Origin of the sequence: Butyricicoccus pullicaecorum DSM 23266 (assembly GCF_900167005.1) — a bacterium.
In the GTDB taxonomy this organism is placed as follows: Bacteria; Bacillota; Clostridia; order Oscillospirales; family Butyricicoccaceae; genus Butyricicoccus; species Butyricicoccus pullicaecorum.
Genome location: NZ_FUXW01000015.1, coordinates 1 through 51336, shown reverse-complemented (window position 1 = coordinate 51336; position 51336 = coordinate 1). Strand labels below are relative to the sequence as shown.

39 protein-coding genes are annotated in these 51336 nt (G+C 56.5%); 21 read left to right on the top strand and 18 right to left on the bottom strand.

What is annotated here, in order from left to right; translation table 11 throughout:
- The 9 genes from B5D52_RS13915 to B5D52_RS13875 form a co-directional block, all read left to right on the top strand.
- Positions 1-1240 (top strand): glycoside hydrolase family 32 protein (locus tag B5D52_RS13915; RefSeq protein WP_078689241.1); only part of this gene is annotated, 1240 nt, incomplete at its 5' end.
- Positions 1241-1257: 17 nt separating this feature from the next.
- Positions 1258-2658 (top strand): sucrose-specific PTS transporter subunit IIBC, encoded by a 1401-nt coding sequence (locus B5D52_RS13910; protein ID WP_016149091.1) that lies wholly within the window; start codon positions 1258-1260, stop codon positions 2656-2658.
- Positions 2655-4835 (top strand): alpha-galactosidase, encoded by a 2181-nt coding sequence (locus B5D52_RS13905; RefSeq protein ID WP_016149090.1) that lies wholly within the window; start codon positions 2655-2657, stop codon positions 4833-4835. Before B5D52_RS13910 ends, B5D52_RS13905 begins: the two co-directional genes overlap by 4 nt.
- Positions 4836-4845: 10 nt before the next feature.
- Positions 4846-5610 (top strand): Cof-type HAD-IIB family hydrolase, encoded by a 765-nt coding sequence (locus B5D52_RS13900; RefSeq protein ID WP_016149089.1) that lies wholly within the window; start codon positions 4846-4848, stop codon positions 5608-5610.
- A 427-nt stretch (positions 5611-6037) separates the two neighbouring features.
- Positions 6038-7033, top strand: coding sequence for a LacI family DNA-binding transcriptional regulator (locus tag B5D52_RS13895; protein WP_016149088.1), 996 nt, complete (start codon positions 6038-6040; stop codon positions 7031-7033).
- A gap of 22 nt (positions 7034-7055) precedes the next feature.
- Positions 7056-8045, top strand: coding sequence for a ComEC/Rec2 family competence protein (locus B5D52_RS13890; RefSeq protein WP_016149087.1), 990 nt, complete (start codon positions 7056-7058; stop codon positions 8043-8045).
- Positions 8042-9037, top strand: coding sequence for a Bug family tripartite tricarboxylate transporter substrate binding protein (locus B5D52_RS13885; protein ID WP_016149086.1), 996 nt, complete (start codon positions 8042-8044; stop codon positions 9035-9037). Before B5D52_RS13890 ends, B5D52_RS13885 begins: the two co-directional genes overlap by 4 nt.
- 65 nt (positions 9038-9102) lie before the next feature.
- Positions 9103-9567, top strand: coding sequence for a tripartite tricarboxylate transporter TctB family protein (locus B5D52_RS13880; RefSeq protein ID WP_016149085.1), 465 nt, complete (start codon positions 9103-9105; stop codon positions 9565-9567).
- Between the two features lie 21 nt (positions 9568-9588).
- A complete protein-coding gene (locus B5D52_RS13875; RefSeq protein WP_016149084.1) occupies positions 9589-11076 on the top strand; it encodes a tripartite tricarboxylate transporter permease in 1488 nt (495 codons plus the stop codon).
- 171 nt (positions 11077-11247) lie between these two features.
- Here the strand turns inward: B5D52_RS13875 and B5D52_RS13870 are convergent, their stop codons facing one another.
- The 4 genes from B5D52_RS13870 to B5D52_RS13855 all read right to left on the bottom strand — a co-directional run bounded on the left by B5D52_RS13870 (position 11248) and on the right by B5D52_RS13855 (position 15653).
- Positions 11248-12660 (bottom strand): glycosyl hydrolase family 28 protein, encoded by a 1413-nt coding sequence (locus B5D52_RS13870; RefSeq protein WP_016149083.1) that lies wholly within the window; start codon positions 12658-12660, stop codon positions 11248-11250.
- Between the two features lie 173 nt (positions 12661-12833).
- Positions 12834-14132, bottom strand: coding sequence for a TRAP transporter large permease (locus B5D52_RS13865; RefSeq protein WP_016149082.1), 1299 nt, complete (start codon positions 14130-14132; stop codon positions 12834-12836).
- Positions 14133-14149: 17 nt separating this feature from the next.
- Positions 14150-14638, bottom strand: coding sequence for a TRAP transporter small permease (locus B5D52_RS13860; protein WP_016149081.1), 489 nt, complete (start codon positions 14636-14638; stop codon positions 14150-14152).
- A 13-nt stretch (positions 14639-14651) separates the two neighbouring features.
- Positions 14652-15653, bottom strand: a complete 1002-nt coding sequence (locus B5D52_RS13855; RefSeq protein ID WP_016149080.1) for a TRAP transporter substrate-binding protein — start codon at positions 15651-15653, stop codon at positions 14652-14654.
- Positions 15654-15947: 294 nt separating this feature from the next.
- Here B5D52_RS13855 and B5D52_RS13850 point away from each other — a divergent pair, with 294 nt between their 5' ends.
- Positions 15948-16844, top strand: coding sequence for a helix-turn-helix transcriptional regulator (locus B5D52_RS13850; RefSeq protein WP_016149079.1), 897 nt, complete (start codon positions 15948-15950; stop codon positions 16842-16844).
- Here B5D52_RS13850 and B5D52_RS13845 read toward each other — a convergent pair.
- Genes B5D52_RS13845 through B5D52_RS13835 form a run of 3 tightly spaced genes read right to left on the bottom strand, consistent with a single transcriptional unit; the run spans position 16836 to position 20905 of the window.
- Positions 16836-18782 carry an FAD-dependent oxidoreductase gene (locus B5D52_RS13845; RefSeq protein WP_016149078.1) on the bottom strand — a complete coding sequence of 649 codons (1947 nt, stop codon included), beginning with the start codon at positions 18780-18782 and terminating at the stop codon, positions 16836-16838. The two genes, B5D52_RS13850 and B5D52_RS13845, sit on opposite strands and share 9 nt — an antisense overlap.
- A 12-nt stretch (positions 18783-18794) precedes the next feature.
- Positions 18795-19562, bottom strand: coding sequence for a 3-ketoacyl-ACP reductase (locus tag B5D52_RS13840; RefSeq protein WP_016149077.1), 768 nt, complete (start codon positions 19560-19562; stop codon positions 18795-18797).
- A 14-nt stretch (positions 19563-19576) separates the two neighbouring features.
- Positions 19577-20905, bottom strand: coding sequence for an oxidoreductase (locus tag B5D52_RS13835; RefSeq protein WP_016149076.1), 1329 nt, complete (start codon positions 20903-20905; stop codon positions 19577-19579).
- Positions 20906-21085: 180 nt separating this feature from the next.
- On the opposite strand from B5D52_RS13835, the gene B5D52_RS13830 reads away from it, so the two are divergent.
- The 6 genes from B5D52_RS13830 to B5D52_RS13805 all read left to right on the top strand — a co-directional run bounded on the left by B5D52_RS13830 (position 21086) and on the right by B5D52_RS13805 (position 28573).
- On the top strand, positions 21086-21895 hold the full coding sequence (locus tag B5D52_RS13830; RefSeq protein WP_016149075.1) for an AraC family transcriptional regulator: 810 nt from the start codon (positions 21086-21088) through the stop codon (positions 21893-21895).
- Between the two features lie 125 nt (positions 21896-22020).
- Positions 22021-23262: a Gfo/Idh/MocA family protein gene (locus B5D52_RS13825; RefSeq protein ID WP_016149074.1), complete on the top strand. Its 1242-nt coding sequence runs from the start codon at positions 22021-22023 to the stop codon at positions 23260-23262.
- Positions 23259-24251 carry a Gfo/Idh/MocA family protein gene (locus B5D52_RS13820; RefSeq protein WP_016149073.1) on the top strand — a complete coding sequence of 331 codons (993 nt, stop codon included), beginning with the start codon at positions 23259-23261 and terminating at the stop codon, positions 24249-24251. Before B5D52_RS13825 ends, B5D52_RS13820 begins: the two co-directional genes overlap by 4 nt.
- Before the next feature lie 1233 nt (positions 24252-25484).
- The gene (locus tag B5D52_RS16160; RefSeq protein ID WP_016149072.1) at positions 25485-25937 is read left to right on the top strand and encodes a tripartite tricarboxylate transporter TctB family protein; all 453 of its coding nucleotides are present in this window, start codon (positions 25485-25487) and stop codon (positions 25935-25937) included.
- Between the two features lie 12 nt (positions 25938-25949).
- Positions 25950-27482: a tripartite tricarboxylate transporter permease gene (locus tag B5D52_RS13810; protein ID WP_016149071.1), complete on the top strand. Its 1533-nt coding sequence runs from the start codon at positions 25950-25952 to the stop codon at positions 27480-27482.
- Positions 27483-27538: 56 nt separating this feature from the next.
- On the top strand, positions 27539-28573 hold the full coding sequence (locus B5D52_RS13805) for a tripartite tricarboxylate transporter substrate-binding protein (protein ID WP_016149070.1): 1035 nt from the start codon (positions 27539-27541) through the stop codon (positions 28571-28573).
- A gap of 300 nt (positions 28574-28873) precedes the next feature.
- On the opposite strand, the gene B5D52_RS13800 is transcribed toward B5D52_RS13805, so the two are convergent.
- The 4 genes from B5D52_RS13800 to B5D52_RS13785 all read right to left on the bottom strand — a co-directional run bounded on the left by B5D52_RS13800 (position 28874) and on the right by B5D52_RS13785 (position 34060).
- A complete protein-coding gene (locus B5D52_RS13800) occupies positions 28874-30241 on the bottom strand; it encodes a GntP family permease (protein ID WP_016149069.1) in 1368 nt (455 codons plus the stop codon).
- A 441-nt stretch (positions 30242-30682) separates the two neighbouring features.
- A complete protein-coding gene (locus B5D52_RS13795) occupies positions 30683-31720 on the bottom strand; it encodes a 4-hydroxythreonine-4-phosphate dehydrogenase PdxA (protein WP_016149068.1) in 1038 nt (345 codons plus the stop codon).
- A gap of 83 nt (positions 31721-31803) precedes the next feature.
- The gene (locus B5D52_RS13790) at positions 31804-33021 is read right to left on the bottom strand and encodes an amidohydrolase family protein (protein WP_016149067.1); all 1218 of its coding nucleotides are present in this window, start codon (positions 33019-33021) and stop codon (positions 31804-31806) included.
- A 43-nt stretch (positions 33022-33064) separates the two neighbouring features.
- Positions 33065-34060: a 2-keto-3-deoxygluconate permease gene (locus B5D52_RS13785; protein ID WP_016149066.1), complete on the bottom strand. Its 996-nt coding sequence runs from the start codon at positions 34058-34060 to the stop codon at positions 33065-33067.
- A gap of 713 nt (positions 34061-34773) precedes the next feature.
- On the opposite strand from B5D52_RS13785, the gene B5D52_RS13780 reads away from it, so the two are divergent.
- The gene (locus tag B5D52_RS13780) at positions 34774-35538 is read left to right on the top strand and encodes an IclR family transcriptional regulator (RefSeq protein WP_016149065.1); all 765 of its coding nucleotides are present in this window, start codon (positions 34774-34776) and stop codon (positions 35536-35538) included.
- A 204-nt stretch (positions 35539-35742) separates the two neighbouring features.
- Here B5D52_RS13780 and B5D52_RS13775 read toward each other — a convergent pair whose 3' ends face one another.
- Complete coding sequence (locus B5D52_RS13775) at positions 35743-36381, bottom strand: YczE/YyaS/YitT family protein (protein ID WP_016149064.1); 639 nt, start codon at positions 36379-36381, stop codon at positions 35743-35745.
- Between the two features lie 158 nt (positions 36382-36539).
- On the opposite strand from B5D52_RS13775, the gene B5D52_RS13770 reads away from it, so the two are divergent.
- The 4 genes from B5D52_RS13770 (at position 36540) to B5D52_RS13755 (ending at position 40914) form a co-directional block, all read left to right on the top strand.
- The gene (locus tag B5D52_RS13770) at positions 36540-37415 is read left to right on the top strand and encodes a helix-turn-helix transcriptional regulator (RefSeq protein WP_016149063.1); all 876 of its coding nucleotides are present in this window, start codon (positions 36540-36542) and stop codon (positions 37413-37415) included.
- A 200-nt stretch (positions 37416-37615) separates the two neighbouring features.
- A complete protein-coding gene (locus tag B5D52_RS13765; RefSeq protein WP_016149062.1) occupies positions 37616-38806 on the top strand; it encodes an iron-containing alcohol dehydrogenase in 1191 nt (396 codons plus the stop codon).
- Between the two features lie 131 nt (positions 38807-38937).
- A complete protein-coding gene (locus B5D52_RS13760; protein ID WP_016149061.1) occupies positions 38938-39480 on the top strand; it encodes a PadR family transcriptional regulator in 543 nt (180 codons plus the stop codon).
- Between the two features lie 129 nt (positions 39481-39609).
- A complete protein-coding gene (locus B5D52_RS13755) occupies positions 39610-40914 on the top strand; it encodes a cytidylate kinase family protein (protein WP_016149060.1) in 1305 nt (434 codons plus the stop codon).
- A gap of 38 nt (positions 40915-40952) precedes the next feature.
- Here the strand turns inward: B5D52_RS13755 and B5D52_RS13750 are convergent, their stop codons facing one another.
- The 6 genes from B5D52_RS13750 to B5D52_RS13725 form a co-directional block, all read right to left on the bottom strand.
- Entirely contained in the window at positions 40953-44597 is a 3645-nt protein-coding gene (locus B5D52_RS13750) for an S-layer homology domain-containing protein (protein WP_159446506.1), read from the bottom strand.
- A 287-nt stretch (positions 44598-44884) separates the two neighbouring features.
- Positions 44885-45652, bottom strand: a complete 768-nt coding sequence (locus B5D52_RS13745; RefSeq protein ID WP_016149058.1) for an alpha/beta hydrolase — start codon at positions 45650-45652, stop codon at positions 44885-44887.
- A 133-nt stretch (positions 45653-45785) separates the two neighbouring features.
- Positions 45786-46745 (bottom strand): tRNA dihydrouridine synthase, encoded by a 960-nt coding sequence (locus B5D52_RS13740; RefSeq protein ID WP_016149057.1) that lies wholly within the window; start codon positions 46743-46745, stop codon positions 45786-45788.
- Positions 46746-47108: 363 nt separating this feature from the next.
- Positions 47109-48620, bottom strand: a complete 1512-nt coding sequence (locus tag B5D52_RS13735; protein WP_016149056.1) for an ATP-binding protein — start codon at positions 48618-48620, stop codon at positions 47109-47111.
- Positions 48617-49909 carry a vWA domain-containing protein gene (locus B5D52_RS13730; RefSeq protein WP_016149055.1) on the bottom strand — a complete coding sequence of 431 codons (1293 nt, stop codon included), beginning with the start codon at positions 49907-49909 and terminating at the stop codon, positions 48617-48619. The genes B5D52_RS13735 and B5D52_RS13730 overlap by 4 nt, the downstream gene beginning before the upstream one ends.
- A gap of 14 nt (positions 49910-49923) precedes the next feature.
- Entirely contained in the window at positions 49924-50916 is a 993-nt protein-coding gene (locus B5D52_RS13725) for a leucine-rich repeat protein (RefSeq protein ID WP_016149054.1), read from the bottom strand.
- Between the last annotated feature and the right edge of the window lie 420 nt (positions 50917-51336).

Genomic DNA, 51336 nt, shown 5'->3' with positions numbered 1-51336 from the left:
AAAAAACCATTCCCACAAAGAGTGGGGATACTGCACCTCACCCGATCTGACACACTGGACATTTCACGGCAGCGCCCTGCTTCCCGACCAATCCTACGACGCACAGGGCGTCTATTCGGGCAGTGCGCTGGTCATCGACGATGCGCTCCATCTGTTCTACACTGGCAACGTCAAGCAAGACGGTCAGCGCCGCAGCAGTCAATGTCTGGCCATCAGCACAGACGGACAGCATTTTCTCAAAACCGGCCCGATGTTCACGACCCCTGACGGCTACACCGAACATTTCCGCGATCCCAAAGTCTTTTATGCCGGCGGCAAATACTGGATGGTAATCGGCGCGCAGCAGCGCACCGGCAAGGGTGCAATCGTGCTGTTCTCCTCCTCGGATGCGCAGCACTGGAACCTGGTCGGCCCGCTCGCACAGTCCGAAGCATGCCAGATGATCGAATGCCCCGACCTCTTTCTGATCGACGACACCGCCGTCCTGCTCTACTGTCCGCAATGGCGTGATAATGCGCACGATCTCGCACTGCACTCCTTTGCCGCGTACAAGCTCACTCACTTTGACACGGCTGCGGGAACGCTGGATGACCGAAATCTGGATGACAACCAGCACTTGCTCGACCAGGGATTTGACTTTTACGCACCCCAGACGCTGCAAACGCCGGATGGTCGCCGGGTGATTCTGGGTTGGATGTCTCGCATGGAGGATGCACAGGAAGCCGTATTCTGTCAGAACGAGCCGCGCATTCACTGCCTGACCATGCCGCGTGAGCTTTTTATCAAAGACGGCAAACTGTGTCAGCGTCCCGTGCGCGAGCTTTCCACGCTGCTCGGTGCAACCGTTTCCCCGGAACGTTCGGATTCCGGTCTGCGCTTTGCACCGTCTCACCGCTATTTCCGCCTGATGCTCGAAGCGCCGACAGGCTGCTCCGATCTGGAACTCTCGTTTGGCGATGGCGAATGGCGTTTTATATACGACGCACAGCAAAAAGTCGGTACCCTGACCCGCCGCAGCTGGGTACAGGACGGAGAAGAAACCCGCTCGTTTGCTCTGGAAACATGCACAGCGCTCGAGCTGTGGAGCGATCAGTCCAGCATCGAACTCTTTGTAAACGGTGGTGCACATGTGTTGTCTGCCCGCGTTTTCCCGACAGCCAGTCAACCCGATCTTCGCATTTCGGGCATCGACGCACGCACCACGGTTCAAGTCAACGAACTTTGTATGAATGAAAACTGATAAGGAGGAAACCCATCATGTCTGAAAAAGAACTGGCTCAACACATCATCCGGCTTGTTGGCGGCAAGGAAAACATCGCCTCGGTGCAGCACTGTGCCACACGTCTGCGCATCGTCGTGCACGACAAAGACAAAATCAACGTCAAAGAAGTAGAAAACCTGGATAAAGTCAAGGGTTCTTTCTTCAATGCCGGACAGTACCAGATTATCCTCGGCACCGGTCTTGTCAATCGCGTATACGATGAAGCCATGACGCAGCTGAACCTCGCGGCCGAATCCCCTGTCCCCGAAGATACTACCTCCAAACCGGTATACGGCAATAAATTCCAGCGTGCCATCCGCATGTTCTCCGATGTATTCGTCCCCATCATCCCGGTTCTGGTTGCAACCGGTCTGTTTATGGGTCTGCGCGGTCTGCTCACGCAGGAAGCCGTTCTGGGTGTGTTCGGCATGACGCCCGACGACATTCCCAATCAGCTGCTGCTCTTCACCCAGATTCTGACCGACACCGCATTCGCATTCCTGCCCGCTCTGGTTTGTTGGTCGACCTTTAAGAACTTCGGCGGCAGCCCGGTCATCGGTATCGTCCTCGGCCTGATGCTGGTCAGCAACAGTCTGCCGAGTGCGTACGATGTCGGCTCAGGCGCAGCCGAACCGCTCGTCTTCTTTGGCTTTATCAAAGTGGCCGGATATCAGGGTTCGGTACTGCCTGCATTCGCAACCGGTGTTTTGACCGCCAAATTTGAAAAATGGCTGCGCAAGCGTGTCCCGGATGCCATTGATCTGATTGTCACCCCGTTCGTTACGCTGGTCGTCGGCATCGTTCTGGCGCTGTTCGTCCTCGGCCCCATCCTGCACACGGTAGAAAATGTTGTCCTGTACGCTGTTGAAGGTCTGCTCACGCTGCCCTTTGGCATCGGCGGTCTGCTCTACGGCAGTTTTGGTCAGCTGCTCGGCATCTTCGGCATCCATCACATCCTGAACTTCTTGGAAATCAGCATGCTGGCAAACGATGGCTGGAACTACCTCAACCCGATCGGCACCTGCGGCAATGTCGCACAGGCCGGTGCGGTTCTGGCAGTCGCCATCAAGGCACTCTCTGCCAAGACCAAGCAGGTTGCATACCCCTCCTGCCTGTCCGCTCTGCTCGGCATCACCGAACCCGCTGTCTTCGGTGTCAACCTGCGCTTTGTAAAGCCCTTCATTATGGCCATGATCGGCGGTGGCTGCGGTGGTTTTCTGGCCTCCCTGCTCGGTCTGCGCGCAACCGGTACGTCGATCACCGGTATTCCCGGTACGCTCCTCTATCTCAATGAGCAGCTTCCCTTCTACATTCTGGTCAATGTCGTAGCCTTCGCGGTTGCCTTCGTTCTGACCTATTTCTTTGGCTTCCACTCCAAAATGGAGAATCAGGCATGAGCATTACCTTCCATTCCGATGGCTCCATCGTCCATCTCACCAACGGAACCATCAGCTACGTGATCGAATTGCTCGACCACACCTATCTGCTGCACCGGTATTTCGGCCAGGCCATTCGCGCCTGGCACGGTACCGGGGTCACCATCCCCAGCAAGCGCAGCTATACCACCGAGTATGCCGACGGCACGCAAAACCTGTACTTCGACGCCCTGCCCTTTGAATATCCCACACCCGGCCGCAGCGACTACCGTCTGCCTGCGCTGACCGCAGAAGGGCCTTCCGGGGCTGCGGTGGTCGATCTGAAATTTTGCAGCTGGCAGGTACTGCCGCAAAAGCCCGCCGTTCCCGGCTTGCCCATGACCTTCTCGGCACCAGACGAGAGTGAAACGCTGGAAATCGTCTGTTCCGACCCGGTCGCCGGCATCAAAGTGTACCTGTATTACACCATTTTCCACGATCTGAACATCATTACCCGGCATCAGCGTATCGAAAATACCGGCAAGACCGCAATCCGACTGCGCAATGTACAAAGTCTGTCGCTCGAGCTTCCCGCAAGGGACTATGAACTGCTCACGCTCTACGGCTGCCACGCCAAAGAGGCCAACCAAAGCCGCGCCCTGCTGCATCAGGGCGTACAGCGCATCGGCAGCTGCTATGGTTCCAGCAGTCCGCGTCACCAGCCCTTTTTCGCCCTCTTGCAGCCCGGAACGACCGAGCAAACCGGCGAAATCTACGGATTCCAGCTGATTTACAGCGGTAATTTCTCGGCTGCCGTAGAAAAAGACACGTTCGGTCAGGTACGCGCACAGATTGGCCTCAATCCCGATACCTTCACTTGGACACTGGAACCCGGTGAAGCCTTCGACACGCCCGAGGCCGTGCTCAATTACAGCGCAAATGGTCTGAACGGTATGCGGCAGGGCTTTCATAAGCTGATACGCAATCACATCATGCCGCCGCGCTGGCGGGACGCACAGCGTCCGGTTTTGCTCAACTCCTGGGAAGCCATGTACTACGATGTCAGCTTGGACAAGATCGAAACCCAGGCACAGCTGGCAAAGGAATTGGGCATTGAGCTGTTTGTTCTGGACGATGGCTGGTTCCGCGCGGGCAATGACAGCCGCTCTTCCATGGGTGACTGGACATGCAACCAAAACAAGCTGCCCGGCGGTATTGATCGAGTCGCCTCCATCGTCCACGCAAAGGGGTTAAAGTTCGGCCTGTGGTTTGAACCCGAGGCCGTCAGCCCAAACAGTCAGCTCTACCGCACCCATCCGGACTGGATTGTACACGTTCCCGGATACGCGCCGGTTGAGGGCCGCCACGAGTATCTGCTCGACCTCGGACGCGCTGAAGTGCAGCAATATCTGCTGGATATGCTGCACGGCTACCTTGCAGGCGGTCAGATCGACTATATCAAGTGGGACATGAACCGTCCCCTGACCGATGTCGCCTCTTCTGCGCTGCCGCCCGGGCGGCAGGGTGAGGCTGCACACCGCTATATTTTGGGCTTGTATGCTGTGCTGGATGAGATCACCCGATGCTATCCCGATGTACTGTTCGAGGGCTGCTCGAGCGGCGGTGCGCGCTTTGATGCGGGTATGCTGCATTATTTCCCGCAGAACTGGACGAGCGACAACACCGATGCCTGCGACCGCGTCACCATTCAGTCGGGGTTCGATCTGCTCTACCCGCAATCCACTATGGGTGCGCATGTCAGCATCACCCCCAACCATCAGACCGGCCGCTCCACCACGCTGGACACGCGGTATCAGGTATGCCGGCTGTACAATCTGGGCTATGAGCTGGACTTGACCCTGTGTACCCCGGAAGAGCGCGACGAGATCGCACGGCAAATTGCAGCCTATAAAGCACAGCGGTCGTGGCTGATGGCGGGAACCTTATTCCACAGCCAAAGTTCCGACCAAAACTGCACGGCCTGGTCTGTGGTCAGTCCAGACCAAACCCAGTGCATGATGATCGTTTTCCAAAAGCTGTACAATCCCCTGTCATCCTGCGCACGCTTTGCACTGTGCGGTCTGGACCCTGCGTCGGACTATCGAGATACTGCCACCGGCAAGGTCTACGGCGGCGATGAACTGATGCAGATTGGTCTGACCGTACCGCTCGTCAAGCACGATTTCACCACATTCTGTTTCCACCTGGTTAAAATATAAGGAGAAAGGCATGGAGATTCAACTTTTTGTCAGCGATCTGGACGGCACGCTCTTAAACGAGCACAGCCAAGTCGCGTCCGAAACCGCGCAGGCAATCCAGCGCGTGCAGCAAGCCGGTATTCGATGGCTGACAGCAACCGGACGTTCCTGGAACACCGCCGCGCCCTTACTTCAGCAGGCCGGAATCTCCTGCGATTTCGTGCTGCTCAACGGAGCCGAGCTGCGCAATGCCAAGGGCGAGCTGCTGCTCGATGCATCGCTGTCAACCGCCACCGCGCGGCAGGCCGCTGACATTTTAAGCGAACACGGCATTGGATTGGAGATCAACACCGATCAGGGAGACTTTACGACCGATACCCAATTCTGCAGCGCCGCTCCCCTGCCCGAGGACTTCTGGTCTCGGCCTCTGACTGTGCGCAAACTCTTTGGTTTTTGCCGGGATGCAGCAAAACTGGATGCCGCCCGACAGGCATTGGGGGCGCTGAACGGTGTCTCAATCACATCATCAGCGCCGTGGAACATCGAAATCACCGCGCACGAGGCCCGAAAAGCCCGCATGGTCGAACGCGCTGCGCAGCTGTACAGTGTCGATCTTGACCACATTGTTGTCTTCGGCGACGGCAGCAATGACGAGAGTCTGTTCCGAACCTTTCCCCATTCCCGCGCGATGGAAAACGCCGTGCCGCTTTTGCACACATTGGCAGAAAAGGTGATCGAAAGCAACGTCGATTGCGGTGTCGCCAAAGAAGTTCAGCGAATTTTATCCGATATATGATACAAAGCTGCCGCCGCAAGGATTGTCCCACGGCGGCAGCTATTTTGCAATCTGTTTTATAATGGCAAAAGTCATCATCAGGAAATGTCCCTATCAAAAATCAGGATACATGGGACTTTTTCTGTGCAAATATCGCGGATTTTTTGTAAGAGATCGTTCTCTTTCGCATGATTGGCAGGAAATCCTTACCGCCTTCCGCTCTGCATTTTCCCCTCTCCGAGTTGCCTAAAAGCGTTCAGGCGTTTTTGTCAAAAATATTCAAAATTTCGTTTTTTCTGCAAAACCCTTTGACATTTTTAACAGATACGAGTAAGATAAAGACACGATCAATCCACGAAACGTTCCCCCGGCAGCATTCAAGTTGAATGCTGTCTGGTTTTATCCCAGAAATGAGAACGTTCTCAAAATAAAGCAGAGGTCTTATACTATGGCAGTCACGATCTTAGATGTTGCAAAATTGTGCGGCTACTCCAAGGCCACGGTCTCCCGTGCCTTCGCATGCCCGGAACAGGTCTCGGACAAGACCCGCGAAAAGGTCTATGCCGCCGCGCGTGCGCTCAACTACACCCCCGATGCAATCGCTCGGGCGATGGTACGCGGCCGAACCGACAACATCGGCTTTGTCATCTACGAAAAGCAGTATCCGGTCGTGCTCAATCCCTTCTACTCGCCCATCTTCGAGAGCGTCCTGCAAACCTGTGCACAGCACGGATACAGTCTGTTTATCTCCTCTGACCGCGATTTGCACCTGCCAAACGGTCAAACCTGTGTCAAAAAGCAGATGGACGGCGTGATTTTAGCCGGCCATTCGGACATGCAGACCGTGCTCGACCTCCAGCAGCAAAACATGCCGGTCGTACTGCTCAACAACGCCCTCGATCTCGACCACCTGCTGTGCGTCACCACCGACCAGTACGGCGGCGCGGTGCTTGCCATGCGTCATCTGGCCGAGCGCGGTCATCGCCGCATCGGTCTGATCGCGGGCAACTTCTCGCCGCACGTCTACATGGCACGCTACAACGGCTACTGCGATGTGCTGCGCGAGATCGGTCAGCCCATCGATTTCCGTCTGGTACAGTCCATCGAACCCACGGTCGAGGCCGCAATTGCCTGCACTTCGCTCATGTTATCGCTGAGTGACCGTCCGACCGCGCTGTTCTGCACCAACGATACCATCGCCATCGGCGCGATGAAGGCGGTGCTGCGCGCCGGACTGTGTATCCCGGAAGATATCGCCATCGTGGGCTTCGACGACAGCGAAAACAGCCGTCTGGTCGAACCCGAACTGACCACCGTACACATCGACAAAGTTGCTATGGGCCGCATCGCTGCCGAGCGTCTGATCGCGCAGATCGAGCAAGGCCCTGCGGAAAAACAAGTCATTCAGACCGACGTTCGTCTGATCGTTCGGCAAACCACCTGACCGCCGGAAGGAGGCGCTGCGATTGCAAATTACATTCATCAATGTGGGGTATGGCGATGCCATCCTGATCCAAAAGGGTGCTTTCACCCTGTTGGTTGACGGTGGAAGCACGCTGCCGCAGGAATTCGAGGGGTTCCCTGACCGTATTCCTGCCCGTGACTTTCTGGCCGCTCAGGGCATTAGCCGCATCGATCTCGCGGTGCTCTCGCACATCCACGAGGACCACACCTGCGGCCTTGCCGACATCGCGGCGCACTTCCCGATCGGTGCAATCGCCCTGCCCTGCCAGCCCGACGCGCTGCGCGGGGTGCAGCGGCTCAGGCCGAACGCACAGGCGGCGCGCAGCGTCCCGCTGTTCACCAAAGCGCTGCATGATGCCGAACAGATTGTAAAACTGGCCGAAAACCGCGGCATTCCGGTACATACGCTGCGCTGCGGCGACGTGCTCACCCCGGTAAACGGTCTGCGCATTGAAGTGCTGGCGCCGCCTGAGCCCGTCGCAAACGATTTTGAAGCGCAAATCGTCCAAGCCGGACGGCAGGACGATCCCACACCTGCACTCACCCAGCTCGACCGCACCTCAAACGACACCAGTCTGGTGCTCAAGGTGACCGACGGCAAGCTGTGCTGTCTGCTCCCGGGCGACAACTGCCCCCACAACTGGAATCACATTGATTTTTCTTTACTCGAAAATGTAAACGTTCTCAAATTGCCGCATCACGGTCAAATCGACAGTATTGACCCAAAAATCGTACAAAAAATGCCCTTACAGGCAATCATCACCACCGCATCCTCCGACCGCCGGTACAACAGCGCAAACCCGGAAGTTTACCGCGTCCTGCACGACATACACCCCGATGCGCAGCTGTTGTTCACCGACGAACGCGCCTATCCCCCGTACTTTTCCAACCCGCACGGCGCACAAGCCGTCACCCTTCGTATGAATTGCGGTCTGATCCAGACCGAATGGATGAAAATGAACTCAACCGAGGAAAAGGAGAAAAAGCCATGAAAAAAATGACAAAACGCGTTCTTGGTATCCTGCTCGCAGCCGGTATGCTGTTATCTTCCACCGCCTGCAACAGTCCGGGCGGCAGCACGGCGGGCGGTAAGGAGGAAAAATTCCCCTCCAAGCAGGTCACCATCATCATGCCCTGGAGCTTGGGCGGCGGTCCCGACACCATCGCACGTCAGGTCGCATCCTACGGTGAAAAGTATCTGGGTGTCCCGGTCATCGTCGAAAACAAGACCGGCGGCGCGGGCACGATCGCAATGACCGCAGCCCTGCAGGCGCCCGACGACGGCTACTCGATGGTTGTCGCAAACGGCCCGCTGTTCTCTCTGACCCCCAGCTTCCAGAACGTTGCTTATAAACTCGACGACATCACCCCGCTTATCGGCATGCGCATCACCGAGTTTGTCGTGCTGACCAACGCCAAGAGCGGCATCACCACCATCGACCAGCTCAAGGAGTACGCGGCTTCGGGCAAGACCATCAAGTACGCGACCACCGGTGGCCCGGGCAATGACAGCTATACCATGATCTCGGTTCTGTTTAAGCTGCTCGACATCCCGGCAGAGGCCATTCCCTATGACGGCGGTCAGGATGCCATCAACGCACTGGTCGGCGGCCACGTCGACGTTGCCATCGGTTCGCCCCCGGTTTACCGCGACTATGTAGTCAGCGGTGAGCTCAACTGTCTGGGCACCTTCATCCCCGAGGGCATCGACGTCGAGGGCATCGGTCATATCCCGTCCTTCAAGGAGCAGGGCATTGACGTAGAATTCACCGGCATGGATTACTTCGCCGTTCGCTCGTCGGTAGACGACAGCAAGAAGGCTGTCCTGACCAAGTTCATCCAGGACGTCTATGCCGACCCCGATTTCCAGAAGTTTATGAGCGAAATGGGTATGGAAGCCTGGGGCGCAACCGAGGACGAGATCCTGACCATGATCAAGGATCAGACCACCGCCATGAAGGATTACATCCCGCTCATCCAGTAAGTCACAACCGCGCCCGGCGACCGGTCAAACGGTCGCCGGGGGCTCCCCCTTTGAGGTGACCGACTATGAAAATCAAGTATAATTCTGAAATTATCTCCGGTCTGGTCTTTGTCATCGTCGCCGCCGTGCTCTGGCTGCTCATCCCCTCCCAGATTCAGACCCTCGAGAAAACCGCAATCAACGCCCAGACCATCCCGCGCATCGCCATCGGCGGACTGTTCCTGTGCTCGGCCGGTCTGCTCATTCAGGGACTGCTGTCCCACGACAAAAAAGAAATCGTCATCACGCGCGAGAGCTTCCACGCGGAAGGCTTCCGCCGGGAAATGCGCTCGCTGCTGTTCGCGGCCTTCCTCATCATCTACTGCTTCCTCGTCACCCTGCTCGGCTTCATCGTCTCGACCGTTCTGCTGGTCATCGCCATTCTGCTGTTCTACGGTGCGCGCAAGTGGTACTATTACGCAATCCCGCTCGTCATGGTCGGCGTTGTCTACTATGTATTCGCCGTCCTGCTGCGCATCTCTCTGCCGTGATTCTGAGAAGGGAGGATTTTTGTGGAACTGTTCTTTCAAGGACTGGATATCCTGCTGCAATGGCAGAACTTCATCGTCATCCCGATCGGCCTTGCCCTGGGCATCGTCGTCGGCGCAATCCCCGGTCTGACTTCTGACCTTGGCATCATCCTGTGCATCCCGCTGACCTACGGCATGGAACCGACCATGGCCATCCTCATGCTGCTGGCCATCTACTGCGGCGGCACATACGGCGGCTCGATCACCGCCATTCTCATCAACACCCCCGGCACCTCGGCCAACGCCGCCACCCTGTTTGACGGCTACCCGCTGGCCAAAAAGGGTCAGGCTTACAAAGCCCTGTCCATGGCGCTCTTTGCCTCGACCATCGGCGGTCTGCTCAGCGCCTTGGCCCTGCTCTTCTTAGCACCCCAAATTGCCAAGATCACCCTGCTCTTTGGCCCCGCTGAATACCTCGCGCTCGCAGTCTTCGGCCTGTCGGTCATCGCAGGCGTGTCCAACAAGAGCATCTTTAAGGGCCTCATCGGTGCTTGCATCGGTATCTTTATGTCCACCATCGGCATGGACAACATCAGCGGCACCACCCGCTTCACCTTCGGCAACATTAACCTCATGAGCGGCATCGACCTGATCATCGCGCTCATCGGTCTGTTCGCGATCTCGGAAATTATGATGAAATCGCAGTACAACCCCAAGACCGATCGCCAGAACGTCAGCGCCGCCGCCATCACCAAAGACAAGATTACCCGCGACGAATATCGCCGCTGCCGCAAACCCATCGCGCTCGGCTCGCTTATCGGCATCATCATCGGTGCAACCCCCGGCACGGGCGGCGGTCTGGCGGCGTTCATCTCCTATAATCAGACCAAGCAGTCCTCCAAGCACCCCGAAACCTTCGGTCAGGGTGAAATCGAGGGCATTGCAGCTTCCGAATCGGCCAACAACGGCGCGTGCGGCGCGACCATGATTCCCATGCTCACATTGGGCGTTCCCGGTGACGGTGCAACCGCCATCCTCATGGGCGCGTTCATGATTCACGGCATGGTGCCCGGCCCGATGCTGTTTAAAGATCAGGGCAACATCCTGTATGCCATCATGATCGGTCTGATCATCGTCAACGTCTTCATGTACCTCATCGGCAGTGTATTCACCCGTTTTTACGCGCACATCACCCGCATCCCCTACGAAATGCTGGCCTGCATCGTACTCACCTTCTGCATCGCAGGCTCGTATTCCACCAACAACCGCCTGTATGATATCTACATCATCCTCATTTTCGGTATCATCTCCTACTTCCTGCGCCGCATGGATTTCCAGCTGGTTCCCATCCTGCTGGGCATCGTGCTCGGCCCGCTTGCAGAGGACAACTTCCGCCGCGCACTGCTGCTATCCGACGGCAGTCTGAGCATCTTTGTCACCCGCCCCATCAGTCTGGCATTCCTGCTCATCGCAGTCGGCTCGATCGCACTGTTCGCGTGGAAAAATCACAAGGCAAATGCTCGCACCTAATTCTCTCTTTTTTAGGGCAGGTGCTGCGTCCCTCACGTTCATCGCAGCACCTGTTCGCTCCTACACACCGATTCTCATTGCTGAGGATTTCTCTCCTCTTTTTTCTTCCCTCCTCACAAAAAAATCCCCGTATCAAAAGATACGGGGATTTTTTATCATGATACAAAGTGATTAGCCAATGACCTGATCGGCAAAGCCCGGACGGGCTGCCTTACCGCGGAAATTCTCGACCGAAACCTCGGTGCAGCGCTCGGTGCGCAGTGCCTCACCGAAATCGGACATGTCATCTCCCTCAAAGCGCACGCGGCAGTCGCGCAGAGTCACGCCCTTGACGTCGCGCAGGAAAAAGCCGGGCGAGGGCATTTTCTCAATGCCGGCGCACAGACCCTCGGCCGCAGAGACCGTGGTCGAATCGCTGCCCGAACCGCCGCGGTTCAGACCTGGACGCAGGTCGTACAGGCCGCGCTGCCACTTGGTCTTGGCGCGCATGGTGACCTGTACCTTTTCCATCCACACATCTTCGATCTCATTGCCGACGCTGCCCGAGAAGAAAACACCATTTTCACTGTCACAGGTGATGTTCGAGAAGCGGATATTGGAGATGTGACCGGATTTTGTATGCTGATCGCGGTCGTGGGTGGAAATGGTAATGGGTTCGGCGCAACCCCACCAGCAATCGGCAAAACGGCGGGTCTCGATGATGATATTGGAGAAGGACACGTTCTTGACGTTGCCGCCGTCGCGAATCTGGATGGAGATACCGCGGTTGGAACCCGAAATAATGCAGTTATCCACGATGACGTTCTCAAAATTGCCCGTGCCCTCGGTGCCGATCTTGAGTGCGGCCGAGGTCGAAATGAGCGTACAGTTGGAGATAATGACGTTCTTGGTCGGGCCGTACTCCATATTGCCCGCCGACGACTTGAGGCAGATGCAGTCGTCCGCGCAGGTCACATGGCAGCCCAGAATACGCACATTGGTCGAGTGGTCGGGGTCGATGCCGTCCGAGTTTGCCACGTCCAGATCATTCAGAATGCGGATCTGCGAGATCAGCACGTCGTCACAGCCCGCCGGGTGCAGGGTCCAGAAGGGCGCGTTCTGCATGACCACATCGGTGAAGGAAATGTGGTTGCAGTGCTCGACATAGACCAGGGTCGGACGGGGATAAAAATCACCGGTGACGTAATAAGGGCTGACGCGCTTGACAAAGGCGTAAGCGTTGCCGTCGATGGTACCCGGGCCGGAAATCGCGATATTGTCCGCGTCCTTGGCGTAGATAAAGGCGTAAGACGGTTTGAGCGTGACCGGGGTGCCGATGTGCTCGACGCCGTCATCCTGCTGACCCTCGTTGGGGTGAATATATGTATCGATGTCGGCATGCGCACGGAGCAGACTGCCGCGCTCAAGATGCAGGTCAACGCCGGTCTTGAGGACAATCGAGCTTGCGTAATAGGTCTTTCCGCTTTCCAGCACGACCCGGCCGCCGCCTGCCGCCGAGCAGGTGTCGATCGCTGCCTGAATGGCCGGTGCGTCATTGGTGACGCCGTCGGCCTTTGCGCCAAAATTCTGAACGTGATAAATCATCTGTGGATTCTTCCTTTGCTTTCAATTTTGTGCCGGTCATGCGCCCGGATGCGCAGACGCACAACCTGCAGAGTCACCAACGCGGAGCGAACAAAATTTGTCCGCTCCGCTCATGTTGGGGGGAGTCACGGCCGGGCGGTTACCGGCCAAGAAAGGGTGGCTGTGTGTAGATGTTAGCCCGTGACCAGGTTGGGAATGACCATGGAGAACCACGGTACATAAGCAACCAGCATCAGAGCGATGAAGATTGCTGCGTAGAACGGCAGCAGCGGTTTTATCATGTCTTCCATATCAATGCCCGATACCTGGCAGCCCGAGAACAGAGACGAGCCGACCGGCGGGGTGATATTGCCGACACCCAGGTTCATGACCATCATGATACCAAAGTGGATGGGGTCCATGCCGAAGCTGGTGACAACCGGCAGGAAGATGGGTGCGAAGATCAGAACTGCCGGGGTGATATCCATGAACATACCGGCAACCAGAAGCAGCAGGTTGATGAGCAGCAGGATGACGTACTTGTTATCCGAAACGCTCAGCAGCGCCTCACCGATGGCGTTGGGCAGACCGGTGAAGGACAGAACGAAGCTCATAACCGCAGAAGCTGCGATCAGGAACATGATAACTGCGGTGGTCTCGCAGGCATCGCGCAGGATGCCCGGCAGGTCGGAGGGCTTAATGCTCTTATAGACGACCATGGCGAGGAACAGGGTGTATGCAACAGCGACAGCAGCCGACTCGGTCGCGGTGAAGATACCGGAGGAGATACCGCCGATGATAATGACGATGAGCAGGATGCTTGGGATAGCTTCCACGAAGTAGCGGAACAGTACCTTGACCGGAACGCGCTCGCTGGTCGGATACTTGTTCTTCCTGGCAACGATGAATGCGACAACCATGCAGGCCAGGCACCACAGGATGCCGGGAATGTAACCGGACATGATCATGCCGACAACCGAGGAGCCGGACAGAACGGCGTAGATGATGAGGATACCGGAGGGCGGGATAATCAGGCCGGTCGGTGCAGACGCAACGTTTGCAGCAGCAGCGAACTTCTTATCGTAACCCGCAGCTTCCTCCTCGGGCAGCATAACGCCGCCGACTGCGATGGATGCTGCAACAGCCGAGCCGGACAGCGCACCGAACATGGTGTTGCCGACAATGTTGGTGTGTGCCAGACCGCCCGGGATACGGCCAACCAGGCACTTTGCAAGGTTAATCAGTCTTTGTGCGATACCGCCGGTGTTCATCAGCACGCCGGTCAGGATGAAGAAGGGAACGGCGAGCAGCGAGAAGCTGTCTACGCCTGCGACCATCTTCTGGCAGGCAACGAAGGTGCCAAGGTCGAGCGGCAGCGCGGTGGACACGGTAATCAGCGAGGACACGATCAGGCTGATCGAGACCGGAACGCTCAGCGCGAGCATCAGGAAAAAGCTGGCCAGCAGCAGCAGGCCGATTTGTACTACACTCATGTTATTCTTCTCCTCTCTTACTGCTTTGCGGTCTCAATCTCAGGATTGCGGAGGGCCTTCAGATCTTCCAGAATAAAGATAAGGGAATAGAATACGATCAGAATGCCGCCGACCAGAATGCTGGCGTAGACGTAGGGCATGGGCAGATGCAGGGCGGAGGAGATCTGGTTAGACGTGGTCTGTACCAGACGCAGGTCGCCAAGAATCATAACAATCACGCAGAACGCAATGACAATCGCCTGTACACCGATATCCAGAATCTTCTGACCACGGAACGACAGTTTCTTGGTCAGCATGGTAATAGACAGGTGCTTGCGACGGCCATAAGCATACGCGCCGCCAATCATTGTAGTCCAGACCAGCAGATAGCGCAATACCTCTTCCGAGGTTGTGGACGGATTCTTGAGCACAAAACGCGCAATGACCATCCAGCAGACATCGAGCACCATGTAGCCCATGATCAGCGTACACAGGATCTCGATGATCTTATCGATCACTTTTCTCATGTTGGGATCCTCCTTACTTCAGATAGCTCTGGAAGTCTGCAAAGTAGCGGGCATTGTCCTCGCTCTGTGCGCAGAATGCTTCCTGCTGCGGCTTACATGCCTCAATAAAGGGAGTCTTGTCGATCTCGTAGAACTGGACGCCCATGTCAATGGCTTCCTGCTTGTTGCGCTCTACGATCTGAACCCATTCTTCCTCATGTGCCTGCCATGCGTCGTCCATTGCCTCGTAGACCTTCTGATGCTCTTCTTCGGTCATTGCATCCCAGGTCTCAACCGACATAATGACAATATCGGGCAGGTACTGGTGCTGGGTGTAGGTGTAGCTCTTGGCTACCTCACCGTGTCCGTCGTCACCAAGAACGGTCTCGTTGTTCTCTGCGCCGTCGATGATGCCCTGCTGGAGCGAGGTGTAAACCTCACCAGACGACATCGGAGTCGCTGCCGCGCCCATGTTGTTGATCATCTCAACCGAAGTCGGGCTGTTCATGGTACGGATCTTGAGACCCTTGAGTGCTGCCGGAGAATCGGCCGGGCCTTCCTTGGTGGTGTAGATCGAGCGCGAACCCGAATCGAACCAGCCGATGGCGATGAATCCGTCGTCACGGGTGGAGTTAAAGATCTCCTGTACCGCCTCTGAGTTGTTCATAACATCAAAGTAATGCTCGGTGGACTGGAAGACATAGGGAATGGAGAAAATCGAATATGCGGGGTTAAACTGCTCAAGTGCACCTGCACTGACCTTGGCAACGTCTACAACGCCTGCCTTGACCAGCTGTACCATCGCGCTGTCGTCACCGAGCTGACCGTTGGGGTAGATGCTGAACGTGTAATCGGTCTCGGCTTCCATATCTTCCGCAAACTTTTCCAGTCCGATATTGACCGGGTGCCAGTCACCATGACCGTGCACGATCAACAGGTGATTGGGGTCCTGGCTTCCGCCGCTGCATCCCGTCAGACCGGTCAGCACCGCTGCCGCCAAAGCACCTGCAAACAGTCGTTTCATCATGCTCTTCATGAGGAAAATACCTCCGTCTTTCTGTTTTATCATGTTTCTTCTGCGTGTCCCCGTCGGGACTGCGTTTTCACACCGGTATGTTCCCGCACGTCCGGGCAAATTCTTTCCGCATAGACTTGCCTCTGCTCGTGCTTTCTGATATCATTATAAAAACAATCTTTTTCAAAATAAATTATTATTTTTGGTTTAAATATTGTGATTCTTGCTGACATTTGACGAGAAATAGGGGTTTTGCATAAACCGTGTCCATGTTTCTTGTTCAATATATCCAAAGGGCAGAGGGGAGCCAAGACCATGACAAAAACCGATCGGGAACGCCAATCCTGGCTGTTCAAGCACTACATGACCGAGCGCGATTTCGAGGTCGAACACGCGGTGGACAACGACTATCACGACGTCGAACCGCACTATCACGAGTTCTACGAGATGTACTTTTTCGCGGGCGGTCACGTGGACTACATTGTCGACGATCAGCAGTTTCAGCTGCATCCGGGTGATCTGCTCATCATCCCGCCCAACGTGCTGCACAATCCGGTTTTTCACGATTTTGACATTCCCTACGAGCGCTATGTCGTGTGGATCTCGGCCAACGCCCTGAGCCGTCTGATTCGTCAGGACGCCGACTGCGGCTATTTCCTCCAACAGGACATTCAGGGTCGGTATCTGTTCCGCGGCGATGAAGCCTCGGTCATCTCGCTGCGCGGCAGCTTTATGACTCTATTCCACTCCTACCACGAGCGCGCGCTGTGCTATCGCACCGAGGGTATCTCGGTCATCATGCACATTCTGACCCTGTACAACCGTGCCCTCGCCGCCGAGACCAGTCAGGTGCAGGGCGGCACGCACGGGTCGCTCCTGACCGATATTCTGCACTACGTGCAGGGCAACCTCTGCGGCGACCTGTCACTCGACAAGCTGGCATCGGTCTTCTATACCAACAAGTACCATATTTCTCATCTGTTTAAGCAAAATATGCACATTTCCTATTACCAGTATGTCATCCAGATGCGTCTGATCACAGGAAAAAACAGCATTCTGGATGGAGTGCCGGTGGCCAAGGTCTGGGAGACCTGCGGTTTCAGTGACCATGCCGGGTTTTACCGTGCCTTCCGCAAATGGTACGGCGTCAGCCCCAATCACTTCAAAAAACTGCACGCCGAACAGCTGAAACGGTCGGATGGGTCACTGTAATCCGGCTGTGCGCGTCCGATATTCCCGCCAGACGTTCTCGAACCAGCTGTCACGCGCCGGAATGGGACGAACGGGTGCAAAGGAAGAAGAAATCCCGTCCGAATTCCATTCGGTGACCACCTGCTGATCCATACCAACCTCCTGCGGCGGACGATAGCGGTAATCGCGCAGACCATCACAGGCAACGCCTGCCGAATCGAGCACCAGCCCCGACCCACGGCTGCCCCACTGCTGTGCACACAGCGTCATGGACGATACCACGGCGCGCTGGGTCAGCAGGACATCGCGTGTGCGCAGCATTTGTGCAAAACCGCCGGGCGATACCAGACGATAATCGCGGAAAAAGTGCTGCAGCTGTGCATCCAGTGCGTCGCACAGTGCCTGCAAGGCCTCGGGCTGTCGGATGTGTGCCGCCTGTGCACTCATGCGCTTTTGCATCTCCCGGCGCATGGTGTACGATGTGCTGTGCACATCGCAATGGTTCAAGCTTTCCAGCGCATCGACCAGCCAGCCGGTCAGCACACGTTCCACCTGCTCTTCCAGCTGCTTGGGTGCAAACAGCGCGGGTTTGGTTGTGCATGCGATGTGCTCGGCTGCACGCATGGAACCAACCTGGCAGGCGTTGAGCGCCGAACCGCCCGGGCGATAGACACCGAACGTACCTGCGCACTCGCCGGCTGCGTACAGACCCTGGATATTGGTCTGCCAGTTGACGTCGACCGCAATGCCGCCATTGTTGTGCTGAGCACAGACGGCAACCCGCAGCGGCTCGGTCGTCAGATCAATGCCGTGCGCACGGTACAGCTCGATGGCATCCGGGTTCATGTGCGCCAGACGTGCAATCGGCGTGAGCGTGAGTGCACCCGAGTTTTTCAGGTATCGGAAGGTCTCCTCCGACAGCGCGGAAAAGTCCAGACCGGTCGGGTCGGTGCGGAAATCCATGTACACCCGTCGGCCAAGGTCGATGGTCTCATGGTGCACGATCAGATCGATGATGGACGAACCCTGCACCTTGCGCACGTCGAACGGCCACTGATACCCCTTGAGGAAAACTGCGTCCAGCGCCTGTGCCGGGGTATCGAAGTAATCGAGCAGGAATTCCCGCTCGACACCGTCGGCATCCACCGAAATGTAGCGCGGCAGTACCTGCTGATAGGTGCCCGACACGTTCCAGCGGAAGTCGATCGAGGCCAGACCGTACTGCCATTCCTGCAAATTGACCAGCTTGGCACCGGCTTCCAGCGCCATGCCGGTCATACCCACATGACCGCAGGGGTATACCGACGCATCGTACACGCCCGCAGGGCCGCCGGTCGCCAGAATGATGTGCGGGCAGGCAAACAGCGTCAGGCCGTCGGCACCCGGACGGGTGAGGTCGAGCGCGAGCAGGCCGAACATCTTGCCGGCCTCCACCAACAGGCGTACTGCCTGCATCTGGTTGAAGATGCGGATGCCCTTCTTTTGCACGCTGCGTTCAAGCGCCTCGGTCATAAAGCGCGAGGTCAGCGGTCCGGCTGAGGTCGCACGCTGGCGGGGGTCGTGGTCGGTCTTATAGCCAACGTACTCGCCATACTCGCTGCACGGAAACGGCACACCCAGATTGACCAGCTTCATAAAACTGCGCACCGAGCCTGCCGCCTCGGCCAGCGCAGTGTCACCGTTGACACTGCCGCCCGAAAACAGCGTTTGCGCCATCTCCTGTACCGAATCGGCTTCATCCGATGCGAGCGACAGCTTGTAGTAGGTCTGCTTGTCGCTGCCCGTGTTGCGCGAGGTGCCCATCTTGATGCCCTCGGTCACGATGGCAACATCGGTTCGACCAAGATCGTACAGCCAGTCGGCTGCGTTGTATCCCGCGCAGCCCGTACCGATCACCAGCGCATCGAGTGCATAGACCGGAATGGTGCGTCCTGCGCAGCAAATCGAAGTCGTTTTCATACCCAACCTCTCTTACAGGCGGCGAATGTGGAAACCGCCGTCGGCGTTGAGCACCTGACCGGTCGCAAAGTCCAGCAGACCGCTGACCGCAGCGCACACACAGTTTGCCACGTCGGCCGGCTGGCCAAAGCGCTTGATGGGCGTGATGCCGCCGTCAATGAGCTTTTGGTACTTCTCGGTCACACCGGCGGTCATGTCGGTCTGAATGATGCCCGGACGCACCTCAAAGACCGGAATACCGTACTCTGCCAGACGATCGGCAAACAGCTGGGTCGTCATGGAGATACCCGCCTTGGACACGCAGTATTCACCGCGGCTGGTGGACGACGTGTAGGCCGACATGGACGAAATATTGACCAGACGCGGGGTGTAGTCCTCCAGTCCCTTGCCCTGCATGTCGATCATCATGCGTGCTGCCAGCTGGCACATGAAGAACGTACCCTTGAGGTTAATCTGCATCAGGCGGTCGAAGCTGTCCTCGGTGGTCTCGAGCAGGTCCAGACGCACGGTCGGTGCGACACCGGCGTTATTGACCAGCACGTCCAGTCGTCCATACCGCGCGGCAATCTCCTCCAGAATGCGTACCCGGTCGGCCTGCACGGCAATGTTGCACGGAATATACGTGCAATCAATGCCCTCGGCCTGCAAGGTCTCGATAACCGCATCGTCCTGTGCAGCGGTCGCGGAAACGACGACAAAGTATCCGGCTTTGCCCAGTGCGCGGGCGATGCCCAGACCGATGCCGCGGCGCGAACCGGTCACCAATGCAATTTTCTGCATAGATCCAGCCTCCTTTATTTCTTGCCCTGCACGTCGCGCTGATAGATGGGCAGATATTCCGGATCACGGATGACGCAGCCCGCCGTCGAACCGGCACGCATGAGCTCGGTGCACTTGCCGCAGGCAATGCAGCACTTGCGCGCGTCCATCTCGCCGGTGTGCAGCAGGTCGTTTGCAAACTGCGGGTAAGCAAAGGCTTCTCGGCCAAAGCCTGCCATGGTGCAGTAACCCTGCTCGATGGCACCAGCTGCCAGATTGCCCGAGAACTGACGCAGATAGCTCAGACCGGACGAAATGACCTTGAGATCGGGGTATGCCTTCTGCACGGTGCCGACACAGTGATACATGCGAGCCACGCCCTCGAGCGGATGCTCGTCCGGCACATACGGGCCGTTGTCGTAGGGACGGTTGACGTGCGGGTTGAAATAGGGGTTGCCAATGGTGATGTCGAGCAGCTGCATGCCCAGTTCGTTGTGCAGGCGGCCGATGAGCTCGAGCGGCTCGGTCAGGTCGACCTCGGTACCTGCGCCCGGACGCACGCCGAAGCCGTAGGGATGCGGGAAGCCATCGTAGACATTGAGGCGCGAAGTCACGATAAAGTCCTTGCCGGTTGCGTCCATGGCATTCTTCACACCGTGACGCAGCAGGCGAGTACGGTTTTCCAGACTGCCGCCAAATGCGCCCTCTCTGGTGTACGCCGACAGCAGTTCGCTGTTCAGGTAACGGTGGCAGCACTTGATGTCTACGCCGTCAAAGCCTGCACGCTCGGCCAGTTTTGCCGCCTCGGCAAACTTTTCTTCCAGTGCAAACAGGTACTCATCGGACAGGATACGGTCGGACGAAATCGGATTGTCGCCCTCGAAAATGGGGTTATTGTACGCGATGAGCGGTGCGGGTGTGCCCTGCGGCTTGGAGTAGCGGCCCGAGTGCGTAGCCTGCATGATGACGATGGGCTCAAAGCCGTTTTCACGGATGCAGGTCTCCTTGATGTCCGCGACAAACTTCTGGAAATCTGCCAGGTTTTCCTCGTGAATCCACAACTGACGCGGATTGGCGCGTCCCTCGGGAACAACCGCAACCGCTTCTGCCCAGATCAGACCCGCGCCGCTCTTGGCGAATCGGTCATATCTGCGCAGCGTCAGTGCATCCGGACGTCCGTCCGCCGTGCCGTCGCAGCCCTCCATCGGCTGAATGGCGATCGCGTTCGCCGCCGTCTTGCTGCCGATCTGTACCGGACGCTTCAGCACGTCCAGATTCTCGGACAGAGGAAGGGTCACTTTCAGCTCCTCTAACTTCGCTTTCAGTTCCTCTTTGGTCTTATAATGGAACTTTTCATGCTCCATACATGAATCCTCCTTCTACTTCTTCTCGCGCCGTCGTCTTCGACCATACAGAATTTTTTCGACTAAATTCAGGGTTTTCCGCGCAGCAACTGTACTGATATGATATAATAGCAAGCAAAGAGAAAGTCATATCAAGTTGTGTGATAATATGTAAATCTTGCGATAACAGGAGGGTTATCCATGGATCAGAACGCCGTGATACAGAAATGCTGCTTCAAAGACAGCGACACATCCATTCGCATCCACTTCCACAACGCCTACGAACTTTTATTCATCCGCACCGGTCACATCCGCATCCACATCGGCGATGCCGTCTATGACGGCGGCCCGGGTTCGGTGTTCGTCATCGGCCGATTCGAAGAGCACTTTCTCGAGCTGCGCACGCCCATTTATGAGCGCTATTATGTCATCCTGAACCCGGACATGACCGAGCGTCTGATTACCGACCGCCGTCTGCTCATGCCCCTGCGCAGCCGTCCGAAGGGATTCTGTCACCGATATGACGTATCCGCGCACCTCGAGCGGTTTGAGCTGATTTTCCGCCGACTGATCGAGGAACAGAGCATACAGGACGGCCTTGCCGGTGTGATGCACATGAGCCTGATTTCCGAGCTGCTCATTTTGCTGTGCCGCCTGCGCCCCGAACTGCTCGAATCCACCTCCCAGGCGGGAAAATCGGCAGTTTTTGCCGTCCAGCACTACATCGACACCCACTACGCCGAGCCCATCCGGGTCAGCGATCTGGCCGAGCGCGTGTTCCTGACCCCCTGCTACCTGACCCATTGCTTTAAGAGCATGACCGGATACAGTCCCAAGCAGTATTTGGTGCAGGCACGGCTGGCTGCGGCCAAAGATCTGCTCATTCACAGCGATTTACCGGTCAGCGAAGTGGCCTTTCACGCGGGATTCTCCGACGTGAACAATTTCATCCGTGCCTTCCGCCGGGAAACCGGATGCACGCCCCTGCGCTACCGCGAGCGCGAGCAATAATAGCATATTTTACATATTATTGCGCAACTGCATCCCACCAGCTGCGCGGCACGAGATGATACAATAAAATGCAGATAAAGATCGTGCCCTTGGAGGCAGTATTCAGGAAAAGAGGATGAGGATGTATGAAACCCATTAAACTGGCAATCATCGGTGCAGGCGGATACGGCGACTACTGTCTGGGACTGCTCGAGCGCTTTGTCGATCCCGAAAGCTACCAGCTGGTCGCGGCCATCGACCCGTTTTACGAGAAAGTTCCGCGCTATGCACAGCTGACCGCACAGGGTGTACCCATGTACCGCACCCCCGAAGACTTTTTCGCCGTCGATCGCGCCGATCTGGTGCTCATCGCAAGCCCCATTCATCTGCACAAGCAGCAGTGCCTGCTCGCGCTCAAGCACGGTGCACACGTACTCTGCGAAAAGCCGCTTGCGCCCATTCTGCAAGATGCGCTCGACATTCGCGAGGCAGTCGCAGCTTCCGGCCGCAAGCTGGGTGTCGGTTTCCAGATGTCCTTCTGTGATCCCATCCAGAACCTCAAGCGCGATATTCAGTCCGGTCTGCTCGGCGCGCCCAAGTCGCTGCGCACCTACGTTTCCTGGCAGCGCTACGACAGCTATTACAACAGCCCCTGGCGCGGACACATCCGCGACGCACAGGGCAACTGGGTTTTGGACTCGATTTTGACCAACGCGACTGCGCACTATCTGCACAATACCTGTTTTGTGCTGGGTGACCGGTTTGACACGGCGGCCATGCCCGAACATCTGACCGTCGAGCTGTACAACGGCAAGGGCATCGAGACCTTTGACACCGCCTTTGTATCGGGTAAGTTTGCCTCCGGCTGCGACTTCTTCCTGTCTGTGACCCACTCGGGCGACCGCGATGTTGACCCCATCCTGCAATACACCTTTGAAAACGCCGTCGTGACCGCTTCGGGCAACGACGATTCGGCGGAGATCATCGCCACCTTTGCCGACGGCTCGACCAAGAACTATGGTGCGGCACTGGGCGAGTACCACGTCGCACAGAAGCTGCGCACCATGATCGCGGTCGCAGCCGATCCCAGTCTGGACGTTCCCTGTACGCCCGACACCGTTCTGCCCCATCTGACCATGTGCAACGCCATCTTCGACCAGGCAGACGTACATCCGCTGCCCGCCGACCGCATGGAGCATGTGAGCGAGCCCGAGCCGGGTCTCTTTATGCGCGGTCTGGCCGACGAGGCCTGGACTTGCTTCCAGACCGGCAAGCTGCCGTCCGAGCTGGGCTTTGACTGGGCAAAACAGCCCACCGTCATCAAACTGGACGGTTATACCACCTTTTCCGGTGCAAAATGCTGCTGTAAGGAGGATATCCACGCATGATTCGTGTCTGTATCGCTGGTAACTCCGGTCACGCTGCCACGGTGACCCGCGCCCTGCCCCGTCTGCCCCAGGTCGAGATCTGCGGCTGGTGCCGCGCCTGGCCGGGCGAGCCCATGACCGAAGTGCTGGAAGATTTCGCAAAACTCGGTCTGACCCCGCCCGAATATCCCGATTATCTGACCATGATCGACGCGCTTTCTCCCGATGTGCTGGTCGTAGACGGTCTGTTCTGCGATCACGAGGAGATGACCTGTCAGGCGCTCGCGCGCGGCATTCACGTTTACTGCGACAAGCCGCTGGCGCTGACCCTGACCGGACTGGAGCGCGTCCGCGAGGCGGCGCAGTCATCCACTGCCCTGCTCTGGGCCATGCAGACCGCGCGCTTCGACCCCTGGTTCTACACCGCCAAGCAGCTCATCGATGCAGGCGAGATCGGAGAAATCCGTCTGCTCACTGCGCAGAAGTCCTACCGTCTGGGTCAGCGTGCACCCTTCTTCCGCGACCGTGCCCAGCACGGCGGCCTGATTCCCTGGGTCGCCATCCACGGCATCGACTTCATCCGCTATCTCTATCCCCACGCCGCAAAGACCATCTTTGCCCATCACTCGACGATGGCAAATCAGGGCTATGGTGATCTGGAAGTCACCGCACAGCTGATGATGACGCTGGAAAACGGCGTGAGCGCACAGGTCAGCGCAGACTACCTGCGCCCGGCAAACGCTGCGACCCACGGCGATGACCGCGTGCGCGCAGCAGGCACGCACGGCGTGATCGAGGTGCGTGACGACGCAGTTTACCTCATCAATGAACACAATGACGGCTCGACGCCGGTGCCGCTCCAGTACCCTCCCGCAATTTTCGAGGACTTCATTGCCACGCTGGAAGGTCACGGCTCCGGTCTGCTCGATCTGGCCGAATCGCTGGAGGACAGCCGCCTTGCGCTGCTCGCCCGCGACGCGGCCGACTCTGGATGTGCAATTTCTGTATAACCAATCAACATAAACCGGCTGAACAAGCCAAAAAAATCCCCGTATCGAAGGATACGGGGATTTTTTATCCATTTGACCGGGATTCTCTCCATTTTTCTCCTGCATGTCTGAAAAGACGAAAAGCCGTTCGTCTGTTCCCGTTCTGACCGCAAGCCGTCTCGACAAAACCCGCAATTTTCCGTCCCATTCTGCGCAAATTGCTTTGTTCATTTTAGCAGAATTTATCTCCCATTTTTTGTAGACATTGCGCATCCATCCGCACCCTCATTTTGCCCGATGAAACCTTTTTATCTCCCCTGTCAGACGCCTCTTTTTGGTTACAAAATCTTCCCGCCGGTGGCGGCATTTGTCCATCTGTCCCGTCTGCTTTTTCGCGGAAACATCAGTCGAAACAAAAGGCCGTTCTGTCTGTGCACACACCCATTTTTGCCAAAAATCCCCTGAAATTATGCCGAACGCCGTTCTTATTCCCGTCTGCGAGACAGGGTGCGCACCGTACCAGCCTGTGCAGTGTATATCAGCCTTCCCCATCTGTCCCCACTGGGTTTCCAGTGTATCTGACCCTTACCGCGTCCGGCCGTCACCGGCCTTTTTCTGCCTCCAGACATTTATGCAGAAGTTACGAAATCTGACGTTTTATACTTATTAATATTAAACAGATTTTCAAGAGATTGTTGACCTTTTAACAAATACAAGTTATACTTAAATAAAGACGCGGTACTTAAATAAAAACCGAGTGGTCAGAAAAGGGCTTTTCTGTCGTGTGAAAAGCATGAAAAAATGAGAGTTCCGCACCGGTCAAATCCAACTTCGTTTGACCCGGCGTCGGCACTTCCCCGGTGGTTTTAGACCGATTCCGTATAGTAACTCCGTGATTGTTTAGGTCTTGGAGGTATGATACGGTATGATCAAGGCACCGTCCGAACGCACACTGGCAAAGTTGGCATCTACACAGAGAGGGGGAAAAACTGTTACACCAATTTGCCGTCTGTGACCGATTCTGTTGGACAGATCGATTGTATTTTTTCGGTTCTGGAAAACTGGATCACGTTTCCATGCTTTTTGGCCATACGACAAAATCTGGTTGTCTCTGCCCTGACTGCCGCGTACGTTTTTCCACTACCACCACTGATTTCTTTCCGTGGACGGTACGGGTCGTTTCGCAGGGTTTTCACCGCGTACGACAAGATCTGCGGATTTAAGAAACATAAGAAGATTGAAGGAGGAAACATTGTGGAGAAAAGAAAAGTAAACTCCCGCATCCTGGTCCCCATCATCACCGCCATCATTGCGATCGTGTTCATTGTGGTCGGTCTGCAGGACTTCGGTTTCTGGGAGGGTCAGCCGACGGCTGCGTTCTTCCCCATCATCATCGCTGTGGTACTGCTCGCAACCAGCCTCCTGTGCCTGGTTCAGATGCTGCGCAGCAATGAAGACGCTCCTGTGTACAACAGGAATGAGCTCATGGTCATCCTGGGCGGCGGCGGCATCATCATCGGCTGCTACATCATCGGTCTGATCGCCAGCTGCCTGCTGTATCTGCTTCTCTGGCTCAAGGTCATCGAGAAGGCTACCTGGAAGGCTACCATCATCATCGAAGTCTTTATGGCTGCGCTGATTCTGGGCGTATTCGTCTTCTGGATGCAGGTACAGTTCCCGGTTGGTCTGTTCGCCTATCTGATGTAAGGAGGTCCGGATATGTTAGAAAATTTTGCTTCCCTGTTGTCGGGTTTCCAGGTCGTTTTTGATCCCCAGAACATCGGCGTTTGTATGCTGGGTGCCATCCTCGGCCTGATCGTCGGCGCAATGCCCGGTCTGGGCTCGCTGGCCGGCGTCGCGCTGCTCCTGCCCCTGACTTACAAGTTTAACCCCACTACCGCAATCATCATGCTCGGTGCGCTGTACTACTCCAACATGTACGGCGGCGCATTCAGCGCAATTCTGCTGAACATCCCCGGTGACTCGCCGGCAATCACCACCGCACTCGACGGCTACCCGATGGCTAAGAAGGGTCGTCCCGGTCAGGCTCTGATGACCGCGAACTTCGCTTCCTTCATCGGCGGTACCATCGGTATCCTCATCCTGACCATCACCGCTTCCGGTCTGGCAAAGCTCGGTCTGAACTTCGGCTACGCTGAGATGACCCTGATTCTGCTGATCGCGATGACCTCCATCAGCTGGCTGATCGGTGAGAACCCCACCAAGGGCGTTGTCATCACCATGCTGGGTATTCTGGTCGCTTCCATCGGTATGGACACCCTGTCCGGCGTACCGCGCTACAACTTCGATAACATCTACCTCATGGGCGGCATCACCTTCACCCCCTTCATCATCGGTGCGGTTGGCTTCGCTCAGGTTATCAAGCTGGTCAACGAGCGCAAGGCTGACGAAGAAAAGCGTAAGAGTGGCACCTACGAGGCGGTTAAGCTGTCCATCCGTAGTTCGATGCTGACTCGACACGACTTCAAGCGCCTGCTGCCTCCCGTACTGCGTTCCTCTCTGCTTGGCACTTTCGTCGGCGTTCTGCCCGGTTCGGGTGCTACCACCGGCTCCATGGTCGGCTATGCAATGCAGAAGAAGTTCAAGAGCGAAGAGCCCATGGGTACCGGTGCAATCGAAGGTATCGCTGCATCCGAGTCCGGTAACAACTCCGCAGCTGCCGGCGCATTCGCTCCGCTGCTCGCTCTGGGTATCCCCGGTTCGGGTACCGGCGCCGTTCTGCTCGGCGGTCTGATGATGTGGGGTCTGAATCCTGGCCCGCTGCTCTTCGAGACCAACCCCGATTTCTGCTGGAGCCTGATTTCTTCCCTGTACATCGCTAACATCTTTACCTTGGCAGTTGCTGTCGCTGTCATCCCCTTCCTGATTAAGATTCTGAGCGTTCCGATCAAGTTCATGATCCCGATCATCACCTGTGTCTGCATCGTTGGTGCTTACTCCACCTCTTACTCCATGTACGGTGTTATCGTCATGTTCGTATCTGGTATCGTAGGCTACATTCTGGACAAGAATGGCTTCCCGACTGCTCCGATGCTGCTGGCATTCGTTCTGGCTCCGATGCTCGAAGAGAACATGCGTAAGGCATTCATCGCTTCTCAGGGCAGCCTGTCCGTATTCGCTGACTCTACCCTGAAGATCGTTCTGCTGGCTATCTTCCTCGTACTCGTTCTGACCCCCTCGTTCAAGGCACTCATGCGCAAGATCAAGTCCAAGAACAGCACTTCGGTCTAATTTAATGATTTCAATTTATTTGAAATAAACATTGGTAAGAAAAAAGGAGAATCGACATGAAAAAGATGAAGAAGCTGGCTGCTCTGGCAGTTGCAGCCCTGACTCTGACCGCGTCCCTGACCGCTTGCGGCGGTGGCGGTTCGGACACCAACGCAGACGGCACTTTCACCCCCACTAAAACCATTACTTGGGTATGTACCTCTGGTGCAGGCGGCGGCTCGGATATCTTCTCCCGTAAGATCGCTGACATCATGAAGAACGAGGATCTGGTCAATGGTCAGACCATCGTTATCTCCAACGAGACCGACGGTGCTGGTGAGGTTGGCCGTAACAAGATCGCAACCATGACCATGAACGCAGACTACAACCTGCTGACCTTCAACTCCGGCGACCTGATGCCCATGGTTACCAACACTGCAAATCGTTCTTCTAACTTCCGCATTCTGGCAATCATGGCTGTCGACAAGCAGCTCCTGTTCTCCTGCGGCTCTGCTACCGGCAAGACCGCTTACGCAAAGACCGGCGCTGACATGACCGACTTTGCTGCTGCAATCGAGGCTGCTAAGAACGGCACCTACGTTGTAATCGGCGGCTCCAAGGGCGACGATATCGCTACCTATCAGGCTCTGATTGAAGAGCTCGGCCTGACCGAGGATCAGATGGGCTACATCACCTACGACTCTACCGGCGACGCAATCACCGCTGCTCTGGGCGGCAACCTGGACTTCGTTATCTCTAAGCCCGCTGCTGCTTCCCAGTACGTTGAGTCCGGCGACCTGACCCCGGCTCTGGCTCTGTCCACCGAGCGTTTCGGCGGCAACCTGGCTGATGCTCCCACCCTGTCCGAGATCGGCGACTACGAGAACGTAGAAGTTCCGGTATGGCGCGGTGTTGCAGCTCCCAAGGCTATGAGCGATGCAGCTGTTGCATTCTGGTCTGACGCACTCAAGAAGGTTTCCGAGACCCAGGCTTGGAACGACGAGTACCTGGTTCCCAACCAGCTCATCAGCCAGTACATGAACTCTGCTGACGCTACCGCTTACGTTTCCGAGTTCGAGGCTGATTACATGGCTTCCAACGGCCTGAGCTAAGCAGCCAAAACAGTTCACAACACAAAGAGGACGGTACATTGTACCGCCCTCTTTTTTTGTCTAAATTCAGCCCAGAGGCAGGCCTTTCTCTTTCGCGCACAGGCGCTCTCTGCCGCATGGACGCGTGCGTTATGTGTAAGTTCTCATACGCTCTGTCCCACGCCGATACAGCGCATCTCAGGGCAAAATACAACACACCGGCCGGCATCTTCTGATGCACCTGCCATCCCTCGATTGCAGGCCGTAAAAAAGCGACCCCTCGATAGTCCATCGAGGGAGCGCTCGCTTCATGTGATCAGATCAAAGCGGGATCACAAGGGCACCTACAATCGCCAGCACGAAAATGCAGACCGAGGAAATAAAGGAACCCAGCGTATAGGTCTTGAGACCGCCGGTGACGGTCAGGCCGGACATATTGGTCGCGACCCAGAAACCGGAGTCGTTGACGTGACCGATCGAGTTACCGCCCGACAGGCATGCCAGTGCAATCCATACCGGATGGCAGCCGACCATCGGCGCGATGGTCGCCATAATGCCCATGGAGGTCATACCTGCAACCGTACCCGAACCCTGTGCGACACGGAAGATCAGGCCGATGCCGTAAGCCAGGAACATGGCCGGAATCACCGAGGTGGTATCGGTACCCAGCAGGCCGACGATCGCATCACCAATGCCGGTCGCAGTGATGACCGATGCGAACGAGCCGCCTGCACCGGTGACCAGCAGAACGACGCCTGCGCTCTTGAGTGCTTCACCGGCAGACTGCTCCAGATTGCTGCGGCCGATATACGGCAGGCTGACCAGGTATGCGCCCAGCGTACCGAGCAGCATTGCGATCAGCTTGTCGCCCAGGAAGGTGCAGATGACCGGAGGTTCTTCAAACATTGCGCCGCCCAGCGTACCGAACAGGATGCAGACAACCGGGATGATGATAGGCAGCAGCGACAGGAACATGCCCGGCTTGGGCTTGTTCGGGTCTTCTGCCTGACGGTTTGCGACCAGCTCGGCTGCAACCGTAGAGCTCTGGTTGATGTCCGTGGCATCGTTCCAGATACCGCGGTCGTGAATCTTGATGTAGATGAAGTTGGACACCATAACCGTGATGAAGCCAACCACAACACCAACGATCAGCATGATACCCAGATCAAAGCCGAAAATGTCGGCAGCTGCCAGCGGGTTGGGCGTGGGCGGCACGACACAGTGCGCGGTCGTCGCACCGATGGTCAGACAGCCGGTGACGTAGCACATCTTCATGTCGATCTTGGAAGCAATGGTAATGCCGATCGGGATGAGGATGATGAAGGTAACGTCAAAGAATACCGGAATGGACAGGATGAAGCCTGCAACGCTCAGGCCCCAGATGGAACGCTTCTCCGGGAAGGCCGAAACCAGCTTATCGGCAATCACAGATGCCGCGCCGCTGTCGCTCATCAACTGTCCGAGTATCGTACCAAAGCCGACGGGCAGACCGATGCTGGTCATCATGTTGCCGAAGCCTGACGAAATGGTGGACGCGGTGGTGAGCAGATCCAGACCGCCCGCCAGACCCATGACCAGACAGGCGATCACCATGCCGATGGCAGCGTTGAGCTTGAGCACAATAATACAGAACAAAATAATCGCGATCGCGACGACCAGCGCCGCAATTAACATACCGGGACTTGTCATATTATTTCCCCTCTTTTCTTTCTTTTTGATTGGCTTGTTTACGCACAAATACCCAGCACCAGCCGGGCAGCGGTTTTTACCTTCTTTCCTCCTTTCCCCATTCTCATTTACGCCTGCACAGGTTGATCTCTGCACGATGACAATTGCCTGCAATCGGTCAGATTGCAGGCAATTTTCCGTTCTTTTGCTTTTTTCGTGCGATTTCACCGGGCAATTCGTATTTAAGAACCCCGTTCTTATTGCTCTATATTATATCACGCCTTCCATAAGGTGTCAATCAATTTCCGTCAGATTGCACAATTCCCCCATTTTGTAACCTTTCCCTTTTTATCATTTGTTTCAGAAAGCCCAAATGATAAAAAAACGGCTGCATCCGAATCAATCGGATACAGCCGTAAAACAGATTACATTGCGCAGAAAAGAATCGGTTTTGTCAATTTTTTACTGCTTGCCGTAGGTACGGTCGGTAACAGCCATCTTTGCGCACAGCTTGTAAGCGGTCTCGAACGCCGAAGTCGTGCAGGTGCCGGTACCAGCGATGTCGTAAGCGGTACCGTGTGCCGGGGTGGTGATAGCGTAGGGCTGGCCAGCTGCTACGGTAACACCGCGCTCGAAGCCCTTGAGCTTGAGTGCGATCTGACCCTGGTCGTGGTACATGGTTACGACCGCGTCAAAGTCGCCCTTGAATGCGCGGATGAACAGGGTGTCAGACGGGAACGGACCGACGATGCTCTTGCCCTCAGCGTTTGCCTTAGCAACTGCGGGCTGCAGAACGTCGATCTCCTCACGGCCGCAAGTGCCGCTGTCGCCGCCGTGCGGGTTGATTGCTGCGATTGCAACCTTGGGATCTTCATAACCTGCACGCTTGAGGGTCTCGTAAGCCAGATTGATGGCGTCGCCTACGGTCTTGGGGGTCAGGTGAGCGCTGACATCCTTGAGCGGGATATGGCTGGTTGCGCGGGAAGTCCACAGGCCGTCGAGTACGTTCATCTCGCCGTGCGGCTTGTCCATAACGCCGAGCTCCTGAGCAAACAGCTCGTGCTCGCTCTCGAAGTTGTAGCCGCCCTTCTTCATGGCTGCCTTGTTGAGCGGGCCGAAGCAGAAGCCTTCTACCAGACCCTTCTTGCAGTAATCCATGATCATAACCAGGTTGTCTGCCTCTTCCTTACCGTTGACAGCCGAAACAACAGCGATCTCAACCTTGGAAGCGTCCAGGCTCTTGGTGTTGAGCAGAACCAGACCGGTCTCCTTCTTTGCCTCTTCGACAGCCTCTTCCATGGTCTCCTTGACCACGTAAGCGAAGTCCGAACCGGTGTCCTTCATGCCGCGCTTGAGGACGCTCTCGTCACCGACGAGAATGGGCTTTGCGTGCTCCATCAGGAAGCCGTTTGCACACAGCTTTGCGATGATCTCGGGGCCGATACCGGCTGCATCACCGAGCGGAACTGCCAGGATGGGTTTTCCAGTGAACTGACTCATAATTCTTCCTCCAAATCTAATGAAAGTTCTGGGATATACACACAAAAGAGCGGTGTCTTTGTGCCCTGCCGCATCCAGTCGACTTACAGCGTCTTCTGGATGGAGCGGCAGCACGCGGTCGGAGCGCCGTTCTTTTTATAAACAACACCCTTCTTCATGACGAAGGATACATCTGCGAGCACTGCGGGGTCCTCCAGCGGATTGCCCTTGACCGCGATGATGTCGGCGTCCGCGCCGGCGGTCAGCTCGCCCTTCTTGCCCGACAGGCGGGAAATGTAAGCCGCGTTGCTGGTAACACCCTTGAGGGCATCGCGCTTGCTTGCGCCCAGCTCGACGGTGTATACGACTTCCTTCCACAGCAGGCCGTGGTTTGCGTCGGTACCCAGTGCAAAGTGGATGCCTGCGCGTACCAGATTGCCCACGCACTCGCGCACGATCTCACGACCGGCACGCACGTTGCGCGCGTTGTTCTCGGACAGGTACTGCTCACGGTCGGGGTCGAGGTAGATACCGGTGGTCAGGTCAACCCAGCAATCCGGGTGTGCCTTGAGCAGCTCGATATCTTCCTTGGATGCACAGTATGCGTGCTCGATGACGTCAACGCCCTGCTCGACACAGTCGCGCAGTGCCTGACCGCCGATGCAGTGTGCCGCAACCGGCAGATGCAGGCGGTGTGCCTCCTCAACAACCGTGCGAATCTCTTCAGCCGACAGGAAAGACGGAATAAAATCCTGTTCGGTCGAGAATACACCCGGGGTGGTGAAGATCTTGAGCAGCTTTACGCCCTTGGCAACGTTGGAACGCGCCGTGCGGCGGAACTCCTCGACACCGGAGTGCGGTGCGCCGATGTAGCCGCTGCCGTTCGAACCCTTCATGCCGACACCGGCAGGCAGGATGTCCGGACCAACCAGATTGCCTGCGTCGATTTCCTTCTTGAGCTTGAGATCAAGGTCGTGCTTCTCGCCCATGCAGCGCACGGTCGTGACACCGGACAGCAGATCGTCATACAGGCCTTCCTCGGCCAGCAGCGTCAGCTTGCACTCGGTCGCAGTACCCAGGATCTCCAGATGGTTGGACTTACGGGCATCGATGCTCAGATGATTATGACCCTCGATCAGGCCGGGCAGAACGGTCTCGTCCTCGAACGCGATCCACTCTGCCTGTGCGCGATCTTCCTCGGTCAGTTGCTCGGCAGGTACAACCTTAACAACCTTGCCGTCTTCTACGACAACCGCACCGTTCTGGATCTCTTCCAGTTCCGAACCAGCCAGCACAGTGCGCGCGGTGATAATTTGCTTCATTGTACATTCCTCCCGTCTTTATTTGCAGGGTATTTTATGAGGTTTACTCCTCCAGGTTTGCAAGCTCACGGCGCTTCTTGCCGCGCTTCTCAAACCACTTGTCGCTCCACTTCGCCAGGAACGATACCATCAGCGGGCACAGGATTGCAGTGATAACAACGCTCGCTGCGATCTGTGCGGTTGCTGTCTCAACCTGCGGTTCAAACGTCGGGTCGGAAGCCGCGATGGATGCAGGCGTGGTCGCCGCAACACCTGCCGTTGTACCGATTGCCGCACCCATCGGGTCGGGACAGCGGCGCAGCAGGCTGTAGATGATGAAGGACAGCACGCCGGTAACCAGCAGAGTCATCAGACCGAGCACAACGCCCGAAGCACCAGCAGCTGCGATGTTGAACAGGTTCATGCCTGCGCCCAGGGTGAAGCCGTTGAAGGGCGGCAGGACGATCATGCCGTGCGCCAGGATCTTGCGCCACTCATGGTCGAGGTTACCAACGATGAAGCCCAGGATCATGGGAACCATGCAGGCGATCATGTCCTTAGCCGGGAAGGTGCCCATGCCGGCAGCACCCAGTGCGATCATGGTGAAGAACGGGCCGTCGTTGAGCGCCAGAATGGAGGTCGCACCGACGTCGCTCTCCTCACCGTACTCACCAGCCAGGGTCGCATAGATAACGCCGTTGGAGTTGGTGACCGCACCGATGATCGCCAGCGAGCTCAGACCCAGCAGGCCTGCTTCGCCGAACAGAACGTTCAGCAGGATGCCCAGGCCAAAGCCCAGGAAGAACTTTAATGCAGTCAGGACGACGCCGACATATACCGTGCGTCCTGCCATTTTTACGTCGATCGTAGCACCGCTGCAGAACAGGAACAGACCGATCAGGGTCTGGATACCGCCCTTAAACAGGCCGGTGGTAAAACCGCCGATGGTCAGAATGTCCGGGAAAAAGGTGTTGATGATGCAGCCCAGCAGAAGCGGAATAACCATAACGCCTGCGGGAAACTTCTTCATGGTTCCCAGAATTCGTACTTTACCTAACATTTTTAAATCTCTCTCTTTCGTTGTCGTTTTTTGATATTTTGGGCAACGCAGAGTTTTGTCCGCATCCTCACGGACAGGAACTCCCCTTTTTTGTGTCAATACAGACGTCGCATGACCACCCAGTCACGCGCTTTGATCGTTTGCGGGAACCTCCGGCCGCAAACCAGCCTTCTCACCTCCATACAGTCGGAAAATTTTGTCCCCCATCCATACCGGAAACCATGCCGGTTCCCTGCGCGGATGAGTAACCCAAACCGCAGCATCAAAATACCGCTGCGATTTTTTGCCAAATCGGCGCATTCGCTCTTACACCCGAAAAAAGCAACGTATATTCCCCTTAAAAAAAGATAACACGCTGCTCGTTTCTTTGTTGGTGTGAGAAATCCGACCGCGCCGGGCCGTCCGGTCCAAGCACAGCTGATTTTGAGAATTTTTGCGCCACAAGACCCCTTTCTGCACAAACAAACTTGCTGTCAAAAAAGGGGAATTCTTGTATTGGATTTATTATAACACAAAGCTGTTCGGTTTTCAAACCATAATTTGTGATGCAGAACCGTGCATATGAAAAATGAACAGAGACGCTGTGATATCCCGATATAAAATTTGTCATATGTTGGACAATTTCACATGATTGATTGCAAAAAGAAACAATGTTTGATAAAATATAAGACAGTAATAATACCATGTTATTTTTTGGAAGGGGAAATGTGATAATGGCGCAAGAGCTGCATCGTGCCACAGCTCGGGTATTGGATATTCTGGAGTGTTTATCCGCTTCTTCTGACGGTATGACGCTGACCGAACTGGCGCAGGCACTGGGTGCACCCAAGAGCAGCCTGTTCCCGATCGTTCACACCTTGGAGGAACGACAGTATTTACAGCAGCATTTCGGAACCACCCGCTACACAATCGGCCCGAGCTCGATGGTTCTCGGAACGGCCTACGCCGCAAACAGCGGTATGGCCGCATTTATTGATGTCATCAAAAAGGTCGTTGCAACCTGCCAGGAGACCTGCCAGTTCGGCGTTCTCGATCAGGGCAACGTTCTGTACATCGCCAAGGAGGACTCTCCCGAGGCGATCCGCATGATTTCCAAGGTCGGCAACCGCCTGCCCGCAAACGCGACCGCGATCGGCAAGGCGCTGCTGAGCGGACTGAGCAACAGCGAAGTGCGTGCCCTGTACCCGGACGGTCTGCCCCGTCTGACCGACCACACCATCACCAATATGGACGTTCTGCTGGACGAGCTGGATGCCATCCGCCGCGGCGATATCGCTACCGAGCGCGAGGAATCCACCCCGCAGCTGGCCTGCTGGGCACTCCCGCTGTGCCGCGGCGGCAAGGTTTTTGCTGCACTCAGCGTATCCGTCCCGCTCTTCCGCTGCGAGCCCAAGAAGATTTCGCTCATCTACCACAGCCTGCAAGAGGCAAAGACCAAGATGGAGCAGCTGGCGGAAATGCAAAACTTCGGCATTTAACACCTTATATATAATAGGTATCTGCCAATTTTCGTGTCGTGCGTCAGCCTGCTTTCCTGTCACACACGCTTTCCCTGCATCCTAAATCCCCTGTATCCTTTTGATACAGGGTATTTTTTTGCGCAGAACGATAAACACCCCGCTTGAGAGAGTCAACAAGCGGGGTGTCCATCATATGTAGTAGAAATAGGATGTGGGCAATATTTATTTGAGCGATACGGTCTGCATCTGCTGGGGCGTGAGCTTTTCGAGCACTCCGGATGCCGCCTGAATCGCAGGGCCGGTCAGCACAGCCGACAGCACCGTACCGATGCCAACCACGCCGCCGAGCGCCAGACCGATGGCCAGCTGTACCACGTCATAGATGATGCGGACAGCGCGGTAGGGCAGTTTTTTCTGTCGGGTGAACAGCCAGACCGAAAGGATATCATTGGGCGCCATGCCCATGCTGGCAAGGTTGACCATGGCAACGCCGGTACCGACGATGATCGGCGCAAGCATGACGCACAGCACACGCATGAGCAAACCGGCATGCGCCAGCTGCGGCTGCAAGAAAATTTCGCACAGGTTCATCACCATGCCGATCAGAACCGTACCGCCAAAGGTACCGATTCCGATGAGCGGGCGGCTGACAAAAATCAGCAGCGCCAGGAATATAAACTGAATCAGGCTGCTCGTCGTACCGATCGCCAGCCCCAGCACGCCCGACACGCCCTGTACCATCAGGTTAAACGCGTCTGCGCCCAGTCCGCTGTACACATACAGCGCACTGCCGAAGGCTGCAACCATGAACCCTGCGCACATGAGCAAGGTTCTGTATAGATTGAGCTTTGTAAATTTCATCTGTCCTCACTCCTTTTTGCAGTGTCTATCTTACAAAAGCTGTGTTACAATGAACATACACTTTCTTGTGCGGAACGAAAAAATGCCATGTTTCCACATGGATTTTCTTGCGGTTCCGTCGACCTGCTTTTTACCATGCAAAAAGGAGCTCTCACAACATGAAATCGACCCATTCCTCCAATCATCAGGTTATCTTTTTCCCACAGGAGGTACAGACCTTATTCCCCGGTCAGCCCAGTCTTTACCGCATCAGCTACCAGGATTGGACCAACGGATACCAGCAAATCATGCACTGTCACGCCGATATCACCGAGATTTTGCTGCTGCTCGCAGGCTCCGGGCATTACTCGATCGGCGCTCAGCGCTACCCCATTCGTGCCGGTGACGTGATTCTGTGCAACGGCGGTGTGGTACACGACGAGTTCCCCAAAACCCACGAAACCTACCAGACCATCTGCCTGGGCATCAAGGGTTTACAGCTGCCCGATCTGCCGCCCAACCACATCATCGCGCACAATAAAACCCCGATTTTCCACCGTCCGGCACAGTTTGACGACCTCTCCGCCCTCTTGCAGATCATCCTGCGGCAGGCCGACCAGCAGGCGCCTTTGTACCTGCACATCTGCCAGCAGCTCATGCTGTCGGTGCTCAAACTGACCGAGCAGATGATTCGCGAATACGGCACCGAGAACATCAGCCAGCAAAATGAACTGTGCGCACAGGTCGAAGCCTACATCTATACGCACTATCAGCAGGATCTGACCATCGAGCAGCTGGGAAAACTCTTTTTTGTCAGTCCCTACCACCTCGCGCACGTCTTCAAGCAGCACACCGGTTACACGCTCAAGCAGTATATTCTGCGCCGCAGAATCGGAGAAGCGCAGGATCGTCTGTCTTGCTCCTCGGACAGTATTACCCAGATTGCCCGCGAAGTCGGCTTTGAAGATTCGGCTTACTTCTCCCGTATTTTCACCAAATACGTCGGCATGTCGCCCAAATTTTACCGCGAATACCGCACCGGCTCGGACGAGTGAGCAAGAATCTCTAACCGGAAACGGTCGCTTTCCGCGGCACACGCCTGAGAGCGCAAGATTGTCCAACCTTATCCGCGCCTTTCGTCCCGCACTGTGCAACGTGCAAAAAAGCATTGCATTCGCGGGCACCTTATACTATAATAGGCTCGTAGCATAAACGCACAAAAGTGCGATCAATTTGAGCAGGAGTGTTGTGACTTATGTCCAGATTTACATTACCCAGAGACCTTTATCACGGAGAAAATGCGCTGGAAGCGCTCAAAACCCTGACCGGTAAGCGCGCTGTCGTTGTTGTTGGCGGCGGTTCCATGAAGCGCTTCGGCTTCCTCGACAAGGTAGAAGCTTACCTCAAGGAAGCAGGCATGGAAGTCAAGCTGTTCGAAGGCGTTGAGCCCGATCCCTCGGTTGAGACCGTTATGAAGGGTGCAGCTGTCATGCGCGAGTTCCAGCCCGACTGGATCGTTTCCATCGGCGGCGGTTCTCCGATCGATGCTGCAAAGGCAATGTGGGCATTCTATGAATACCCCGATGTGACCTTCGAGGATCTGTGCATCCCCTTCAACTTCCCCACCCTGCGCACCAAGGCAAAGTTCTGCGCAATTCCGTCCACCTCGGGCACCGCAACCGAAGTCACCGCATTCTCGGTTATCACCGACTACGAGAAGGGCATCAAGTATCCGCTCGCTGACTTCAACATCACCCCCGATGTTGCAATCGTCGATCCCTCGCTGGCTGAGACCATGCCCAAGAAGCTGACCGCACACACCGGTATGGATGCAATGACCCACGCAATCGAGGCTTATGTATCCACCCTGCACTGCGATTACACCGACCCGCTGGCGCTGCACGCCATCGAGATGATCAGCGCTGACCTGATCCCGTCCTACAACGGCGATATGGCAGCGCGCGCTCGCATGCACAATGCACAGTGCCTGGCTGGTATGGCATTCTCCAACGCGCTGCTCGGCATCGTGCACTCTATGGCACACAAGACCGGCGCAGCTTACACCGGCGGCCACATCGTTCACGGCTGTGCAAACGCAATGTACCTGCCCAAGGTCATCCGCTTCAACGCCAAGGAGCCCGCTGCAGCTGAGCGTTATGCAAAGATCGCGAAGTTCCTGGGTCTGGCCGGCACCACCACCGACGAGCTGGTTGACGCACTGATCGCGCACATCCAGGAGATGAACCGCGCACTGGATATCCCGACCTGCATCAAGGACTACGAGGGCGGCATCATCGACGAGCAGGAATTCCTCGACAAGCTGCCGTCGGTTGCTGAGCTGGCTGTCGGCGACGCCTGCACCGGTTCCAACCCGCGTTCGATCGACCCCGAGCAGATGGCAAAGCTGCTCAAGTGCTGCTTCTACGACACCGAGGTCGATTTCTAAGATTTCTTTTGATCGGCAAAAAAGTCCCGTATCACAGATACGGGACTTTTCTTCTGTCCGTCCGGGGCTTGCGTTTATGCGCAAATATGCTACACTGTATTCATCAAGATTTGTTTTAGAAAGGCATCTGCATGGGAGTTTTGAAATACGCGATCCTTGGATTGCTCAACCGCCAAAAAATGACCGGATATGATATCAGCCGCGCGTGCGACACCAGTCTCTTCGAGTTCTGGAACGCCAAGCACAGCCAGATCTACCCCGAACTCAAAAGTCTGACCGAAGCCGGTCTGGTCGAGTACGAAATCGAGATTGCGGGCAATGTGCTGCAAAAAAAGCTCTATTCCATCACCCCGGCCGGTCGGGAGGCGTTCCACACCTGGGAACTGACCCGCCACAAGCCGCGTGGTGTGCCCAAGGATGAATTCCGCTTGCAGCTGTTTTTCTCGGACAGTATCCCGTCCGAGCAGCGGCTTGCGCTGCTGGGCGCCGAACTTGAGGCGCACACCGAGCGGCTGGCCCAGCTGCACGACGATCTGAACAAGTTCGACGGCATTCCGCCTGCCGACGACTGCGCATTCTGCGATTATATGGTGCTGCTCGGCGCGATCAAGCGCGAGGAGGCCAGCTGCGACTGGCTGGAAACCTGCATTGACCTGTGCCGCGCCCGCACGTGACCTTTTTCCCCTGACCGTATCTCGGTCGGGGGATTTTTTTGCGTTCACGGGTGATGCCTTAAACATGTAATAATTGACATGTTATTTTTGGGATGCTATCATAGAAATGGTAAAATAGGAGGTATCTGCATGAAGGAAACACAACATAAGTTGAAACGCTATCTCGTCTTTCTGCTCGGACTGTTCGTAAACTCGCTGGGCGTGGCGCTCATCACCAAGGCCGACCTTGGTACGTCGCCGATCTCGTCCATCCCTTACGTACTCAGTCTGAGCTTTCCCTTCTCTCTGGGTCAGTTCACCATCTTTTTCAGCATCCTGCTCATCGTGCTCCAGCTCGTCATCCTCGGGCGCAATTTTAAGGCCGAACACCTGCTGCAGATTCCGATCTCGCTGGTTTTCGGCTATTTTATCGATCTGTGCATGCTGCTCCTGTTCTTCGTCCAGCCCGCAGCCTATGTGCTCAAGATTCTCTATCTGCTCGTCGGCTGTATCGTGCTGGGCATCGGCGTGTACATGGAGGTACTGGCCAACGTCATCATGCTGCCCGGTGAATCCTTCGTCCGCGCGGTGGTTTTCCGCTGGAAAACCGAATTTGGCGTGACCAAGGTCGCATTCGATGTGTCCATGGCGGTCATCGCGGGCGTTCTGGGAATCGTCCTGACCGGTCACCTCAACGGCGTGCGTGAAGGTACGGTCATCGCCGCCCTGCTCGTCGGCTTCATCGCCCGTCTGATCGGCAAAAAGCTGTCCTTCCTGCCCGAAATGCTGTTCGATGCGGCACCGGCTGAAACCAAGCAGGCACCCCAGCCCACTGCAGAGGAACCGATCTGCATCGCGGTTGGCCGTCAGTTCGGCAGCGGCGGTCACGACATCGCCAAAAAGCTGGCCGACCGTCTGGGCTTTGCCTTCTATGATGAGGAACTCATCCAGATGGCTGCCGGTACGACCGGTTATCAGCCCGAATTCATCGCAAAAACCGAGGAAAAGATGTCTCACAGCCTGCTCTACGATCTGGTAAGTGAGATGTACAGCTATTCCGACCAGTACCAGCCGCCCAAGGACAACATCTTTGAGGCCGAAGTCAAGAGCATCCGCGAGGCCGCGCAGAAAAACAGCGTCATCGTTGGCCGCTGTGCCGACTGGGTGCTGCGGAACAATCCGCGCTGCGTCCGCGTCTTTCTGCACGCACCGCTCGACTACCGCATCCGCACGGTCATGCAGCGCGAACATCTGACCGACGAAAAGGCAGCCAGACACCACATCCAGCAGACCGACAAGCAGCGCGCCGACAACTATCGCTACTACACCCGCACCATCTGGGGTGCGTCGGCAAACTATCACCTGTGCATCGACACCTCGCTGGGTGAGGATTACGTCGAAAACCTGATTCTCGGTCTGGTTGACCGCATCAAGGCCGATCCTGCAAAAAAGTAAATGAAAAAAAGCGTCCCAAACGGGACGCTTTTCTTATTTTATGCTGCCTGTGCAGGTGCTTCGACTGTGATTGCCTCGTACAGCAGGCTGAATGCCTCTGCGCGGGTGATCTGATCGTTGGGCTGGAGGGTGTCGTCGGTGTAGCCGCTCAGGCTGCCCTGAGCCGCCATGCCTGCCAGCGCGCTGACTGCCCAATCGGGAATGTCTGCTGCGTCAGTGAAACCGTCCAGTATCGAATGATCGTCGGACGATACCTTGCAGGCACGTGCGATCATGGTGATGATCTCGGCACGGGTCGCGTAGTCGCTGCCGCACAGATAACCGAACTCATCGCCCTGCAGGATGCCTGCATCCTTGGCCGCTGCCAGTGCGCCATACGCCCACTCAGACGAACGGTCGGCAGCATCCAGCTTGGTGTCTGCCTTGGGCTTGATGCCCAGCATAGTGTTCATGACCCAGATCATTTCCTCGCGGGTGATCTTGTCATCCGGACGGATACGACCGTCGGCATCGCCTTCGAGCACGCCCTCGGCCATCATCGCGCGGATGGTCTCGGCTGCCCAGTGGCTGTCGTCCACATCCCAGCCCGCTTCCTTGGGCTGCTCGGGCTTGGTCTCGGTGGTGGTCTCAGCCGTAGCTGCCGAACTGGTCTGAGTGGTCTCGGAAGAAGCTGCGGTCTGCTCGACCGGCTTGCCCTCGTCCACTTCGCCTGCGTAGTCGTCAAAATCCTCGCTCAATGCGCGGTATGCATCCGAGGACTGGTGACCTGCGCCGTCTGCAAAGGTACCCTTTGCCCAGTCTGCGTAGGTGTTCCATGCTGCGGTGCTCTCGCCTGCCTTGAGGGTGTAGGTGTACAGAACCGGAATGTCGGTCTGCTCGGTACCCAGATTGGAGGTGAACTTGGTGACGATGCGCACATACTTGCCCTCGCCTGCGCCGGTCAGATCGATGGTGTTCTCGCCGGTCTTGAGGTTGAATGCCTTGGAGCCCGAAACGGTCTTGCCGTCCTTGGAGAACTCAACAGTCGCCTGGATCGCCGACTTGCCCGGGATCTCTGCCTTGTACGCCAGGGATGCCGGTGCGCCGGAGATCTCTGCCCACTCGGTCGTGTGCGTACCGGTCTGGACAATGTTCTTGGGGTCAAAGTTCAGCCACAGCACCAGATCGTCGCTCTTCGGGCCTGCTGCGCTCGGTGCATCGGCTACCGCTGCAACCTCTGCCTCGGTCAGCTTGCTCTGGTACATGCGTGCCTGCGATACCTCACCGGCCAGCATGGTGCGGTCAACACCGCGGCCGCGGTTGGTCAGCAGGGCACCGGTGTACGAGAAGCCGATATAGGTGGATGCGCCCGGCCAGTTCTTGATCTCGGAATCGAATGCCGGTGCATCGATGTGGCCGCTGTTGTACTTGTTCTGGTAGGAATCGCCGCCGGTCGTGCGGTCGAAACCGCCGACGTACTGCACCCACTCGCCCTTCTTGATGCCAGCGTTCGGGTCTGCGTCGTCATCGTTCCAGAAGAATTCGCCGTTGTCGTTGTTAAAGCCGATGCCGACCGTGACCTTACCGGTTGCACGGACTGCCATGCGGTACAGGTAGTTGGTGCCCCAGCCGATAGACACGCCCTTGGTCATGAGCGGGTTGTGATCGCGGCCGTTGGGAGTCAGGGTATTGATACCGGTGCCCTCGCTGACCGGCAGCTTGGCCCATACCATACCGGTGATGCCGTTGTCGATGGTGAAATTCTGATTGTCGGGAATCTCGACGTAATCCTTATCGCCGTCCAGAATAATGGTGCCGTTGCCCTTGTCATCGGTGCCAATGGTCGGTGCACCGTGCAGGTAACCGTTATTGCCCTTGCCCGACTGGTCAACGACCATGGGCATGCCCTGAATGGAGCCCTCGATGTAAACGGTCTCGGGTGCGGAATCGCCAATGCGTACCGAGAACTCGCCAGCCTGCTCGAACTGATAGGTGAACTCGCAGGTCTTGACCTCGCCGGCCTTGAGCGTATACTGCTTGCTCAGGGTGGCCTCGTCGCCAACGTACAGGGTCGCCGTTGCGGTGCCGTCCTCATTGCCGATGTTGGTGATATCGGCCTTGATGTTGAGGATATCGCTGCCAATGTCGCTGACCTCACCACCCCCCAGCTTGGTGCGGACGTTGGTATAGGAGAAGGTTGCCGGACGGAACTGGACTTCGATGTCCTTGGACACGTCTGCGACCTTGACCGTGTGCTTGCCGATCTCGGTCAGGGTGACCGTACCGCTCAGCTCGATGGACTCACCGGGCTCGAGGGTCTTGACGCCGTTGGACGATACGCGCACCGGCTCGCCCGAAGTGGACAGGCCGCTGTCGCTCTCGAGATCGCCGTAGATGTACTTGATCGTACCGTTGTCATCGACCGGAATGACAGCCGCTGCCATGCCCTTGCCGGTGTTGGTGATGGTCGCGGAAATCTCAATCTCGCTGTTGCACGGAACCGGGCCGGACTGAATGGAAATGTTGCTGTATGCAAGCTGCTGCTTGTCCACAGCGGTAACGGTCGTGCCGACGACGCCGCCGTTTGCCATGTTCTGGGTGGTCAGAACGCCGTCCTTGATGGTGTGGGTCATGTAGCTGCCCTTGGCGCTGACCGCACGGGAATCCTGATGGGTCAGGTAAATGGTGCCTGCACCGACGGTCGGCTGATCGGATACCGCACGGGCGTAGCTATGGGTATGACCGGCCAGCATCATATCGACGTGACCTGCCTCAGCCACCGATGCAATGTGCATCTTGGTGTAGGGGTCGGAGATCGGATGGTGCATGACCAGAATACGGAAGGCCTTATCCTGGTTCTTGGACAGGTCGTCCTTCAGCCACTGGACAGACTTTTCGATCTTGTCCGCAGTCGCAGCGTCCATCTTGCCGCCCGAAGTCTCGGCGTTCATCTGGAACAGCGCCCACGGGTTGCTGTCCATCAGGTCAAAGTGTACGTTGCCGTAGTCAAAGGAAATGTTGCCCGCGACCGCAGAGCCGTACTCCTCGGTCTGGGTGTCGATGACGTACATGTCGAAGTAGTCGCTGAAATCGTGGTTGCCGCAGGCGTAGACCACCGGGTAATTGTGGATAAATTCGCCGCTGTTGAACCAGAATGCGTACTGCTCCTTCTGGGTACCGGTGCCCTCGACCATATCACCGCCGTGGATGATGAAAGCCGGGTCATAGTCGGCAACCGCAGCGTCAAACGTCGCCTTGGTGTCGAACTTATGGGTGTCGGTGATCGAGATATAGCGAATCTCGGTCGGGTTCTCCTCCAGCGTGCGGAAGGTTCCGCGACTGGTTTCGCCGTTTGCCAGCGCTACCTCGTAGTAATAGCGCGTGCCCGGGGTCAGTTCGGAGAACTTATACCGGTAGATATTGGTCTGTACACCGCCGTAGGCCGGTGCTTCCGGGTCACGCTCGACCGTGACCGCATCGCCCAGCGCGTTGGCATCGGTGCCGAACCGGATGGTCGTCGGCTCGCTGCCGCTGGTCTCCCAGACTGCGACCATGCTGGTCGTCTTGGGCGCCAGCAGGTACGGCCCGATCACAAAACCGGAAGCCGTGTCCGCTGCGAACGCCGCGGGAATCATGGCCAGTACCATAACCACGGTCAGCAGCAGGCTGAGCAGGCGTTTGAGATGCTGATTTCTTGCTCTCATGCGTTTTTTCATCCCTTCTCTGAATAACTATGAGCCCATGCGGCTCATGATTGGTATAGTATAACAGAGGGGTCTGCCTATCGCAACCTATTTTTTGTTCAAATTTCTCTATTTTTATTTATTTTGCAATAAAACTGTGCACTTTTTTGTACCAAAAGTTGATTTTTATTTGTTTCATCTCCAGAGTTACATCCTGTATTTCTTGCAATTTTCACACTTTGGTCTATACCTCTAGCAAAATAGACAAAAATTTACCCCCGCGGTTTTTGTACCGCGAGGGCAGCATTTTACAGGGAAAATCGCTCGATTGTGCGCCGCAGCGCCTCATTAAAGTACGGGAAATCGTGTACGCCGTCCCAATTCTCGAACGCCGCGTCGATTCCCAGCTCGGCAAGCGACTGCAAAAAGCGCTCGTGATCGGGATAGAATCCGTCCTGCCGTCCGCAGGTCAGATAGAGCGTCGGCAGCGGGCTGTCCGATGCCTTGGCACGCTCGGCCAGTGCCAGCAGGTCGTTTTCCGGCGTCCATGTCAGGTCATCCCCAAAGATGGCGGCAAAATCACGCGGCATCTGCACGCCCCAGCCGTCCATACCGTGCTCGCGTGCGTCATCCAAGCCTTCGCGCAGCAGCAGACAGCACGAGGAAAACGCACCGCACAGTCCGTACTGTTCGGGACGGGACAGCGCACATTTGAGTGCACCATAACCGCCCATTGATCCGCCCAGAATTACCGTGTGATCGCGGTCAGCCGATACCCGAAAGACATTGCGCACGATGACCGGCAGCTCGTCCGCGATATAGGTAAAATACCGCTGGCCGTACTGCATATCAGCGTAAAAACTGCGCCCGACTTCGGGCAAAACGTAGATCGATCGTCCGTGCTCGGCGTAAAACGGAAGCATGGTGTAGTCAAGCCAGGTTTTATTGTTGCCGCACAGCCCGTGCAGCAGATATACCACCTGATAGGGTTCGTCTTTCAGGTCGTTCGGCGTGATAATCGTAATGTCGGTGTCCATTTCCAGGACATTTGAATATACCGTACCGCTGAGTCTCATAAAATTCTCTCCTTTTTTGGCTGGAATAGCTCGTTTTTATGATCGTTTGGCCTCTTAAGCCATCCCAGCTGATACAATGCACAACCGCATGGTCTCATCTCCTATTCTATCTTTGGGTCACACCTGAGCATGCTCACTTGACCGGTCGATATCCGGCATCGGCAATCAGCGCATGGTCGAACATTTCGTTCATTGCGCATTCGTAATCGCGCAGGCGCTTGGCCTTGCGAATCTTTTTGAGCACTTTTTCACTGTCTTCAAACAGACAATGCAGGTAAAACCACAGTTCTTTCATCTTAAACAGCACCGGTGTCTCGCCCGACAGCGTCTCACGGTACGCGGTGTACAGTTCGTCGTGGAAACCGCGCAGACGTGTCTTGTCCAGTGTACCCTTGCCGCGAATCTGGTTGCCAAGATCGGGGTTTGCAATCCAGCCGCGTCCCAGCATGACGCGCTCGACGGTCGGGAAGGTCTGGCAAAATCGCTCGTAATCGGAGACGGTGAACAGGTCGCCGTTATAACAGACCGGATGGCGGCAGGCTGAGAGCGCCGCAGAAAAGGCTTCTAAGTCCGGGGTGCCGGTGTAAAAATCCTTCTGCACCCGGGCGTGAATGATGACCTCGGACAGCGGATAGCGGTTGTAAATATCTAAAATTCGGGGAAATTCGTCGGATGACTGCAATCCCAGACGGGTTTTGACCGAAATCTTGCCCGAAAATCCGTTGCAGACCGCGTCCAGAAAGCGGTCGAGTTCCTCGAGATCGGTCAGCATGCCCGCGCCCTTGCGCTTGACGATTACCGTGCCTGACGGACAGCCGAAATTCAAATTGACTTCGTCATAGCCCTGATTTTTGAGCACATCGAGCGCCCACAGACAGTGCTCGGCATTGTTGGTTAATAGCTGGGGGATGATGGTCAAACCCGTGTTATTTTCGGGGAGAACGTCGTTTTTCTCGCGGGATGTGAATTTATAGGTCTGATTCGGGGTCAAAAATGGGGTGAAATAGCGATCGGCCGCACCGAACCAACGCGCATGCGCATTGCGGAAGCGATAGCCGGTAATGCCCTCGAGTGGGGCAAAGGAAAGATGCATAAAAGGACTCCTTTTGGGGTTAGAATGGTCGGACTTCCCGCGGAGCGAAATAAAGCTTTCGCTCAAGCCTTTCTCGAAAGGCTTGCGGGTTCGTAGGGCAGCGCCCTGCGCCGCGTCCCGCAGGACGCGGAATCCCCTTTTGAAACCCGGTGTCCGACCCGGGTTTCAACAAAAACGTACTTTTTGAAATCGCCGTCCGAGGACGGCGATTTTTATTTGGCTTATTTTGGTTGATTTTCCCTTGCGGGGGACGGGAAAATCAAAAAGAGATTCCGCACTCTGCGGAGCGCGTCTCAGGGCTCTGCCCTGAGAACCCGCAGCCTTTGAAAAGGCTGGCGAAACTTTCTGTAAGGGGTGCGGCGGTTAATGATTCTCTTTCGCCTTCTGAATCTCGTCCAAAATCTTACTCCGGGTATCATCAAACAGCAATGCCTGATTGTGTCTGAAATACGCCTCGCAGCCGCAATTCTGAATATACCACGCAGTATAGGGATTGGCGGTCAACTCAGTCGCAAACAGCACCATTTCCTGACTCTCGCCGGTCGCCTGCTCCAAAAATGCAAATGCGTTATCCAAGCTCTGGCCTGCTGTCGTGACGCTCTCGGCTCTTTTTGCGGTCTGTGCGCCGAACTGGGTACGCAGTACATCAAATGCCTTGTCATTATCGCTCTCGTTTTCGCGCTCGACCGCGTGCAGGTACTGTTCCAGCTGGGCAATTTCCAGCTGCAAGCGGCGCTTGCGCTCGGTATCCAGTGTACCCGACGTGCGGCCGCTCTCGAGTTCCTTCGAGCGGTCTTCGATGATAGCTGCGAGCGCCTTTGCGACCGGTGCAGTGGTCAGTGCGCCCTTGACCCGGGTCAGATCGGCGTACAGGACATCGGTCAATGCGTCCATGCGCTGCGCCGTTTGAGCATGCTCAGACAAACGAGACAAAATGAGGCCGATGACGCTGAGTTTTTCGTCAAACGGTGCGGCGGCGAACTCAGATGCGCGTACCGCTTCCCACTGTCCGGCGATGATCTCATCGATGCGATAGACGCGCTGGTATTTGCGGTACAGCTCGAGATAGTTTGCGAAATCCTTGGCGATGCGCGGCAGCTGGATATACTGACCAACGACCTCGCGGTCGACCGGCAGGTCGAGGGCTTCGTAGGTGATGAGCAGCGCGGACAGGTCTTCCCAGCCGCGTGCGGTGGCGAACTGCAAGCCGTCGGCTGCCGCCTCGATCTTATAAAAGTTGTCCGGTCGGATGTCCAGATAGGAAATCACCGCGCTATGCAGGCCGCGCTGGTATGCGTATTCCTTCCAGACCTGATAGTCCTCCTGCACGTCGATACGCTTGACGCGGTCGAGCGTGACCACGTCGAACTCACGCACCGATTTATTGTACTCGGGCGGGTTGCCCGCCGCGACAATCACCCAGCCCTCGGGCAATTTCTGGTTGCCGAAGGTCTTACACTGCAAAAATTGCAGCATCATCGGGGTCAGTGTCTCAGAAATGCAGTTGATCTCATCCAAAAACAGGATGCCCTCGCGCACGCCCGTGCGCTCCATGAGGTCGTATACCGAGGCCAGAATCTCGCTCATGGTGTAGGACGTGACCGCGTATTCCTGTCCGTCGTAGGTGTGATGGTCGATATAGGGCAGGCCGAGTGCGCTCTGGCGAGTGTGGTGGGTGATCGTGTAGGCGATCAGACCCACGCCGGTTTCGGCTGCGATCTGCTCCATGATCTGGGTCTTACCGATGCCCGGAGGGCCCATCAGCAGGATGGGACGCTGGCGCACGGGCGGGATCTGGTACTCGCCGAACGCATCGCGGGCAAGGTAGGCTTTGATGGTATTGGTGATCTCCTGTTTGGCTCGTTTGATGTTCATTGGTTCCCTCCGGTTTCCAGTGTGTCGGGGTCGAGTACCACGCGGATGCCCCAGGGCGGGACGCGCTCGGGGTACCCCTGACCGGCCAGCATGACAAAGGCTGCGTCATACGGCGGTCTTTTGCTCGGGTAAATTCCCAGACCGTCGGTAAAGTACAGAATGCCGCGCAGACGGTGGAATGCACCCGCCTTTTGCAGCTCGGTCACGCGGTCAAAGACCGGCCGGAAGTCGGTCGCGCTCTGACCGATCAGCGTAAAATGCTCCATATAGTCGGCAAGCTCACGTGCGCTGCGGATGTGCTGCTCGGCGCGGATCTGGTCGTCACACTGGATGATATACAGGTTGATTTGACGGAAAAAGCTCTCGGTATCCTTCAAAATACCGTAGGTGTAGGACAAAAACTGTCGGACAAGGTCGCCCGAAGTCGACATCGAGGTGTCAATCGCGACGACAAAGTCGGAAATGCGCTTGACTTCCCGCGTTTCCAGCGGCTCGATGAGCGGCATGTTGCCATAGCGCCGCAGGCCGTAGGCGTAGTAGCCATAGTCGAAGCTGTCCGCATCCACGCCCATTTCCTCGCCGATCACGGCGAAGCGGTGCAGGAAAGCGCGGTAATTGTCGGTCGGCTGGGTCTCGACACGTAATTGCTCGGTGATGGCCTGGCCGCCAGTTGCCGACTCGCTCATGACCGTCTGCATACCGGTCTGTACGCGCTCGGCGACACGCGGCCACGGGTCGTCCTGCTCCTGCTCGTTTTCAGCCTTCTCCCACAGGCTGTGGTCGTCCTGCGCAAACTCCCGTGCGTAGGTCGCACGGTCGTACTCGGACAGCGGTTCCCGCCGGAACTGGCGATAGATCGCGCCCGCGGTCAGCACCGGCATGTGCGATTTGAGCGTGCGGTAGAGATGGCTGCGGCGCACGCCGGGCGCGGACGGCGACAGACAGGGATAGTTCAGCTCGTCGAGAATGCTCTCGACTGCGATGTCACAGCACAAATCCCACAGCTCGCCGTCCCGACCCTTACGGCCAGCCGGATGACGGAGCAGACAGTGCAGAATGACGTGCAGAAAGGCACGGCAGGTCAGACTGCGCGCCCGCTCGTAGCGTGAGGCCAGCCACGCACCGTTATAATAGAGCACCTTGGTGTCGGTCGCGAGCGTCGGCGTGTCGAATCCCTCTGCAAAGGGCAGCGCACACAGTGCCGCGTCCAAAAACGGTAGATTGAGGTATAATTCATTGCGGGCAGCGGTCAAAATTTCGCGCCCGATGGTCTGCCAGTCGGCACCCATCCGCTCCCCCTCCTTTACAGGTCATAGGTCTTTTGCATGAGCGGCGCAGCGCGTCCGGCCGAACGGTCAAGCGCGGCCAGCAGCAGCGCGAGCGCTTCGGTCTGTCCCATCTGCCGCGCAAGATCACAGGCGGCAGACAGCCCGGAACGGTCGAGCACGCCGAACGACAGCAACGCCGACAGACCGGGCACATCCCGACTGTCTAAGAGCGTGCGCACGGCATCGGTCGGATGCTCGCGCAGACAGGCCAAATAAACCTCGCGTGCCTGCGCGGACAGTCCCACCGGCCACCGCAGACGCAAAAGCGCAACCCGGCAGGCCGTGTCATAGTCTTGAATGCGCAAAAGGCGCTCGAATGCGCCGTCGTACTGCAAAAACGATAGCACGCCGTTCTGAATACACTGGCGATAAGCATAGCCTGCACCCTCAATGCGTCGCTGGAAGATGTGCGCCGGGCCGAGGTCTTCCAGTTCCTCGTTGAATGGCGGGAAGATCAGACGCGCCTCGGCGTATTTCTGGTGCAGATCGACTGCAATCTCACCGCTGGTCTGGCCTAAAAGGTCGGACAGGCAGTTTTTTTCACCCTCCTCGGCGTATAAATCGATGGTCTGAAAGGCGGTGCAGTTCATCAGGGCACCGTGTCCGACCGCACGCACACCGGAATGTACGGTCAGCGCGCGCAGACTGTAACAGTTGTAAAAGGCATAACTGCCGATGGTGTGCACAGAAGACGGAATCACCACCCGCTCGATGGCGCGGGCATTGTGTGTTAATGTGGACGAAATCCGTTCCCCGGTGGTCAGACGCACCTCAAATACGTCGTATTTGGATACGTCGGGTTCACGCTCGGCGCACAGATAATCACCGAGTGCGATGACCGGCAGATCATGTATGGTTTCGGGCAGGATAATGACCGGGTCAGACGTGCGGCAACGCAGAATACAGACACCGACATCCTGTTTGGTACAGAGTAATATGGCCTCATTTTCGCAAATGATCTGGTTCATAGACCCTCCTTTGTTACGTTCCACTCTATCTTAACGCAAAGCGGGGATTGCGTCAATCGGAAGGCAAACGGGTTCTCGCCCGCAGGCGACAATAAAGTTTAGATCAAACCTTTTCAAAGGTTTGCGGGTTCTCAGGGCAGAGCCCTGAGTCGCCCGTCGCAACGGGCGAAACTCCCCTTTTGATTTTCGCTCTCGCGAAAATCAACTAAAATAAAAAAGAAAAGCGCGTCCCGTAGGACGCGCAATTCTCTGGAAAGACCAACCACCCGGTTGGTCTTTCCCTTTTGTTTGTTTTGATTGATTCCCGGGTCGTACACCGGGAATCAAAGGGGGATTCCGCTCGCTGCGGCGAGCGGCCAGCCTGCGCGGCTGGATCGCGCCGGGTCGCAGACCCGGACCCGCTTGTCGCCTGCGGGCGGG

Bases quoted from the DNA above. Each gene is read 5' to 3' on its own strand.
- B5D52_RS13910 (WP_016149091.1), top strand. From the start codon at position 1,258: ATGTCTGAAAAAGAACTGGCTCAACACATCATCCGGCTTGTTGGCGGC.
- B5D52_RS13905 (WP_016149090.1), top strand. From the start codon at position 2,655: ATGAGCATTACCTTCCATTCCGATGGCTCCATCGTCCATCTCACCAAC.
- B5D52_RS13900 (WP_016149089.1), top strand. From the start codon at position 4,846: ATGGAGATTCAACTTTTTGTCAGCGATCTGGACGGCACGCTCTTAAAC.
- B5D52_RS13895 (WP_016149088.1), top strand. From the start codon at position 6,038: ATGGCAGTCACGATCTTAGATGTTGCAAAATTGTGCGGCTACTCCAAG.
- B5D52_RS13885 (WP_016149086.1), top strand. From the start codon at position 8,042: ATGAAAAAAATGACAAAACGCGTTCTTGGTATCCTGCTCGCAGCCGGT.
- B5D52_RS13880 (WP_016149085.1), top strand. From the start codon at position 9,103: ATGAAAATCAAGTATAATTCTGAAATTATCTCCGGTCTGGTCTTTGTC.
- B5D52_RS13870 (WP_016149083.1), bottom strand. From the start codon at position 12,660: ATGATTTATCACGTTCAGAATTTTGGCGCAAAGGCCGACGGCGTCACC.
- B5D52_RS13865 (WP_016149082.1), bottom strand. From the start codon at position 14,132: ATGAGTGTAGTACAAATCGGCCTGCTGCTGCTGGCCAGCTTTTTCCTG.
- B5D52_RS13860 (WP_016149081.1), bottom strand. From the start codon at position 14,638: ATGAGAAAAGTGATCGATAAGATCATCGAGATCCTGTGTACGCTGATC.
- B5D52_RS13855 (WP_016149080.1), bottom strand. From the start codon at position 15,653: ATGAAGAGCATGATGAAACGACTGTTTGCAGGTGCTTTGGCGGCAGCG.
- B5D52_RS13850 (WP_016149079.1), top strand. From the start codon at position 15,948: ATGACAAAAACCGATCGGGAACGCCAATCCTGGCTGTTCAAGCACTAC.
- B5D52_RS13845 (WP_016149078.1), bottom strand. From the start codon at position 18,782: ATGAAAACGACTTCGATTTGCTGCGCAGGACGCACCATTCCGGTCTAT.
- B5D52_RS13840 (WP_016149077.1), bottom strand. From the start codon at position 19,562: ATGCAGAAAATTGCATTGGTGACCGGTTCGCGCCGCGGCATCGGTCTG.
- B5D52_RS13835 (WP_016149076.1), bottom strand. From the start codon at position 20,905: ATGGAGCATGAAAAGTTCCATTATAAGACCAAAGAGGAACTGAAAGCG.
- B5D52_RS13830 (WP_016149075.1), top strand. From the start codon at position 21,086: ATGGATCAGAACGCCGTGATACAGAAATGCTGCTTCAAAGACAGCGAC.
- B5D52_RS13825 (WP_016149074.1), top strand. From the start codon at position 22,021: ATGAAACCCATTAAACTGGCAATCATCGGTGCAGGCGGATACGGCGAC.
- B5D52_RS13820 (WP_016149073.1), top strand. From the start codon at position 23,259: ATGATTCGTGTCTGTATCGCTGGTAACTCCGGTCACGCTGCCACGGTG.
- B5D52_RS13810 (WP_016149071.1), top strand. From the start codon at position 25,950: ATGTTAGAAAATTTTGCTTCCCTGTTGTCGGGTTTCCAGGTCGTTTTT.
- B5D52_RS13805 (WP_016149070.1), top strand. From the start codon at position 27,539: ATGAAAAAGATGAAGAAGCTGGCTGCTCTGGCAGTTGCAGCCCTGACT.
- B5D52_RS13800 (WP_016149069.1), bottom strand. From the start codon at position 30,241: ATGACAAGTCCCGGTATGTTAATTGCGGCGCTGGTCGTCGCGATCGCG.
- B5D52_RS13795 (WP_016149068.1), bottom strand. From the start codon at position 31,720: ATGAGTCAGTTCACTGGAAAACCCATCCTGGCAGTTCCGCTCGGTGAT.
- B5D52_RS13790 (WP_016149067.1), bottom strand. From the start codon at position 33,021: ATGAAGCAAATTATCACCGCGCGCACTGTGCTGGCTGGTTCGGAACTG.
- B5D52_RS13785 (WP_016149066.1), bottom strand. From the start codon at position 34,060: ATGTTAGGTAAAGTACGAATTCTGGGAACCATGAAGAAGTTTCCCGCA.
- B5D52_RS13780 (WP_016149065.1), top strand. From the start codon at position 34,774: ATGGCGCAAGAGCTGCATCGTGCCACAGCTCGGGTATTGGATATTCTG.
- B5D52_RS13775 (WP_016149064.1), bottom strand. From the start codon at position 36,381: ATGAAATTTACAAAGCTCAATCTATACAGAACCTTGCTCATGTGCGCA.
- B5D52_RS13770 (WP_016149063.1), top strand. From the start codon at position 36,540: ATGAAATCGACCCATTCCTCCAATCATCAGGTTATCTTTTTCCCACAG.
- B5D52_RS13765 (WP_016149062.1), top strand. From the start codon at position 37,616: ATGTCCAGATTTACATTACCCAGAGACCTTTATCACGGAGAAAATGCG.
- B5D52_RS13760 (WP_016149061.1), top strand. From the start codon at position 38,938: ATGGGAGTTTTGAAATACGCGATCCTTGGATTGCTCAACCGCCAAAAA.
- B5D52_RS13755 (WP_016149060.1), top strand. From the start codon at position 39,610: ATGAAGGAAACACAACATAAGTTGAAACGCTATCTCGTCTTTCTGCTC.
- B5D52_RS13750 (WP_159446506.1), bottom strand. From the start codon at position 44,597: ATGAGAGCAAGAAATCAGCATCTCAAACGCCTGCTCAGCCTGCTGCTG.
- B5D52_RS13745 (WP_016149058.1), bottom strand. From the start codon at position 45,652: ATGAGACTCAGCGGTACGGTATATTCAAATGTCCTGGAAATGGACACC.
- B5D52_RS13740 (WP_016149057.1), bottom strand. From the start codon at position 46,745: ATGCATCTTTCCTTTGCCCCACTCGAGGGCATTACCGGCTATCGCTTC.
- B5D52_RS13735 (WP_016149056.1), bottom strand. From the start codon at position 48,620: ATGAACATCAAACGAGCCAAACAGGAGATCACCAATACCATCAAAGCC.
- B5D52_RS13730 (WP_016149055.1), bottom strand. From the start codon at position 49,909: ATGGGTGCCGACTGGCAGACCATCGGGCGCGAAATTTTGACCGCTGCC.
- B5D52_RS13725 (WP_016149054.1), bottom strand. From the start codon at position 50,916: ATGAACCAGATCATTTGCGAAAATGAGGCCATATTACTCTGTACCAAA.